The sequence below is a fragment of the Pseudomonas sp. GGS8 genome (genome assembly GCF_024168645.1).
Lineage (GTDB): Bacteria > Pseudomonadota > Gammaproteobacteria > Pseudomonadales > Pseudomonadaceae > Aquipseudomonas.
On the sequence record NZ_JALJWF010000001.1, the window covers coordinates 634388 to 692058 of the forward strand.

Annotated in this window: 52 protein-coding genes (2 of these 52 running past the window's edge); 14 read left to right on the forward strand and 38 right to left on the reverse strand. The window is 59.9% G+C overall.

Annotated elements, in window-relative coordinates:
• Nucleotides 1-2242, reverse strand: the 5' portion of a protein-coding gene (locus J3D54_RS02790) for an efflux RND transporter permease subunit (protein WP_253416606.1). 830 nt of this gene lie to the left of the window's left edge; only the first 2242 of its 3072 coding nucleotides appear in the window; the start codon lies at nucleotides 2240-2242; the stop codon falls past the left edge of the window.
• 6 nt (nucleotides 2243-2248) lie between these two features.
• On the reverse strand, nucleotides 2249-3349 hold the full coding sequence (locus J3D54_RS02795) for an efflux RND transporter periplasmic adaptor subunit (protein ID WP_253416607.1): 1101 nt from the start codon (nucleotides 3347-3349) through the stop codon (nucleotides 2249-2251).
• A 93-nt stretch (nucleotides 3350-3442) separates the two neighbouring features.
• Here J3D54_RS02795 and J3D54_RS02800 point away from each other — a divergent pair, with 93 nt between their 5' ends.
• Entirely contained in the window at nucleotides 3443-4078 is a 636-nt protein-coding gene (locus J3D54_RS02800) for a TetR/AcrR family transcriptional regulator (RefSeq protein WP_253416608.1), read from the forward strand.
• Nucleotides 4079-4219: 141 nt separating this feature from the next.
• On the opposite strand, the gene J3D54_RS02805 is transcribed toward J3D54_RS02800, so the two are convergent.
• A complete protein-coding gene (locus J3D54_RS02805; RefSeq protein WP_253426473.1) occupies nucleotides 4220-4999 on the reverse strand; it encodes a class I SAM-dependent methyltransferase in 780 nt (259 codons plus the stop codon).
• 96 nt (nucleotides 5000-5095) lie between these two features.
• On the opposite strand from J3D54_RS02805, the gene J3D54_RS02810 reads away from it, so the two are divergent.
• Entirely contained in the window at nucleotides 5096-5716 is a 621-nt protein-coding gene (locus J3D54_RS02810; protein WP_253416609.1) for an energy transducer TonB, read from the forward strand.
• Between the two features lie 35 nt (nucleotides 5717-5751).
• Here the strand turns inward: J3D54_RS02810 and J3D54_RS02815 are convergent, their stop codons facing one another.
• The 6 genes from J3D54_RS02815 to ppc all read right to left on the reverse strand — a co-directional run bounded on the left by J3D54_RS02815 (nucleotide 5752) and on the right by ppc (nucleotide 12352).
• A complete protein-coding gene (locus tag J3D54_RS02815; RefSeq protein ID WP_253416610.1) occupies nucleotides 5752-6573 on the reverse strand; it encodes an oxaloacetate decarboxylase in 822 nt (273 codons plus the stop codon).
• Between the two features lie 31 nt (nucleotides 6574-6604).
• Nucleotides 6605-7465, reverse strand: coding sequence for a DUF72 domain-containing protein (locus tag J3D54_RS02820; protein ID WP_253416611.1), 861 nt, complete (start codon nucleotides 7463-7465; stop codon nucleotides 6605-6607).
• Entirely contained in the window at nucleotides 7465-7770 is a 306-nt protein-coding gene (locus J3D54_RS02825; protein WP_253416612.1) for a hypothetical protein, read from the reverse strand. The genes J3D54_RS02820 and J3D54_RS02825 overlap by 1 nt, the downstream gene beginning before the upstream one ends.
• Before the next feature lie 232 nt (nucleotides 7771-8002).
• Nucleotides 8003-8677 (reverse strand): tRNA (adenosine(37)-N6)-threonylcarbamoyltransferase complex dimerization subunit type 1 TsaB, encoded by a 675-nt coding sequence (tsaB, locus tag J3D54_RS02830; protein ID WP_253416613.1) that lies wholly within the window; start codon nucleotides 8675-8677, stop codon nucleotides 8003-8005.
• Nucleotides 8678-8770: 93 nt separating this feature from the next.
• On the reverse strand, nucleotides 8771-9418 hold the full coding sequence (adk, locus tag J3D54_RS02835; protein WP_007940185.1) for an adenylate kinase: 648 nt from the start codon (nucleotides 9416-9418) through the stop codon (nucleotides 8771-8773).
• Nucleotides 9419-9721: 303 nt separating this feature from the next.
• Nucleotides 9722-12352: a phosphoenolpyruvate carboxylase gene (ppc, locus tag J3D54_RS02840; protein WP_253416614.1), complete on the reverse strand. Its 2631-nt coding sequence runs from the start codon at nucleotides 12350-12352 to the stop codon at nucleotides 9722-9724.
• Nucleotides 12353-12569: 217 nt separating this feature from the next.
• On the opposite strand from ppc, the gene J3D54_RS02845 reads away from it, so the two are divergent.
• From J3D54_RS02845 to J3D54_RS02855, 3 genes are all read left to right on the forward strand, one after another.
• Nucleotides 12570-12914, forward strand: a complete 345-nt coding sequence (locus tag J3D54_RS02845; protein WP_064616254.1) for a hypothetical protein — start codon at nucleotides 12570-12572, stop codon at nucleotides 12912-12914.
• Between the two features lie 311 nt (nucleotides 12915-13225).
• Nucleotides 13226-13639 carry a DUF4398 domain-containing protein gene (locus tag J3D54_RS02850; RefSeq protein ID WP_253416615.1) on the forward strand — a complete coding sequence of 138 codons (414 nt, stop codon included), beginning with the start codon at nucleotides 13226-13228 and terminating at the stop codon, nucleotides 13637-13639.
• A 56-nt stretch (nucleotides 13640-13695) separates the two neighbouring features.
• Entirely contained in the window at nucleotides 13696-14484 is a 789-nt protein-coding gene (locus J3D54_RS02855; protein WP_253416616.1) for an OmpA family protein, read from the forward strand.
• A gap of 266 nt (nucleotides 14485-14750) precedes the next feature.
• Here J3D54_RS02855 and J3D54_RS02860 read toward each other — a convergent pair whose 3' ends face one another.
• The 14 genes from J3D54_RS02860 to J3D54_RS02925 form a co-directional block, all read right to left on the reverse strand.
• Nucleotides 14751-15080, reverse strand: a complete 330-nt coding sequence (locus J3D54_RS02860) for a hypothetical protein (protein WP_007940182.1) — start codon at nucleotides 15078-15080, stop codon at nucleotides 14751-14753.
• Entirely contained in the window at nucleotides 15077-15991 is a 915-nt protein-coding gene (locus tag J3D54_RS02865) for an alpha/beta hydrolase (protein ID WP_253416617.1), read from the reverse strand. The genes J3D54_RS02860 and J3D54_RS02865 overlap by 4 nt, the downstream gene beginning before the upstream one ends.
• A gap of 72 nt (nucleotides 15992-16063) precedes the next feature.
• Complete coding sequence (locus J3D54_RS02870; RefSeq protein WP_253426476.1) at nucleotides 16064-17314, reverse strand: flavohemoglobin expression-modulating QEGLA motif protein; 1251 nt, start codon at nucleotides 17312-17314, stop codon at nucleotides 16064-16066.
• Nucleotides 17315-17376: 62 nt separating this feature from the next.
• Nucleotides 17377-17931 carry a hypothetical protein gene (locus tag J3D54_RS02875; RefSeq protein WP_253416618.1) on the reverse strand — a complete coding sequence of 185 codons (555 nt, stop codon included), beginning with the start codon at nucleotides 17929-17931 and terminating at the stop codon, nucleotides 17377-17379.
• Nucleotides 17932-18087: 156 nt separating this feature from the next.
• Nucleotides 18088-18804 carry a TetR/AcrR family transcriptional regulator gene (locus J3D54_RS02880; protein WP_253416619.1) on the reverse strand — a complete coding sequence of 239 codons (717 nt, stop codon included), beginning with the start codon at nucleotides 18802-18804 and terminating at the stop codon, nucleotides 18088-18090.
• A 102-nt stretch (nucleotides 18805-18906) separates the two neighbouring features.
• Nucleotides 18907-20409 (reverse strand): lysine--tRNA ligase, encoded by a 1503-nt coding sequence (gene lysS, locus J3D54_RS02885; RefSeq protein ID WP_253416620.1) that lies wholly within the window; start codon nucleotides 20407-20409, stop codon nucleotides 18907-18909.
• A 101-nt stretch (nucleotides 20410-20510) separates the two neighbouring features.
• A protein-coding gene (gene prfB / locus J3D54_RS02890; protein ID WP_105344905.1) for a peptide chain release factor 2 occupies nucleotides 20511-21606 on the reverse strand; the annotation gives its coding sequence in 2 pieces (ribosomal slippage) (nucleotides 20511-21533 and nucleotides 21535-21606; 1095 coding nt in all).
• Between the two features lie 106 nt (nucleotides 21607-21712).
• Nucleotides 21713-22714 (reverse strand): PleD family two-component system response regulator, encoded by a 1002-nt coding sequence (locus tag J3D54_RS02895; RefSeq protein ID WP_253416621.1) that lies wholly within the window; start codon nucleotides 22712-22714, stop codon nucleotides 21713-21715.
• Between the two features lie 48 nt (nucleotides 22715-22762).
• Entirely contained in the window at nucleotides 22763-23773 is a 1011-nt protein-coding gene (locus J3D54_RS02900) for a chemotaxis response regulator protein-glutamate methylesterase (RefSeq protein WP_253416622.1), read from the reverse strand.
• Entirely contained in the window at nucleotides 23770-26067 is a 2298-nt protein-coding gene (locus tag J3D54_RS02905) for a hybrid sensor histidine kinase/response regulator (RefSeq protein ID WP_253416623.1), read from the reverse strand. The genes J3D54_RS02900 and J3D54_RS02905 overlap by 4 nt, the downstream gene beginning before the upstream one ends.
• A complete protein-coding gene (locus tag J3D54_RS02910; RefSeq protein WP_253416624.1) occupies nucleotides 26064-26747 on the reverse strand; it encodes a chemotaxis protein CheW in 684 nt (227 codons plus the stop codon). The genes J3D54_RS02905 and J3D54_RS02910 overlap by 4 nt, the downstream gene beginning before the upstream one ends.
• Nucleotides 26744-28021: a protein-glutamate O-methyltransferase CheR gene (locus J3D54_RS02915; protein ID WP_253416625.1), complete on the reverse strand. Its 1278-nt coding sequence runs from the start codon at nucleotides 28019-28021 to the stop codon at nucleotides 26744-26746. Before J3D54_RS02915 ends, J3D54_RS02910 begins: the two co-directional genes overlap by 4 nt.
• Complete coding sequence (locus J3D54_RS02920; RefSeq protein ID WP_253416626.1) at nucleotides 28018-28554, reverse strand: chemotaxis protein CheW; 537 nt, start codon at nucleotides 28552-28554, stop codon at nucleotides 28018-28020. Before J3D54_RS02920 ends, J3D54_RS02915 begins: the two co-directional genes overlap by 4 nt.
• On the reverse strand, nucleotides 28554-30176 hold the full coding sequence (locus tag J3D54_RS02925) for a methyl-accepting chemotaxis protein (RefSeq protein WP_253416627.1): 1623 nt from the start codon (nucleotides 30174-30176) through the stop codon (nucleotides 28554-28556). The genes J3D54_RS02920 and J3D54_RS02925 overlap by 1 nt, the downstream gene beginning before the upstream one ends.
• A gap of 299 nt (nucleotides 30177-30475) precedes the next feature.
• On the opposite strand from J3D54_RS02925, the gene ydcS reads away from it, so the two are divergent.
• From ydcS to J3D54_RS02950, 5 genes are all read left to right on the forward strand, one after another.
• Nucleotides 30476-31627, forward strand: a complete 1152-nt coding sequence (ydcS, locus tag J3D54_RS02930; protein ID WP_253416628.1) for a putative ABC transporter substrate-binding protein YdcS — start codon at nucleotides 30476-30478, stop codon at nucleotides 31625-31627.
• Between the two features lie 137 nt (nucleotides 31628-31764).
• Nucleotides 31765-32802 carry an ABC transporter ATP-binding protein gene (locus tag J3D54_RS02935; protein WP_253416629.1) on the forward strand — a complete coding sequence of 346 codons (1038 nt, stop codon included), beginning with the start codon at nucleotides 31765-31767 and terminating at the stop codon, nucleotides 32800-32802.
• Between the two features lies 1 nt (nucleotide 32803).
• Nucleotides 32804-33748, forward strand: a complete 945-nt coding sequence (locus tag J3D54_RS02940; RefSeq protein ID WP_253416630.1) for an ABC transporter permease — start codon at nucleotides 32804-32806, stop codon at nucleotides 33746-33748.
• Nucleotides 33738-34562, forward strand: a complete 825-nt coding sequence (locus J3D54_RS02945) for an ABC transporter permease (protein ID WP_253416631.1) — start codon at nucleotides 33738-33740, stop codon at nucleotides 34560-34562. The genes J3D54_RS02940 and J3D54_RS02945 overlap by 11 nt, the downstream gene beginning before the upstream one ends.
• An 87-nt stretch (nucleotides 34563-34649) precedes the next feature.
• On the forward strand, nucleotides 34650-36074 hold the full coding sequence (locus J3D54_RS02950; protein WP_253416632.1) for a gamma-aminobutyraldehyde dehydrogenase: 1425 nt from the start codon (nucleotides 34650-34652) through the stop codon (nucleotides 36072-36074).
• Nucleotides 36075-36144: 70 nt separating this feature from the next.
• On the opposite strand, the gene J3D54_RS02955 is transcribed toward J3D54_RS02950, so the two are convergent.
• Nucleotides 36145-36771, reverse strand: coding sequence for an RloB family protein (locus J3D54_RS02955; RefSeq protein ID WP_253416633.1), 627 nt, complete (start codon nucleotides 36769-36771; stop codon nucleotides 36145-36147).
• Between the two features lie 2 nt (nucleotides 36772-36773).
• Complete coding sequence (locus J3D54_RS02960; RefSeq protein ID WP_253416634.1) at nucleotides 36774-38027, reverse strand: ATP/GTP-binding protein; 1254 nt, start codon at nucleotides 38025-38027, stop codon at nucleotides 36774-36776.
• A 510-nt stretch (nucleotides 38028-38537) separates the two neighbouring features.
• On the opposite strand from J3D54_RS02960, the gene J3D54_RS02965 reads away from it, so the two are divergent.
• Nucleotides 38538-39017, forward strand: coding sequence for a Bro-N domain-containing protein (locus J3D54_RS02965; RefSeq protein WP_253416635.1), 480 nt, complete (start codon nucleotides 38538-38540; stop codon nucleotides 39015-39017).
• Nucleotides 39018-39082: 65 nt separating this feature from the next.
• Here the strand turns inward: J3D54_RS02965 and J3D54_RS02970 are convergent, their stop codons facing one another.
• Entirely contained in the window at nucleotides 39083-39268 is a 186-nt protein-coding gene (locus tag J3D54_RS02970; protein WP_105344867.1) for a hypothetical protein, read from the reverse strand.
• Between the two features lie 410 nt (nucleotides 39269-39678).
• On the opposite strand from J3D54_RS02970, the gene J3D54_RS02975 reads away from it, so the two are divergent.
• Nucleotides 39679-41304: a glucan biosynthesis protein D gene (locus J3D54_RS02975; RefSeq protein ID WP_253416636.1), complete on the forward strand. Its 1626-nt coding sequence runs from the start codon at nucleotides 39679-39681 to the stop codon at nucleotides 41302-41304.
• 119 nt (nucleotides 41305-41423) lie between these two features.
• Here the strand turns inward: J3D54_RS02975 and J3D54_RS02980 are convergent, their stop codons facing one another.
• The 3 genes from J3D54_RS02980 to J3D54_RS02990 all read right to left on the reverse strand — a co-directional run bounded on the left by J3D54_RS02980 (nucleotide 41424) and on the right by J3D54_RS02990 (nucleotide 45196).
• Nucleotides 41424-42530 carry an NADH:flavin oxidoreductase/NADH oxidase gene (locus J3D54_RS02980; RefSeq protein ID WP_253416637.1) on the reverse strand — a complete coding sequence of 369 codons (1107 nt, stop codon included), beginning with the start codon at nucleotides 42528-42530 and terminating at the stop codon, nucleotides 41424-41426.
• Nucleotides 42531-42877: 347 nt separating this feature from the next.
• On the reverse strand, nucleotides 42878-44587 hold the full coding sequence (gene recJ, locus J3D54_RS02985) for a single-stranded-DNA-specific exonuclease RecJ (RefSeq protein WP_253416638.1): 1710 nt from the start codon (nucleotides 44585-44587) through the stop codon (nucleotides 42878-42880).
• A 66-nt stretch (nucleotides 44588-44653) separates the two neighbouring features.
• Complete coding sequence (locus J3D54_RS02990) at nucleotides 44654-45196, reverse strand: YaeQ family protein (protein WP_095054212.1); 543 nt, start codon at nucleotides 45194-45196, stop codon at nucleotides 44654-44656.
• 147 nt (nucleotides 45197-45343) lie between these two features.
• On the opposite strand from J3D54_RS02990, the gene J3D54_RS02995 reads away from it, so the two are divergent.
• Both J3D54_RS02995 and J3D54_RS03000 read left to right on the forward strand, forming a co-directional pair.
• Nucleotides 45344-46543 carry a CaiB/BaiF CoA-transferase family protein gene (locus J3D54_RS02995; RefSeq protein ID WP_253416639.1) on the forward strand — a complete coding sequence of 400 codons (1200 nt, stop codon included), beginning with the start codon at nucleotides 45344-45346 and terminating at the stop codon, nucleotides 46541-46543.
• Nucleotides 46524-47450, forward strand: a complete 927-nt coding sequence (locus tag J3D54_RS03000; protein WP_253416640.1) for a TIGR02285 family protein — start codon at nucleotides 46524-46526, stop codon at nucleotides 47448-47450. Before J3D54_RS02995 ends, J3D54_RS03000 begins: the two co-directional genes overlap by 20 nt.
• Nucleotides 47451-47621: 171 nt before the next feature.
• Here the strand turns inward: J3D54_RS03000 and J3D54_RS03005 are convergent, their stop codons facing one another.
• The 9 genes from J3D54_RS03005 to secD all read right to left on the reverse strand — a co-directional run.
• Nucleotides 47622-47909, reverse strand: a complete 288-nt coding sequence (locus J3D54_RS03005) for a DUF3509 domain-containing protein (RefSeq protein WP_253416641.1) — start codon at nucleotides 47907-47909, stop codon at nucleotides 47622-47624.
• 159 nt (nucleotides 47910-48068) lie between these two features.
• Complete coding sequence (locus J3D54_RS03010; RefSeq protein WP_253416642.1) at nucleotides 48069-49424, reverse strand: transporter substrate-binding domain-containing protein; 1356 nt, start codon at nucleotides 49422-49424, stop codon at nucleotides 48069-48071.
• Nucleotides 49425-49557: 133 nt separating this feature from the next.
• Complete coding sequence (gene thrC / locus J3D54_RS03015) at nucleotides 49558-50967, reverse strand: threonine synthase (protein ID WP_253416643.1); 1410 nt, start codon at nucleotides 50965-50967, stop codon at nucleotides 49558-49560.
• 66 nt (nucleotides 50968-51033) lie between these two features.
• On the reverse strand, nucleotides 51034-52338 hold the full coding sequence (locus tag J3D54_RS03020; protein ID WP_018926703.1) for a homoserine dehydrogenase: 1305 nt from the start codon (nucleotides 52336-52338) through the stop codon (nucleotides 51034-51036).
• Between the two features lie 134 nt (nucleotides 52339-52472).
• A complete protein-coding gene (locus J3D54_RS03025) occupies nucleotides 52473-53204 on the reverse strand; it encodes a DsbC family protein (protein WP_253416644.1) in 732 nt (243 codons plus the stop codon).
• 236 nt (nucleotides 53205-53440) lie between these two features.
• Nucleotides 53441-54337 carry a site-specific tyrosine recombinase XerD gene (xerD, locus tag J3D54_RS03030; RefSeq protein ID WP_253416645.1) on the reverse strand — a complete coding sequence of 299 codons (897 nt, stop codon included), beginning with the start codon at nucleotides 54335-54337 and terminating at the stop codon, nucleotides 53441-53443.
• Nucleotides 54338-54475: 138 nt separating this feature from the next.
• Nucleotides 54476-55024: a glycine zipper 2TM domain-containing protein gene (locus J3D54_RS03035; RefSeq protein ID WP_253416646.1), complete on the reverse strand. Its 549-nt coding sequence runs from the start codon at nucleotides 55022-55024 to the stop codon at nucleotides 54476-54478.
• Between the two features lie 120 nt (nucleotides 55025-55144).
• Nucleotides 55145-56059, reverse strand: coding sequence for a protein translocase subunit SecF (gene secF / locus J3D54_RS03040; RefSeq protein ID WP_253416647.1), 915 nt, complete (start codon nucleotides 56057-56059; stop codon nucleotides 55145-55147).
• A gap of 9 nt (nucleotides 56060-56068) precedes the next feature.
• Nucleotides 56069-57671 carry the 3' portion of a protein translocase subunit SecD gene (secD, locus tag J3D54_RS03045; protein WP_253416648.1) on the reverse strand. Its footprint extends 266 nt past the window's final position, so only the last 1603 of its 1869 coding nucleotides appear in the window; its start codon lies off the right edge, out of view; the stop codon is at nucleotides 56069-56071.

Below are 57671 nucleotides of genomic sequence, written 5' to 3' on the forward strand. Positions count from 1 at the left end.
TGACACTGGCACCGGTCAGCGAGCCTCGCAGGAAAGTCGAGAGGTTCGCCGTGCTCACGCCCAGTGCCCGCGCGCGGTCCTGATCGACGTTCAGGTACACGACCTTGCTCGGCTCTTCCCAGTCCAGATGCACGTTGGCCACGTGTGGATTCTCGCGAACCTTGGCCGCAACTTTACGCGCCAGGGCGCGGACGTCCGCAATGTGTTCACCGGTGACCCGGAACTGCACCGGATAGCCGACCGGCGGGCCGTTCTCCAGACGCGTGACCCGCGAGCGCAGGGCCGGGAATTGTTCGTTGAGGGTTTCGATCAGCCAGGTGCGCAGGGTTTCGCGGTCTTCGATGGTTTTGGCCAGGACGACAAACTGCGCGAAGCTCGCGGCCGGAAGTTGCTGGTCCAATGGCAGGTAGAAACGCGGCGAACCGGTGCCGACATAAGCCACGTAATTGTCGATCCCGGCGTGATCCTTGAGCAGACCTTCAAGACGCTTGACCTCCTCGGCGGTGTTGCTCAGGGAGGCACCTTCGGCGAGTTTCAGATCAACCATCAATTCCAGTCGCCCCGATGCCGGGAAGAACTGCTGCGGCACGAAACGGAACAGCACCACGGACGCGACGAACATCACGATGGTCAGCACGATCACCGTTTTGCGCCGGCGCACGCACCACTCCACCAGCCGTCTGACGCGCTGGTAGAACGGCGTGCCGTAAGGGTCGGGTTGGCCGTCGCCGGTGCCGTGTTTGGCGGCGTGAATTTTCGCCAGGTCCGGCAGAAGTTTCGCCCCCAGATAAGGCACAAAGACCACAGCCGCCACCCACGACGCCAGTAGCGCGATGGTCACCACCTGGAAGATCGAGCGGGTGTACTCGCCGGTGCCCGATTGCGCGGTGGCAATCGGCAGGAAACCGGCAGCGGTGATCAACGTACCGGTGAGCATCGGGAACGCGGTGCTGGTCCAGGCGTAGCTGGCAGCCTTGATCCGGTCGAAGCCCTGCTCCATTTTGATCGCCATCATTTCCACGGCGATGATCGCGTCATCCACCAGCAAGCCCAGCGCCAGCACCAGCGCGCCGAGGGAAATCTTGTGCAGACCGATGCCGAGGTAATACATGCAGGCGAAGGTCATCGCCAACACCAGCGGAATCGCCAGCGCCACCACCATGCCGGTACGCACACCGAGGGAGAAGAAGCTCACCAGCAACACAATCGCCAGGGCCTCCACCAGCACCTGAACAAACTCGCCAACACCGGTTTTCACCGCGGCGGGTTGATCGGACACTTTGCGCAATTGCATGCCGGCCGGAAGGTTTTTCTGGATCCGGGCGAACTCGATTTCCAGCGCCTTGCCCAGCACCAGAATATCGCCACCGTCCTTCATGGCCACCGCCAGACCGATGGCGTCATCAGCCATGAAGCGCATGCGCGGCGCCGGTGGATCGTTGAAGCCACGACGAACGTTCGCCACATCGCCGATGCGGAACGTGCGATCAGCGACGCGGATCGGGAAGTTCTTGATCTCGTCAACCGTCTGAAAATTCCCCGAGACCCGTAGCTGCAAACGCTCGCTGGTGGTTTCGAAGAAACCAGCGGTAGACATCGCGTTCTGTTCTTCAAGCGCCTGCTGCACCGCCGCCAACGGCACCCCGAGGGTGGCCAGTTTGACGTTGGAGAGTTCGATCCAGATCTTCTCGTCCTGCAACCCGATCAGGTCGACCTTGCCCATATCCTTGACCCGTTGCAGCTGAATCTGGATGCGGTCGGCGTAATCCTTGAGCACCGCGTAATCAAAACCGTTGCCGGTCAGGGCGTAGATGTTGCCGAAGGTGGTGCCGAATTCATCGTTGAAAAACGGCCCCTGAATACCCGGTGGCAGCGTCTGACGGATGTCGCTGATCTTCTTGCGGACCTGATACCAGAGGTCCGGGATATCCACCGAATGCATCGAATCCCGCGCCATGAACGTCACCTGGGACTCGCCCGGGCGGGAGAACGAGGTGATCCGTTCGTACTCGCCGGTTTCCATCAGTTTCTTTTCAATACGCTCGGTGACCTGGCGCGACACTTCCTCGGCTGTGGCCCCCGGCCAGTTGGTACGAATTACCATGGCCTTGAACGTGAACGGCGGGTCTTCGCTTTGGCCGAGCTTGGTGTAGGACAACGCGCCGACCACAGCCAGCAAGAGCATCAGAAACAGTACGATCTGGCGGTTACGCAGCGCCCATTCGGAAAGATTGAAACCCATCGGGGATTACTCCTTGTGCGCCAGATTGACCACGCGGTTGGAGCGATCCACCGGGCGCACTTGCTGCCCGTCGTGAAGCACATGAACACCGGCCGCCACCACCCAATCGCTGGCGTTCAGGCCTTCGAGCACCGGCACGGTTTTCTCGCCGAATGCACCGACCCGCACCGGGACTTTTTTCAAGGTGTTGTTGGCGCCGACCACCCACACGTAGGTGGCACCGTTTTCCGCGGTGACCGCCGACAGCGGCACCGACAACGGCACCGCTTCAGCGGTCTGGATAAACACCCGGGCGCTCTGGCCGAGTTCGGCGGGGACCTTGCCGGCGGTAAACGCAATACGGGCGGCGAAGGTGCGGGATTTGGGATCGGCGGCAGGCGACAACTCACGGATGCGCCCGGAGAAACGCTGGTCGGGTTGAGTCCAGAGTTCCACCGAGACCGGCTGACCGACCTTGAAACGGCCGAAGCTCTGTTCCGGCAAACTGATCAATACTTCGCGCTCGCCATCGGTGGCGAGGGTAAAGACAGTTTGCCCGGCCGCCACCACTTGCCCGACTTCAACCGCGCGTTTGGCCACCACACCATCCTGTGGCGCACGCAGCACCGCGTAACTGGCCTGATTGGTCGAGACGTTGAATTCGGCTTTGATTTGCTTGAGGCGTGCCTCACCGGAGCGGTAGAGGTTTTCCGCATTGTCGTACTGCGAACGGCTGACCATCTGCCGTTCCATCAGGGTCTTGTAACGATCACGCTCGGCGCGAACCATGCTCAGATTGGCCTCGGCGGCCGCGACCTGGGCACGGGTGACTTCCAGTTGCAGGCGCACGTCCTGAGGATCGAGTTCCGCCAGGGGTTGGTCAGCCTTGACCCGCTGCCCTTCTTCGACCAGTCGTCGGCTGACTTTGCCGCCAATACGGAAGGCCAGGTCCGGTTCATACCGCGCGCGGACTTCACCCGGGTAACTTTCCATTGCCTGCGCCGAAGGCTCTGGCTGCACCACCATGGCCGGGCGGACGGTAACTTGAGGAGCCTCTTCGTGGCCACACGCAGACAGTAAAAAAGCCAGACTGACCGGCAACGCGAGGGACAAGGCATAGCGCAGCATGGTGAAGGACCTTTCGCTAATGGTGCTTGGAATAATTATACTGGCCAGTATGTTATTAATAGCAAACTCACCAGTCCAGTATTAAAGCGAAGAATGTCAGACAATCTTTCCCCACCCAGCGGTCCGGGCCGCCCCAAGGATCTGGCCAAGCGCCAGGCAATCCTCGACGCGGCAAAAATCCTGTTTCTGAGTAAGGGTTACGCCAACACCAGCATGGATGCCGTAGCGACTGAGGCCGGTGTGTCGAAGCTGACGGTCTACAGCCATTTCAACGACAAGGAGACGCTGTTCTCCTCCGCTGTCGTGGCCAAATGCGAGGAGCAATTGCCTCCGCTGGTTTTTGAATTGCCGGACGGCATTGCCGTGGAAACCGTGCTGCTGAACATCGCACATGGCTTTCATCAACTGATCAACAGTGACGAATCGGTGAACCTGCACCGGCTGATGATGACGCTGGGCAGCCAGGACCCGAAACTCTCACAGATCTTCTTCGAGGCCGGGCCGGAACGCATGCTGCACGGCATGGAGCGGCTGCTAAGCAAGATCGATCAGAGCGACCTGCTAAGCATCGACAAACCACGCAATGCCGCCGAGCACTTTTTCTGCCTGCTCAAGGGCGCGGGGAATTTCCGCTTGCTGTATGGCTGCGGCGAGCCGGTAACCGGGGATGCGGCCGAAGCCCATGTGCGGGAGGTGGTGGGGTTGTTTATGCGGGCGTATCGGCCTTAACCGGCCTGATAGATATTGGGTGTCAGGGCTGACGCCATCGCGGGCAAGCCCGCTCCCACAGGTTCCGAGGTGATCTCAAATAGTGTGCCCAACACAAAACCTGTGGGAGCGTGGCTTGCCCGCGATGAAGGCGACACGGTCTTAAGCCTTGAGCGCTTTCTTCGGATAAATGTCATACCGGCTGGACTTGCCGTCCAGCGCATGGCTCGGCTTCGGCCCATCGATGCACGGCGCCTTGCGCGGGCGTTTGACCACTACCCGGTGACTGGCCAGGGCCAACGCCGCTTCGAGCAGGGCCGGCGCATCCGGGTCATCGCCGACCAGCGGCCGGAACAGGCGCATTTCCTTCTTCACCAACGCGGTTTTCTCACGATGGGGAAACATCGGATCGAGGTAGATCACCTGCGGCGGCTCGCCTTCCCAGTTGCGCATCACCTCGATCGAATTGCCTTTGAGCAAACGCATCCGCGCCACGATCGGCGCCACGTCGAAGTCTTCCGCGCCGCGCGCCAGACCATCCTCAAGCAAGGCGCCGATCAGCGGCTGACGCTCGATCAGGCTCATCTCGCAGCCCAGGCTGGCCAGCACGAACGCATCCTTGCCCAACCCCGCCGTGGCGTCCAGCACCCGTGGGCGCACGCCCTGGGCGATGCCAACCGCTTTGGCGATCATCTGACCGCTGCCGCCGCCGTACAACCGACGATGGGCCGCACCACCCTCGATAAAGTCCACCCGCACCGGCCCCGGTGCGTCCGGCCCCAGTTGTTGCAGCTGCAACCCCTGCTCGCCCACCTGTAAGGCAAACTCGCCGTCATCCACCTGCAGCGGCAAACCCAGGCGCTCGGCCCATTGCTCGGCCTGTGGCTGGAAAGTCGCGCCCAAGGCTTCGACATGGATGCGGCAGGCCGCAGGTTGCTCAATCATGGGAAAACACGCTCAAAAAATTAATGATCGGCAAAAACGGCCGATAACCAAACTATCGAGCATTTTGCCAGAGCTGAGCGTCGACCGAGAAAAATGTCAGGCATTCAACGCACATCGATAGGCTATATCTCGCCCCACGGCGATTTTGGCCTGCGAAATTCCCAAGCACTGAGCGGCGTCAGTCACCTGTGGCAAGATTTTTTTGCCCAGGCCCTGGCCGATCAGTCGGGCGATGTGGTGCCGGCGTCTCTCAACTTCCCACCGGTCGATCTCGACAGCCCGGTCGAACCGACCGTCGGCAGCGAGCTGTTGGCGCACATCATTTCCCAGCGTGAATGTGATGTGAAAGAAACCGAAGTCCGCCCGCCGGAGCCATTGTTCCTGCCGATTGCCGAGCTCGAAATGGACCTGGCCGACAAACCGTTCCCACCGTTCCCGCCGGAAGAAATCGTCGCGCAACAGAAACAACAGGACTTCGAAAGCGGCTGGGTTCGCCCGATCGTGCTGACCGCCGGTCAACCGCTGCCCGAGCCTGGCGTTGCGCCGCAACCGCGCCCGCTGCACTTGCCGATTGCCGAGTTCGAGCTCGACCTGCTGGACAAGCCGTTCCCGCCGTTCTCACCGCAAGAGTTGGTGGAACAGCAGAAACAACTCGATTTCGATAACGGCTGGGCGCGCCCGATCGTTCTGCAGAACCTGCGCATCGCCGCATAACCCCTCAGCGGCCCAGCCATCACGGCCCGACCTCGTCAGCCTTTGAAGAATTGATTGGCCTTCTGGAACGGCATCGACCGGGAAGTGAAGCCGAAAGTCCCGTGTTGCTGGATTTCCTCGGCCGCGCGCAAGAACTCGCCATACGCTGCCAACGCCAGGGCCGAACCGACGCTGATGCGTTTGACGCCCATTTCACTCAACTGCGCCACCGTCAGCTTGAGCCCGCCGGACATCAACACATTCACCGGTTTCGGCGCCACGGCGCGGACCACCGCCAAGACTTCTTCAGCACTGCGCAGGCCCGGTGCGTAAAGCACGTCCGCGCCGGCCTCGGCGAACGCCTGCAAACGGCGAATGGTATCGTCGAGGTCTGGATTGCCGTGCAGAAAGTTCTCGGCACGGGCCGTCAACGTGAAGGGGAAAGGCAAACTGCGCGCCGCAGCGACGGCAGCTTCGATGCGCGCCACCGCATGCTCGAAGCAGTAGATGGGACCGTCCTCGCGCCCCGTGGCATCTTCGATCGAGCCGCCAACGGCACCAGCCTGGGCGGCCCGCAGAATACTTTGGGCGCACTCGGCGGGGTCGTCAGCGAAACCGTTTTCCAGATCGACCGCGACTGGCAGGTCGGTGGCCGCGACAATCGCTCGAACGTTCGCCAGGGTATCGTCGAGCGTCAACCCACCATCGGGGCGGCCCTGGGAAAAGGCGTAGCCGGCACTGGTCGTCGCCAGCGCCTCGAAGCCAAGGCTGGCGAGCATTTTCGCCGAGCCGGCGTCCCAGGGGTTGGGAATGACAAAAGCGCCCTCGCGTTCATGCAGTGCTTTGAACGCCTGGGCTCGAAGGGTTTGCGCATCCATTGGCAGACTCCTGAAAAAGGGAAAACCCGCTTCAGAGCAAGCCAAGTTGCTCGGCGGCGGGTTCTCTGTATAGCTCAGGCAGCGACGGCAAGCCAGGCAAACGTAACATCAGTTGTGCGTGAAAACGTTGAGCCAGTTTCGCCGCCAGCAGGTTATCGGCGGTGTGCAGGAAGATATACGGCGTGCGGCCCTCTTCGATCCAGACGGCGATTTTCTCGACCCACGGCACCAGGAACGGATCGTTGGCTTCAAGCTCCGGATGGCCGATGAAACGCACCTGCGGAAACTGAGTGAACGCCGCAGGGCGAGGCGGCACTCTGGGCTTTTTCGATTGAGCGTGGAGCACCGAAGGATCGGTCGAGGTACAGCTGAACAACGCGCGCGGATCGAGGCAAATGCGCTCGACACCGCGGTCCAGCAACAGGCGATTGAGCATTCGCTCGGCATCTCCCTTGGCAAAGAATTCGTCATGCCGCACTTCGACCGCCAAGGGCCGGTCCACCGCATCGATAAAGCCGGCCAGCTCGGACAATCGTTGAGGGGTGAAGCTTTTCGATAATTGCAGCCAGAGGGGAGAAACCCGCTCACCCAGAGGGCTGAGCAATTGCAGAAAGGTCTCGACGGCGGTCAGTTGTTCGCGCAGGTCACCGCTGTGGCTGATGTCGCCGGGGAACTTGGCGGTGAAGCGAAAGTGTTCGGGCATGGTCTGGGCCCAGCGCTGCACCGTAGCGGCAGCCGGGCTCGCGTAGAAGGTCGTATTGCCTTCCACGGCGTTGAATACTTGCGAATAAAGATTGAGAAACTCGGCGGGCCTGGCGTCTTGGGGATACAGGTATTCGCGCCAGGCGTTTTCACTCCAGGACGGGCAGCCGAGGTAATAAGGCAGCACCATCAGATGTACAGATCGAGACCCAGTACATCCGCATCCCAATCGACAAACGTGGCGGTGCTCAGGTAACTGGCCAGTGCCATCGCCACGCTTTTGCTCATGGCGCGGTGATAGATCATGTCTTGTTGACGCGCGGGGAGATTGCTCAGACGTTGCGCGGAGGCTTTAGCAGCGCGGGCGGCCAGTTGCTCTTCGGTAGGGAATTCCAGCTCGCCGTCGATATCGACGGAGTCGTCTTCCACCACCTGGCCTTTGCGAGGCTTGCGCTTGATCGGGTAGGACTGAGAGGAAACGCCGTCTATACGCATAAGTGCATGCTCGGTATCGATGATGGCAGTCTAGTGGCGCATAGCCCACTTCGCAAACCGCCGAGTGATAACTAGAACACATAAAAGCGAAAAGGTTTAAAAGCGCGGGTTAGAAATTGACGATTGGCGCTGGCTGGTAGACCGTCATCGCGGGCAAGCCCGCTCCCACAGGATCTCCGCGTACCCTGTGGGAGCGGGCTTGCCCGCGATTGGACCGGCTCGGTCTGGGAAATTAACGCGCTTTGGGCGTCGCGACTTTATCGCGCAAATAAACCGGCTGCGCCTGATCGGCCACGATCGCTTCACCGCGTTCCCAGGCGAAACGCGCCAGGGTCAGCAGGTCTTCGGCGTGGGGCAACATGCCCGCGTCCTGGCCGCTCAGGTTGATGGCAATACGCTCGGCATAACCCCAACCGGTACCCGCGCCGAACCACTCGCCGCTGGCATCGACCGGCAACGCGGCGGCTTCCGGAGGCAATACCGCTTCATTGCCCACCAGCCGCATCTCCCCCGCCGTTTCGCGGTAGCAGCCCCAATACACCTCATCCATGCGCGCATCGATGGCCGCCGCGACCTGGCTGACGCCGTGTTCGCGATAAGCCCGCTGGGCGAGCACGGCGAGATTGGAGACCGGCAATACCGGACGGTCCAGCGCAAACGCCAGCCCCTGCACCACGCCGATGGCGATGCGCACCCCGGTGAACGCGCCCGGCCCGCGACCGAACGCAATGGCATCGACCGCTTGCAGGGTGGTCCCGGCATCGGCCAGCAGTTGCTGGATCATCGGCAGCAGCTTCTGTGCATGCAGGCGCGGGATCACCTCGTAATGGCTCGTGACCTTGCCGTCATGCAGCAAAGCAACGGAGCAAGCTTCAGTCGCGGTGTCCAGGGCCAGCAAGGTGCTCATCGATGTATCCGTAAGAGAGGTCTGAAAAAGTGCGCCAGTATAAACAACTACGGCCCGCAAGCGGGCCGTAGAAGATGAAGCCGATCAGACTTTTCAGCTCAGTGCTTCAAGCACCTTGCCGGTAATCGTCTCAACCGAGCCGACACCCGGAATATGGCTGTACTTCGGCTTGCCTTGAGCAGCGGCCAGGCCTTGGTAGAACTCCACCAATGGTTTGGTCTGGGAGTGGTAGACCGACAGGCGATGACGCACGGTTTCTTCGGTGTCGTCCTTGCGCTGCACCAGCTCTTCACCGGTGATGTCGTCTTTGCCAGCGATTTTCGGCGGGTTGTAGACGGTGTGGTACACGCGGCCGCTGGCCTCGTGAACGCGACGACCGGCGATACGCTGAACGATTTCTTCGTCATCGACGGCGATTTCGACCACGTTGTCCAGTTCCACGCCAGCTTCTACCAACGCTTCAGCTTGCGGAATGGTGCGCGGGAAACCGTCGAACAGGAAACCGTTGGCACAGTCAGGCTGCGCGATACGGTCCTTGACCAGCGCGATGATCAGATCGTCGGAGACCAGACCACCGGCATCCATGATGCTTTTGGCTTTGACGCCCAGCTCGGTGCCGGCTTTTACCGCAGCACGCAGCATGTCGCCGGTAGAGATTTGCGGAATGCCGAATTTCTCGGTGATGAACTTAGCCTGAGTACCTTTACCGGCCCCGGGAGCTCCCAGCAGAATGACGCGCATTAGATGTGCTCCTCAATTTTTTATTTAGAATTACTTAAACAAAACAATGGATTCGCCTCGTAGGGCCAATCTCAAAAAATAGGGTCGTGACCGCCCAAACGGCCAAAGGCTGATCAAGATACACAGCAGGCCCTGCCCACACAAGCCGCCGAAAGTCGGAGAAACCTGCGCCGGACGAGCCCTTTTGAAGGGGTACCCCAAGTCGCAACCCCATCATTAACTGTCGCGTGACAGACCTTTTCAAGCGCTCGCCATCAGGCACTCGACGTTCGCACCGAGTGCCTGTTCCCTATGACGAAAACCTTAGCCGGTATTTCGCAAACCGGCGGCAATCCCCGCCACAGACACCAGCAACGCCTGTTCTACCGGGCTGCCCTGCGCCTCGTCCTGTTGCCGTGAACGGGCCAACAGTTCGGCCTGCAATAGATGTAGCGGGTCGAGGTAGGTGTTGCGCAAGCGGATGAATTCAAGGGTGTCTGGGCTATGTGCCAGCAGCTGAGACTGACCAGTCAACCCCAGGACCACCGAGCAAGCCTGCGACAATAGGTCGCGTAAATGCGCGCCCAAAGGGAGCAAATCCGGCTCGACCAGGCGCTCATCGTAAGACCGGGCAATATCGGCGTCGGCCTTGGCCAACACCATCTCCAGCATATCGATGCGGGTCCGGAAGAACGGCCATTGCTCACGCATTTGCCCCAACAACGCCCCTTCACCGCGCTCCAGCGCCTTGCTCAGCGCCGCTTCCCAGCCAAGCCAGGCTGGCAGCATCAGGCGCGTCTGGGTCCAGCCGAAAATCCACGGAATGGCCCGCAGGCTTTCAATGCCGCCAGCCCGGCGCTTGGCCGGACGGCTGCCCAACGGCAACCGTCCCAACTCCTGTTCCGGGGTGGACTGGCGGAAATACTCGACGAACTGCGGATTTTCCCGCACCACGGCGCGGTAAGCCTTGACCCCATCGGCGGCCAGTTCGTCCATCAAGTGGCGCCAGGCAGGCTCAGGGGGTGGCGGTGGCAGCAAGGTCGCTTCCAGCACCGCCGCCAGGTACAGATTGAGGTTTTGCTCGGCGATGTCCGGCAGGCCGAATTTGAAACGAATCATTTCCCCCTGCTCGGTGGTGCGGAAACGCCCCGCCACCGACCCCGGCGGCTGCGACAGAATCGCTGCGTGCGCCGGGCCGCCACCACGGCCCACGGTGCCGCCGCGACCGTGGAACAACAGCAGTTCCACTTGTTGCTCACGGCAGATGTCGACCAAACGCTCCTGCGCCCGATACTGCGCCCAAGCTGCCGCCGTGGTGCCGGCGTCCTTGGCCGAGTCCGAATAGCCGATCATCACTTCCTGTGGCCCTTGCAGGCGCGAGCGATAGCCGGGCAGCAGCAACAGTTTTTCAATCACCGGGCCCGCGTTGTCGAGGTCGGCGAGAGTTTCGAACAACGGCACCACGCGCATCGGCCGCAATACACCGGATTCTTTAAGCAGCAATTGCACAGCCAGCACGTCGGAAGCGGCGCCAGCCATGGAAATCACATACGAGCCGAGGGAGGCCCCCGGCGCGGCAGCGATTTCCCGGCACGTCGCCAGCACTTCGGCGGTGTCGGCAGACGGTTTGAAATACGCCGGCAGCAACGGCCGGCGATTGTTCAGCTCGCGCATCAGGAAGGCGATGCGCTCCTCTTCGCTCCAATCCTCATAACGGCCCAGGCCAAGGTAATCGGTGATTTCGGTCATGGCCGCGGTGTGACGCGAGGAGTCCTGTCGCACATCAAGGCGCACCAGAAACAGCCCGAATGTCACCGCACGGCGCAGGCAATCGAGCAACGGACCGTCGGCGATGACGCCCATGCCGCACTCATGCAGCGAGTGGTAGCACAGCTCCAGCGGGTCCAGCAGGTCGCGGTTGTTTTGCAGCACATCGGCGGACGCCGGCGTGGTGGCCGTCAGGGAGGCCTGGGCCCAGTTACGGGTCGCGCGCAGGCGTTCACGCAACTGTTTGAGTACCGCGCGGTAAGGCTCGGCGCTGTCGCCAGCCTTGGCTTTCAGGGCGTCGCTGGCCTGCTGCATCGACAACTCGGCGGCGAGGTGATCGACATCGCGCACATACAAATCGGCGGCCATCCAGCGTGCCAGCAGCAATACTTCGCGGGTCACGGCGGCGGTGACGTTCGGGTTGCCATCGCGGTCGCCGCCCATCCACGAAGCAAAGCGAATCGGCGCGGCTTCCAGTGGCAAGTGCAGGCCAGTGGCGGCATACAGGGCCTGATCGGCCTTGCGCAAATAGTTGGGAATCGCCTGCCACAGCGAATGCTCGATCACTGCAAAGCCCCACTTGGCTTCGTCCACCGGTGTCGGGCGGGTGCGGCGGATTTCTTCGGTGTGCCAGGCTTCGGCGATCAGGCGCTGCAACGTGGTCTTGATCTGTTCGCGCTCGGCGCTGGTCAGGTCGCGATGATCCTGCGCCGCCAGTTGCGCGGCGATCGCGTCGTACTTCTGGATCAGCGTGCGACGCGCCACTTCGGTAGGGTGCGCGGTCAATACCAGCTCGATGTCTACCCGGCCCAATTGGCGGGCCAGGGATTCGGCGTCATGGCCCGCAGTCAACAGGCGAGCGAGCAGCTCCGGCAACACGCGGGCCTCGAACGGCGCGGGTTGTGACTCTTCGCGGCGGTGAATCAGCTGATATTGCTCGGCGATATTGGCCAGGTTGAGGAACTGGTTGAACGCCCGCGCCACCGGCAGCAACTCGTCTTCGCTCAACTGGTTGAGGCTGGCGCTGAGTTCGGCGTCCATCGAACCGCGACGGTCAGCCTTGGCGCCTTTGCGGATCTGCTCGATCTTGTCGAGAAAGCCGTCCCCATACTGTTCACGAATGGTGTTACCCAACAGCTCACCCAACAGGTGAACGTCCTCGCGCAAGCGTGCATCAATATCAGTCATCAGCAGTTCTCCAGCGAAAATCCGGGCGGCTATGCTTTGGTATAAGAGGCTTTGAATAGAGAGTGCCGCTGTAAAGCGGTTCTTACAAGTAAGCGAAGGGGAACTGCAAACCCCAAACGTTGCAGCTAATCTCAACATCAAGCCGTACAACGGCTTACACCGGCCACCGCCGGACACTCACCCGGCCTGCCACGAGCAGGTGCGCAATGAGGTCATTATGAAAATCCGCGAGCTCGCCAAGCACTGGGAAGAAAACGCCAAGGGTCGCCTGACCGACTCTGGTTACACGATTCGTCTGGACGTGGAAGCCGCCGCACGGCTGGCGGCGATTATCGATATGTACCCCAAGCGGCACCCTGAAGAGCTGCTCGGAGAATTGATCGGCGCCGCCCTGGAAGAGCTCGAAGCGAGCTTTCCATATGTTAAAGGGTCGACAGTAGTCGCCACCGATGAAGAAGGCGATCCGCTGTACGAAGATGTCGGTCCGACCCCGCGTTTTCTCGCGTTGTCCCGTCGTCATTTGCACGATTTGTCGACCGAAAACGACAAGCCAAAACACTGACCCGACCAATTCAAACCTGTGGGAGCGAACCTGCTCGCTCCCACAGGAGTTGCACTTCCCTTCAATAATTGCGTATGTCCGATCATGCAAAAGGTCGGCAATCCCCCTGACATCGCGAAAGTTCCCGACCTTGAGCCTTGTCCGCCCGGTCAAGGTTTTTCCGGCGACAGGCCATTTTCTCTGAACTTTTAAAAAACGCCTCGGGTCAACCCAGTAACCACGCCTGGGACGGCCGTTTCAATATGCTCTGGAAATCGAAGGTTGCGGCTCCTTGCCCAGGATGGGTTCAGATGTTTTTCAGGAGTTATCCAATGGAGTTGAAAACCATGAAGACCAGCACTGCTTCATCCTCGTATACCCACCTGCGCGGTCTCAAACTGGCGGCCCTGGCCATCGGCAGCAGCCTGGTTCTGGCCGGATGCGCCGGCAACCCGCCGACCGAGCAATACGCCGTGACCCAATCGGCCGTGAACAGCGCCGTCAGCGCCGGTGGCACCGAATTCGCCGCGGTGGAAATGAAATCCGCTCAGGACAAACTCAAACAAGCCGAAATCGCCCTGCATGACAAAAAGTATGACGAGGCCAAGGTTCTGGCCGAGCAGGCCGAGTGGGACGCCCGAGTGGCAGAACGCAAAGCCCAGGCGATGAAAGCCGAACAAGCTGTAAAGGACTCACAGAAAGGTGTTCAGGAACTGCGTCAGGAAAGTCAGCGCACCGTGCAGTAAGCGCGCATCCCGACTTTCAGGCCTGACACTCTTATCGATAGAAAGGACGAACCACTATGCACAAACAATTGATGATACCCGCCCTCCTGGCCGCAAGCGTTGCACTGGCTGCCTGCTCCACACCGCCCAACACAAACCTGGAGCAAGCCCGCACCAACTACGCCGGCCTGCAAGCCAACCCGCAAGCCAGTAAAGTCGCGGCACTGGAGACCAAAGACGCCAGCGATTACCTGGACAAGGCCGACAAGGCTTACCAGGACAAGGAAGACCAGAACAAGGTTGACCAGCTGGCTTACCTGACCAATCAGCGCGTTGAAGTGGCGAAGCAGACCATTGCCCTGCGCACCGCCGAAAACAACCTGAAAAACGCCGCGGCTCAACGGGCCCAGGCGCGTCTGGATGCCCGCGACCAGCAGATCAAACAGCTGCAGGCCAGCCTCAACGCCAAGCAGACCGATCGCGGCACGTTGGTAACGTTCGGCGACGTGCTGTTCGCCACCAACAAGGCTGAGCTGAAATCCAACGGTCTGGTGAACATCAACAAACTGGCGCAGTTCCTTCAGGAAAACCCCGACCGTAAAGTGATTGTCGAAGGCTACACCGACAGCACCGGCGCGGCGTCGTACAACCAGTCGCTGTCCGAGCGCCGCGCGACGTCGGTTCAAGTGGCGCTGATCAAGATGGGTGTCGACCCGGCGCGCATCGTGGTCCAGGGTTATGGCAAGGAATACCCGGTGGCCGAAAATACCAGCGTTTCTGGCCGTGCGATGAACCGTCGGGTGGAAGTGACCATTTCCAATGACAACCAGCCGGTGATTCCGCGTTCGGCGGTCAGCTCTAACTGAGCTTCGTCTGAAACACAAAAGCCCCGTCTGATCGGATCAGGCGGGGCTTCTTATTGATCGAACACTTGTCCTGGGGCCAAGCAACCCTGTGGCGAGGGGGCTTGTCGGACCGCCGCACCGCCCCGTTCGGCTGCGAAGCAGTCGTGAAACCATCCCGCAAGGTGTACCTGACAAAACGCGAATGCAGGTTTTAGGGCCGCTTCGCGACCCAACGGGGGCAAGCCCCCTCGCCACAAGGGTTCATCTTTGCCAATGGAGGTGGGATTTTACTGTTCGAGTTTTTGCGGGGTTTCCTGGCCCATGCAGCGCACGGCTTTTTTCTTGTTGTTGACCAGTACGCCAGTCAAGCCTTTCTGTTCGGTGTCAAACATCACCAGCACGCCATCAATGCACTGCGCCACTTGCGCGGCCGGTTCCAGGGAGATTTTGTAGTCTTCGCCCGGCACGGTCTTGAGCATGGTGAAGTCGCTGAGCAGCAACGCATCCTCAGGTTTGGCGAAGTGCAGGTAACCGTACCACCACAAGGCTCCGACGGTGCCGAGGATGCTGCAAATACCGGTGATGATCAGCGGGATGGCGTTACGTTCTTCACTCATTGCGGACTCTCTGGTGGTTCATCTTCAGAATTCGGGGGTGCCGGGTAATTCGGGACTTCACCCAAGCGGCGCAGGCCATTGAAATGCTGCGGGTCTTCGAGGTAGCGCAGCATGACTTTACGCCAGACCGGATCGGCGAAGGTTTGCACATGCCCACCCCGGGTCAGTTGCAGCACTCGCGGCGGCGGCGCAGCTTGATACAGTCGGATACCGTTGGAAAGAGGCACCAGCTGATCATCGATACTGTGATAGATCAGTTTCGGTACGCCATTGAGCTGTGTCATGGAACGGATCGCACTGTCGCCATCCGGCACCAGCCAGGATAACGGCACCTGGAACGGCCAGGTCATCCATGACGTGCTCAGAGCGAAACGCCCGACATCGCGGTAACTGGCAGGCACGCCATCGAGCACGAAAGCCTTGAGTTGCCGCTGGCGCTCGGGATGCTGGGCCAGGTAATGCACGGCCATCGAACCGCCAAGGCTCTGACCGAGAAGGATCAACGGCTTGCCCTTGACCTCCGGCGCCTGGTCGAGCCATTTGAACGCGGCGTCGATGTCCTGGTAAATCGCCGGCAACGCCGGTTTACCTTCGGACAAACCATACCCGCGATAGTCCACCAGCAACACCTGATAGCCCTGCTTCGGCAACCACCAGCTTGCCCCCAGGTGCCACGCCAGGTTGCCGCCGTTACCGTGCAGATGCAGCACAGTGCCTTTGACTTCGACGCCTTTTTTCGCTGGCAGCCACCAGCCATGCAGCTTGAGGCCGTCGGCGGTGATCAGGGTGACGTCGCGATAGTCGAGCTTGGCTTTTTCCGGGGTGAACGGCTGACCGGGCTCGGGGTAAAACAGCAAAGAGTCGCAACCGCCGAGGGTCAGAAGCAGGCAGAAGATACCGAGGATTCTCATCCGGTGAAGCCTCGCAAGAATGGGGATGGAACAGAATCCCATGGCAATCAATTAACCTGTGGGATTCGTAGTTCACAAAATGTTGGAGTAATCCGCTTCGATCCGGTCCAGGCTCAGGTGGTTGAGGAAGTTGGAGAAGCACATCCACGCCGACAGCGCGTTCATGTCGCGGAATTGCTCGGGCAGGTACTTGGGCGGCACCACCAGGCCTTCGTCCACCAATTGGCGCAAGGTTCGCATGTCCTCCAGAGTGGTCTTGCCGCAGAACAACAGCGGTATCTGCTCCAGCTTGCCTTTACGCACGGCCAACTGAATGTAGTTGTAAACCATGATAAAGCCCTTGAGGTAGGACAAGTCTTTGGTAAATGGCAGGCCATTCGGCACCGAGCCGCGGAACACCCGACTGGCATTGCCGTAGCTTTCGGCCATTTCAAAGCCCTGAGCCCGGAAGAACTCAAAGATCTGCAAGAAGTCCGCGCCCTCCTCCACCATGTGAATGGCGCGGGTGCGATTGGTCAGTTTGCGTAGGCGGCTCGGGTAGGACGCAAAGGTGATGATTTCCATCAGGATCGCCAGGCCTTCCTGAGTCACGGTGGACGACGGCGGGCCTTTGGACAGGAACGTGCAGATCGGCTGATTCAGGCCGTTAAGCGTGGTGCCCACATGCACCAACCCTTCGTGGACTTCCAGCGCACGCACGTCACGATTGTTGAACATCGCGTCGGCGCGGATCTTGATGTAGTCGGCACCGGCCGCCGCGTCGGCGACGATCCCGTCGGACTCGAACACCCGAATGGTTTCCTCGGCCTCGCCAAACACCTTGTTCAACCGATGTTGCAGCAAGTCGACGGCTTCCTTGGCGGTGAGGACTTTCGGTTCGTCCTTGAGGTCGCCACGGCCGTCGATGTTGTTCAGGTAATCGGAGAGCATCAGCCCCAGGTCGGCCAACGTCGGGTCGCCGGCGTGAAACGCATCGGACGCCGCGCCGTACAACTCCTGGGAAATCAGCCCGAAATCCTCGGTGCCGCGCGCTTCGAGCATGCGCACCACCATGCGGTATTCCTTGCACATGCGACGCATGATCTGCCCGACCGGGTTGAACTGACCGAGTTGGCGGGTGATGTCGCGCTCGATGTTCTGGAATTCCAGCTTCACTTTGCTGGAGTCGAACGACAACGGTCGATTGAGGTAATAATCGCGGTCCACGGCCGGCATTTCCTTGCCCTTGCCCTTGAGGAACCCCTTGCGAATGCTGTCATCCCACTTGACCGCATCCAGAACGCGAATCGGCGTCTGCGCCAGCACTATGCGATCGGACAACATGCGTATCGTCTGCTGGTATTCGTCCACCCGAAACTCCTGTAGTAAACCGTTACGTGCTGGGTTTATTTGGTTTTGGCCAGGCGCTGATAACGCACCGCTTCGACGAAGACATCGGAATTGGCCGGGTCGTCGAGGTAGGCGAACACCTGATCCAGGCTGTTGTTGATCAACACCCCGTCGCCATCTTCAGTCTGAAAACCTTCGCCACTGAGGGCTTCTTGGCCCATGGCCTGCCTGATCTGCTCAAGGTCGAGGTTGTAGACCACCAATTCGTGCTTATCGTTGAGCTCGAACCCGGCGATGGTGAAATGCCCGCCAAACTGCACCGGCACCTTCGCCGACAGGTACCAGCGATTACCGTGGCGCGCCACCGTGAAAGGATAGGCTTCGCGCTCATGGGGTTTGGCCCTGAAGTAGCTGACCGCCTGGTAGCGATTGTCGCCGACACGTGTCAGTTCCAGGTTCATCGGCTCGCCCCAGGCGTTGGTGCTGGCCCATTTGCCGAGCAGCCCTTTGGGCGCGGGCTCGCTGGCGGGCAGCGGCTCCTTGAAGGTCGCCAGACAGCCACTGAGCAGCAGGAACGACAAGGCGATCACCACGACACGCCAGGCTTTCATTCAACACTCCCTATGAACACTAACCTCAAGTGAACACCGGCCCCTGTGGGGGCGAGCCTGCTCGCGATGGCAGTGTGTCAGGCAACAGAGATGTTGAATGTCAGACCGCCATCGCGAGCAAGCTCGCTCCCACAGGGGTTAGCCTCCACTCAGGGGTTACACCGACGCCAGTACCAAGTGCATGTAGCGGGTCAGGATACCGAGCATTTCCTCTTCGGCAACAGGCTCGGCATCGTTGAGCAGGCCCTGATATTCCATCCGTCCGACAATCGCCGTCAACACTTTGGCATCTTGTTGTGGCTCGCGGGAACCCAATACTTCGAAAAGCTGGCAGGTGCCCTGCAAGAGAATTTGCTGATGGGAACGCACCAACAACGCCAGACGCGGGTTGAGCAACGCTTCCTGGCGGAAGGCTTGCTCGGCCATCAAGTGCTCGCGGCGATTGATCAATTGCCGATGAACATAGTCAGCCATCAGCCGTGCGATATCGTCCGCCAGCTGTGAGCGGGATTCGGCGGTGCCATCACCGCTGACAACCATCTCGCGCAACAAGCCTTCGTTGCTGGCCCACAACCGGGCCATGTATGCCGCGCTGCGTTCCACGTACTGCGCAAAGGTATCGGTGAGCAGGTCATCGATGTCCTTGAAATAGTAGGTGGTGGCCGACAGCGGCACACAGGCCTCGGCAGCCACCGCACGATGGCGCACGGCCCGCACGCCATCGCGTACGACAATGCGCATCGCCGCGTCGAGAATATCCTGTCGACGCTGTTCGCTGCCCTGTCGGCTTGCCTTGCGGCCCTGGTACTGAACACTTTCAGCGACCGCAGTGGCGATATCCGCTGCACCTTCTTGAGCCATTGCACGATTCACGACAGGTATTCCTCTCTAACGTCAAAAGTAACCAATTGATACGTTTGTACCAGACAGGCAATAAAAAGCCGCCTGTTTTAGGCGGCTTTTTAATTGAAACATTTACGCTTGCGGACGCATGTGCGGGAACAGGATCACATCGCGGATCGACGGTGAGTTGGTCAGCAACATCACCAGACGGTCGATGCCGATCCCTTCACCGGCGGTCGGCGGCATGCCGTACTCCAGCGCACGAACGAAGTCGGCGTCGTAGTGCATGGCTTCATCGTCGCCAGCGTCCTTATCGGCCACCTGTGCCATGAAGCGCTCGGCCTGGTCTTCCGCGTCGTTCAACTCGGAGTAGGCGTTGGCGATTTCACGACCGCCAATGAACAGTTCGAAACGGTCGGTGACGTTCGGGTTCTCGTCGTTGCGACGGGCCAGCGGCGACACTTCGAACGGGTACTGGGTAATGAAGTGCGGCTGTTCCAGCTTGTGCTCGACCAGCTCTTCGAAAATCATCACCTGCAGTTTGCCCAGGCCTTCGAAGCCGAGCACCTTGGCGCCGGCCTTCTTGGCGATGGCGCGGGCCTTGTCGATGTCGTTCAGGTCATAGGCCGTCAGGTCCGGGTTGTACTTGAGGATCGAGTCGAACACCGACAGACGCACGAAAGGTTCGCCGAAGTGGAACACTTTGTCGCCGTAAGGCACGTCGGTGCTGCCCAGAACCAGTTGCGCCAGTTCGCGGAACAGTTCCTCGGTCAGGTCCATGTTGTCTTCGTAATCGGCGTGGGCCTGGTAGAACTCGAGCATGGTGAACTCGGGGTTGTGCCGGGTGGAAACGCCTTCGTTACGGAAGTTGCGGTTGATCTCGAAGACTTTCTCGAAGCCACCGACAACCAGACGCTTGAGGTACAGCTCTGGCGCGATACGCAGGAACATTTGCATGTCCAGCGCGTTGTGGTGAGTTTCGAACGGCTTGGCCGCCGCGCCACCCGGAATGGTTTGCAGCATCGGCGTTTCCACTTCCAGGAAGTCACGCTTCATCAGGAAGCTGCGGATGTGCGCAATCACTTGCGAACGCACGCGGAAGGTCTGGCGCACGTCTTCGTTGACGATCAGGTCGACGTAACGCTGGCGGTAGCGCTGCTCGGTGTCGGACAGGCCGTGGTGCTTGTCTGGCAGCGGGCGCAGGGATTTGGTCAGCAGGCGCACGTTGGTCATTTCAACGTACAGGTCGCCCTTGCCGGAACGGGCCAGGGTGCCTTCGGCGGCAATGATGTCGCCCAGGTCCCAGGTTTTCACCGCGGCCAGGGTTTCTTCGGACAAGGTTTTACGGTTGACGTAAACCTGGATGCGCCCGGACATGTCCTGGATCACCATGAACGAGCCACGGTTGAGCATGAGACGACCAGCCACCTTGACCGGGATCGCAGCCTCTGCCAGCTCTTCCTTGGTCTTGTCCGCGTACTTCTTCTGCAAATCTTCGCAGTAGGCGTCGCGGCGGAAGTCGTTGGGGAAGGCCTGGCCCTTGGCGCGCTCGGCAGCAAGCTTTTCCTTGCGCAGGGCGATCAGGGAGTTTTCTTCCTGTTGCAGGGCTTGCGGGTCGAGTTGTAGGTCGCTCATGTCTTTAAATATTCCATCAGGTTCGTTGCCCCCGGCTGTCTGCCGGGGTTCGCGGGCAAGCCAAGCGCCTACAGGATCGTGCAGATCCTGTAGGGCGGGCCTTAAAGCCCTTGTTTCAGGCTGGCCACCAGGTATTCGTCGATGTCGCCGTCGAGCACCTTGTCGCAGTCGCTGCGTTCGATGTTGGTCCGCAGATCCTTGATCCGCGAGGCATCGAGCACGTACGAACGGATCTGGTGACCCCAGCCGATGTCCGACTTGGTGTCTTCCAGAGCCTGGGAAGCGGCATTGCGCTTCTGCACTTCCTGCTCGTACAAGCGCGCCCGCAACATTTTCATCGCGGTGTCTTTGTTGGCGTGCTGGGAGCGTTCGTTCTGGCAGCTGACCACGGTGTTGGTCGGTACGTGAGTAATCCGTACGGCCGAGTCGGTGGTGTTTACGTGCTGACCACCGGCACCGGAGGAGCGGTAGGTGTCGATACGCAGGTCCGACGGGTTGATGTCGATTTCGATGTTGTCATCGATTTCCGGCGACACGAACACGGCCGAGAACGAGGTGTGACGACGGTTGCCGGAGTCGAACGGGCTCTTGCGCACCAGACGGTGCACGCCGATTTCGGTACGCAGCCAGCCAAAGGCGTACTCGCCCTTGATGTGCACGGTCGCGCCTTTGATACCGGCGACTTCACCGGCCGACAATTCCATGATGGTCGCGTCGAAACCGCGTTTATCCGCCCAGCGCAGGTACATGCGCAGCAGGATGTTGGCCCAGTCCTGGGCCTCGGTACCGCCGGAGCCGGCCTGGATGTCCAGGTAGGCGTTGTTGGCGTCCATTTCACCGCTGAACATGCGACGGAATTCGAGTTTTTCCAGGGACTCGCGCAGGCGCTCGACTTCGGCAGCCACGTCATCGACGGCGCCCTGGTCTTCTTCTTCGGCAGCCATCTGCAACAAGTCTTTGGCGTCAGCCAGGCCGGTGTGCATTTCGTCGAGGGTTTCGACGATCTGAGCCAGCTGGGACCGCTCGCGGCCCAGTTCCTGAGCGTACGACGGGTTGTTCCAGACATTCGGATCTTCAAGCTCGCGATTGACTTCGGTCAGACGCTCATGCTTTTGATCGTAGTCAAAGATACCCCCGAATAGTTTCGGAGCGCTCGGACAGGTCCTTGATACTGTTAAGGATCGGGTTGATTTCCATGGCGGGCAGCACTCGTTGGCGAACTTTTGAAAGCCGGCGAGTATAACGTAATCAAGCTGTCACGGCAGCCCGCCTGGCGGCTTTAGCGGCGAATGAACTTTATGGCTCATTCAATTCCCACCTGATTACGCCCATTGTTCTTCGCCAGGTACAGCCCCTTGTCCGCCGCCGAGATCAATTGCCGGCAATCGCTGCCCGCCTGCGGGATCATGGTCGACAGGCCGATGCTGATGGTCAGGCACGAACCTTCGGACGGGAAAATGTGCGGAATCTTCAACCCGGCCACGGTCTGGCGCAGTTTTTCCGCCACTATCCGCGCACCGCCCGGCGAGGTGTTGGGCAGGACCAGGACGAACTCTTCGCCGCCGTAACGGGCCGGCAGGTCCGATGGCCTGGCGCTGGCGTCGCGAATCGCCGTGGCGACTTTGCGCAGGGCTTCATCGCCTTCAAGGTGGCCAAAACTGTCGTTGTAGGACTTGAAATAGTCGACATCGATCATCAGCAACGACAATTGCGTCTGGTCTCGCAACGAGCGCCGCCACTCCAGTTCCAGGTATTCGTCGAAGTGTCGGCGGTTCGACAGCCCGGTCAGGCCGTCGGAGTTCATCAAGCGTTGCAGCACCAGGTTGGTATCGAGCAATTGCTGCTGGCTCACGCGCAAGGCGCGGTACGCCGCGTCACGCTGCAACAGGGTCATGTAGGAGCGCGAGTGATAGCGGATGCGCGCCACCAGTTCGATGTTGTCCGGCAGCTTGACCAGGTAATCGTTGGCCCCGGCGGCAAACGCCGCGCTTTTGATCAGCGGGTCTTCCTTGGTCGACAGGACAATGATCGGAATGTCCTTGGTTGCCGGGTGATTACGGTATTCGCGCACCAGGCTCAAGCCGTCGAGGCCGGGCATGACCAGGTCCTGAAGGATCACCGTCGGCTTGATGCGGATCGCCTGGGCGATGGCCTGGTGCGGGTCGGCGCAGAAGTGGAAGTCGATGTTTTCTTCGTTCGACAGCCCACGGCGCACCGCCTCGCCGATCATCGCCTGATCGTCCACCAACAACACCATGGCGGCGTTTTCGTCGGTTTTGAAGTCGTCGAGCTGTAATTCATTCATGTGCGGTTACCTGAGTACTGCTTGGGCCACGATTGCTGCTAATGATAGTCATTTTTGAAAAATCTCCAGCAATCGTGGCGCTATCTTGTCCAGTGGGCGGATTTCCACGGCAGCGTCGATGGCTGCGGCCGCCTTGGGCATTCCGTACACGGCACTGCTGTTCTGGTCCTGAGCGATGGTCAGGTAGCCCTGTTGGCGCATGAGTTTAAGTCCCTGGGCACCGTCGCGCCCCATACCGGTCAGCAGAACACCCACGGCATCACCGCTCCAGTAACTGGCCACACTCTCGAAAAACACATCGATCGAAGGCCGATAGATCTCGTTGACCGGTTCGGTGGTGTAGGCCAGCGTGCCGTTCTTCAGCAGGCGAATATGATGGTTGGTGCCGGCCAGCAGGACCGTGCCGCTTTGCGGCGGTTCGCCTTCCTGGGCCAGGCGCACGTCCAGGCCGCAGGCGCTGGCCAGCCATTCGGCCATGCCGGCGGCGAATACCTGATCCACATGCTGGACCAGCACGATGGCCGCCGAAAAATCCCGTGGCAGCCCCTTGAGCAGCACTTCCAGCGCCGCCGGCCCGCCGGCGGATGAACCGATCGCCACCAGGCGCTGGCGCGAGGCCGAGTGGCGGTGCGGGCTCGGTGCCGATCGCTCCCGATTGCTGTGGTCACCGATCAACCAGCCAATGTTGAGGATCTTGCGCAATAACGGCGCGGCGGCTTCCTGAGCATTGCCGGCCCCGATAGCCGGGGTATCAACCACATCCAGCGCGCCGTAGCCCATGGCTTCGAACACCCGGTGCACGTTCTGCTGGCGGTCGACGGTGACGATAACGATCGCGCACGGGGTCTCGGCCATGATCCGCCGGGTCGCTTCCACGCCGTCCATCAACGGCATGATCAAGTCCATCAGGATCAGATCCGGGGTGTATTCGGCGCAACGTTGCACCGCTTCGGCCCCGTTGCCGGCGACCCAGACCACCTCGTGCGCCGGTTCGAACGCCAGAGCGCGGCGCAAAGCCTCCACGGCCATGGGCATATCGTTGACAATGGCGATTTTCATGCGCGCGCCCCTCCAATGAGCTCAACGACTGCATCCAGTAAGGCGTCATCATGAAAACTGGCCTTGGCTAGATAATAGTCGGCGCCGGCGTCCAGTCCACGACGACGATCTTCTTCGCGGTCCTTGTAGGACACCACCATCACCGGCAGCGATTGCAGGCGATTGTCGCGACGCAATAAAGACACCAGCTCGATGCCGTCCATGCGCGGCATGTCGATGTCGGTAATCAGCAGATCGAAATCCTCCGAACGCAGAGCATTCCAGCCATCCATACCGTCCACCGCCACGGCGACGTCGTAGCCGCGATTGAGCAGCAACTTGCGCTGCAACTCACGCACGGTCAGCGAGTCGTCTACCACCAGGATCCGTTTACGCGCTGCTTCGACGGCCTGATTGGCATGCCGGGCAATGCGCTCCAGACGCCCGGTATTGAGCAGTTTGTCCACCGAACGCAGCATGTCTTCGACGTCGACGATCAGCACCACCGAGCCGTCGTCGAGCAGGGCCCCGGCGGAAATGTCCTGTACCTTGCCCAGACGTTCGTCCAGCGGCAGCACCACCAGCGTTCGCTCGCCGATAAACCGCTCGACCGCCACCCCGTAAATCGCCTCGCGCTCGCGGATGACCACGACTTTGAGGGTCTGCGCGCTGTTCTGGCTCGCCGGGCGATGCAACAGCTGACTGGCGGCGACCAGCCCGACATGTCGGCCTTCGTACCAGAAGTGCTGCCGGCCTTCGACTTGCACGATGTCTTCCGGCGCCAGGTCGCACATGCGCTCGATGTGCGCCAGCGGGAAGGCATACGCCTCATCACCGACTTCCACCACCAGACTGCGCACCACCGACAGCGTCAGCGGCACTTCCAGATGAAAGCGACTGCCCTCACCCGCTGTTTGCTCCAGCACCACGGCACCGCGCAACTGCCGAACCATGTGCTGAACCGCATCCAGGCCAACGCCGCGCCCGGACACTTCGGTAACCGTGTCGCGCAGGCTGAAACCCGGCAGAAACAGGAACGTCAGCAGCTCTTCTTCGCTCAACTGAGCGGCAGTCTCGGCCGGGGATAACTGCCGCTCGACGATAGTGCGGCGGACCTTTTCCAGGTCGACGCCATTGCCGTCATCGCTCAGTTCCAGCACCAGCAGACCAGCCTGATGGGAGGCTCGCAAACGGATCACGCCTTCCTCCGGCTTGCCGGCCAACAGCCGTTGTTCCCGAGTTTCGATGCCGTGATCCACCGCATTGCGCAGCAAGTGTGTCAGCGGCGCTTCGAGTTTTTCCAGTACGTCGCGGTCGACTTGGGTCTTGTCGCCCTCGATCTCCAGCCGCACCTGTTTGCCCAGATTGCGGCCAAGGTCGCGGACCATGCGCACTTGCCCGCTCAGCACGTCGGCGAACGGCCGCATGCGACAGGCCAGCGCGGTGTCATACAACACCTGTGCGCGCTGGCTGGCGTGCCAGGCGAACTCGTCCAGCTCAGCGTTTTTTTCCACCAGCAATTGTTGGGATTCGGCCAGCAATCGGCGCGCATCGCCCAGCGCTTCCTGGGCCTCGAGGCTCAGGACATGGCCCTTGAGATGGACGTTGAGGCTTTCCAGCGCCCGCAGACCATTGCTCTGCATACGTTTGAGGCGCTGCATGGTGGCCAGGTGCGGCTTGAGGCGCTGGGTTTCCACCAGGGATTTACTCGACAGGTCGAGCAGGCTGTTCAAGCGCTCGGCCGTGACGCGCAATACGCGCTCGCCAGTGTCGGTGGCGCGCCTGGTCTTGGACGCAGGCTCGGCGGGCGCAGCCTGGGGTGCTTCGACGGGTGCTTCGGCGGCAGGAACGGGCGACTCGACCCTGGGTGTCGGCGGTTCGGGCTGAAGTTCTGCCATCGGCGGCACGATGGGGGCAACCGTCGCCATGTGTTCAAGCAGCCGTCCCATCAAGACGACATAAGCGTCGATATCCGCAGGCGCCGGTGCGTTGTCCGGCGTCGCAATCCGCATCAGCAGATCGGTGCCTTGTAACAGTGCATCAATGTGTTCGGGCCGCAGGTACAGGCGCCCTTCCTGGGCGCTGACCAGATAATCTTCCATCACATGAGCAACGCTGACCCCGGCATCGACGCCGACAATTCGCGCCGCGCCTTTGAGCGAATGGGCCGCGCGCATGCACGACTCAAGATAATCGGCCTGGGTCGGATCGCGCTCAAGCGCCAGCAGACCGGCGCTCAGCACCAGGGTCTGGGCCTCGGCTTCCATGCTGAACAGTTCCAGCAAAGAGGCGTCACGCATTTGGTCGGGGGTCATGTGAGGCTCCGGGTCACGGCAGACAGCAGCTGCTCTTCATCCAGCCAACGCAGGCTGCGACCTTTGAATTGCAAGACGCCACGGGTGTATTTGGCGCTGGCCTGGCTGCCGGACTGAGAGGCCGCATCGAGAATGCGCTCATCAATGGCGTGAATCCCGTCCACTTCGTCCACCGGCACCACGACCGACCCACCGTGGGCCGCGATGATCAGCATCCGCGGCGTCACCCGCGCACCGGGTGCCACGCCACTGGTGTCGTCGAGCCCCAACAGCTCCACCAGCGACAGACACGCCACCAAGGCACCGCGCACATTCGCCACGCCGAGCAACGCCCGGGAGCGCTGGTGCGGCAAGGAGTGAATCGCTTGCAGCGGCGCCACTTCGACCAGGCTGCGGGTGGCCAGGCCCAGCCACTCTTCACCGAGGCGAAACATCAGCAGCGAACGGGTTTTCACCTCGCTCTCGGCCGCCCTGGAGATTCGCCCGCGGTCGCCCTGCTGCAAGGCGTAACGGTCGAGCAAGCGCGTGGCGGCAGCCGAATACACCGCGCAATTGCGGCAATGAATGTGCTCGCTCAGCAGCGGGCAGGACTGGTCGCCGTGGATACCGATGCGGTTCCAGCAGTCGTCGATGGCCTGGGCATCTTCATGGGTGACGCTCAAGGTGTCGGAGGCGTTCATCGTTTACGCTCACTGTCAGCGGCGCGCTCGCTGCGGGCGGCGCGGGCCTGCAATCTTCTGGCACCCGCCGTGTCGCCCTGGGATTGCAGCAAGGCAGCCAGGTGCATCAACGCGTCGGGGTGTTGCGGTTCGAGGTACAACGCCTTGCGATAAAAACCCTGGGCTTCCAAGGCACTGCCGGCGACATCGCTGAGCAGCCCCAGCCAATAGAACACTTGGGCCACCGGCTCGTGACTGCGCAAATAACGTTCGCACGCGGCGCGGGCCTCGGCACTTTTGCCTTCGTTGGCCAGCGCGGCGATATTCGCCAGCAACGTGGCGGCGTCCGAAGAGGTCGCGTCTGAAGGGGTGGCGGTAGCCTGAGGCATCGACACGACCGTCGCAAAAGGCCGACTGCGCACTGGCGGCGGAGTCACGCTGCGCACCGGTTGCTGCACTGGCAGCGACATCGGCGCGAAGGTCGCAAGCGGCTCGGGCGTACTCTGACGACTGAAGGCAAACGACTGCGGGATACCGATCGAGCGCATGCCGAAACGGCCGAGCAGACTGCCCTCCGCCGGGCCGATAAACAGCACACCGTCGACGTGGGTCAGGCGCTTGAGCACCTCGAACACTTGCTGCTGGGTCGGCTGGTCGAAATAAATCAGCAGGTTGCGACAGAACACGAAGTCATAGGGCGGCTCGTTGACCAGCAAGGTCGGATCCAGCAGGTTACCGACCTGTAAACGCACCTGTTCCAGCACGCGTCCGCTGAGGCGATAGTTATCGTGTTCAGCGGTGAAATGGCGCTCGCGAAACTCGATGTCCTGGCCACGAAACGAATTTTTGCCGTACAGCGCGAGCCTGGCCTTTTCCACCGACAGTGGGCTGACGTCCATGCCGTCGACCTTGAACTGGTGCGGCGCCAGCCCGGCATCGAGCAGGGCCATGGCGATGGAATACGGTTCTTCACCGGTGGAACACGGCAGGCTGAGAATCCGCAGGGCGCGCATGTTGTTGATCGCCGCCAGCCGCTTGACTGCCAGCTTCGCCAGCGTGGCGAAGGATTCCGGGTAACGGAAAAACCAGGTTTCGGGAACGATCACCGCTTCAATCAGCGCCTGCTGTTCGTCACGCGAGCCCAGCAACGTGTGCCAGTACTCATCGGGTGTCAACGCCCGAGCCGCCGTGATGCGCTGGCGCACCGCGCGCTCGATGATCGCCGGGCCGACCGAGCCTACATCCAGGCCGATACGCTCCTTGAGGAAATCGAAAAACCGTTGATCGCTGCTCATCCCTGCTCCTCAAACTGCGCCAGGTCCAGCGGCGGCGAGGGAAACAATAAGGCGCGAACCTGTGCATCCAGTAAATCGGCAATCCGTACCCATTGCAGCAGCCCCTGGGCATCTTCGCGCACCGGGCCGAGGTACGGCGCCTGGCGATTGTCCAGGCCATAAGGCTGAAAGTCCGCCGGGTTGCAGCGCAATGTGTCGGTTACCTGTTCCAGAATCAACCCGAGCAATTGTGCGGGCGTCGCTTCGTCCGGCCGATAGTGCACCAACACCAGCCGCGTGCTGGTGCGGGCCTGGGCCGGCTGGCCAAACGTCAGCGCGCTGAGGTCGATCACCGGCACCACCGCGCCGCGATAGGCGAACACCCCCGCCACCCAGTCCGGCGCCCGGGGAATGGGCTTCAACGGCAGTTGCGGCAACACTTCGGCCACCTCGATGGCCTGCAAGGCGTAGCGCTCGTTGCCGATGCGGAACACCAGAAACAACGAATGCTTCGCCGGCATCGCCGCACCGCGCCTGGCCGTAAGTTCGCTCATCAGACTTTGAATCGCGAGACACCGCCACGCAGCCCCACGGCCACCTGGCTCAGTTCGTCGATGGCGAAACTGGCCTGGCGCAGGGACTCAACCGTCTGGCTGCTGGCATCGCCCAGCTGCACCAGCGCGTGGTTGATCTGCTCGGCGCCGGTGGCCTGGGCCTGCATGCCTTCGTTGACCATCAACACCCGTGGCGCCAGCGCCTGAACCTGATGAATGATCTGCGACAACTGCTCGCCCACCTGCTGCACCTCGGACATGCCGCGGCGTACTTCCTCCGAGAACTTGTCCATGCCCATGACCCCGGCCGACACCGCCGACTGGATCTCGCGCACCATCTGCTCGATGTCGTAGGTGGCCACCGCCGTCTGGTCTGCCAGACGCCGCACTTCGGTGGCGACCACGGAAAATCCGCGACCATACTCGCCGGCCTTCTCGGCTTCGATCGCAGCGTTCAGGGACAACAGGTTGGTCTGGTCGGCGACTTTGACGATGGTCACCACGACCTGATTGATGTTGCCGGCCTTCTCGTTGAGGATCGCCAGTTTGGCGTTCACCAGATCTGCCGCGCCCATCACCGAGTGCATGGTGTCTTCCATGCGCGCCAGGCCTTGCTGACCAGAACCGGCCAGCACCGAAGCCTGGTCGGCGGCGGTGGAAACTTCGGTCATGGTGCGCACCAAGTCACGCGAGGTGGCGGCAATTTCCCGCGAGGTAGCACCGATTTCGGTGGTGGTGGCCGCGGTTTCGGTGGCGGTGGCCTGTTGCTGCTTGGAGGTCGCGGCGATTTCCGTGACCGACGTGGTGACCTGTACCGAGGAGCGCTGGGCCTGGGACACCAACGAGGTGAGTTCGGTCATCATGGCGTTGAAGCCGGTTTCCACCGCACCGAACTCATCCTTGCGATCCAGATCCAGGCGATTGCTGAGATCGCCGGTGCGCATGACTTCGAGGATATCCACAATGCGATTCATCGGCGCCATGATCGCGCGCATCAACAGCAGGCCGCAGAGGCCGGCGACGATGATTGCCACCAGCAAAGAGACGCCCATGCTGATTTTGGCGGCCGTCACCGCGTCACTGATGGCCAGCGTGGATTTTTCAGCCAGGTCGTGATTATTTTCAAGAAGGCTGTTCAACTGCTTGCGCCCATTGATCCAGGCCGGCGTAAGTTTTTGCTCCAGGGCAAGCACCGCCTGGTCGTACTCTTTGCGCTGATAGAGATCGATAACGTTGGTCATTTCTTTGTTGTAGAGCTGATGACGCACTTCGAACTCGTCGAACAGGACCTGATCGTCCTGCGTGAAAATGGTTTTGCGGTAGTTGGCTATTTGCTCGTTCAAACGCTCTTCGAAGCTTTTGTACATGGTCTGGTCGGCGACGGTCATTTCGCGACGTCCGGAAAGGCCGACAATCTGTTGGGTGAGGTTAAAACTGTCGACCCACGCGCCGCGGATCATCGAACTGAAATACACCCCGGGGACCGCATCGGTGCGGACTGTTTCTGCGTCGGCGTCGATCTTCATCAGCCGAGAAAAAGACACCACGACCATCAGCAGCATGATCGCAATAATCACCGCAAAACTCGCCAAAATGCGTTGGCGCAACGTCCAGTTCTTCACAGTCAGTCCTCGATGCGGGTCAAATTGCGAGGGAGTATAGCCGAGGGCGATGTTTCATTTATAAGACGCTGAGCATCGCTTCACATCCCGCCGATAAAAAGCCGGGATTCGGCAGAAACATCGCATCCCGCATTGGAAATTTGTCGACCGTGACATCGGGCACTAGTCTGGATAAATCCATGACACAGCGCGGCCTCAGTCAGCCTCCCACAAAGCGCACTACGCTAATAACAAGCCACTCATGGCGAACGCCCCCGTTCAACGCTGTCCCGACCCTAATTAAAGAAGAGGGAAACCCCATGTTCGAACACAAGACCGCACTGCTCAGTGCCATCACCACGGCGCTCCTGTCCAGCGCCAGCCTGCAGGCCGCCGAACCGCTGAAAGCCGTCGGTGCCGGCGAAGGTCAGCTGGATATCGTTGCCTGGCCCGGCTATATCGAACGGGGCGAAAGCGACAAGGCCTACGACTGGGTCAGCGCTTTCGAGAAGGACACCGGCTGCAAGGTCAACGTCAAGACGGCCGGCACCTCCGATGAGATGGTCAGCCTGATGGCCAAGGGCGGTTACGATCTGGTGACGGCGTCCGGTGATGCCTCCCTGCGCCTGATCGCCGGTAAGCGTGTCCAGCCGATCAACACCGCATTGATCCCTAACTGGAAAAATCTCGATCCGCGCCTCAAGGATGCACCGTGGTACGTGGTCGACAAGCAAACCTACGGCACCCCGTACCAATGGGGTCCGAATGTACTCATGTACAACACCAACGTGTTCAAACAGCCCCCGACCAGTTGGAGCGTGATACTCGAAGAGCAGAAGCTGCCCGACGGCAAATCCAACAAGGGCCGCGTGCAGGCGTATGACGGCCCGATCTACATCGCGGACGCGGCGCTGTACCTGAAAACCGTCAAGCCGGAACTGGGCATCAAAGACCCTTACCTGCTCGACGAAAAACAGTACAAGGCCGTGCTCGATCTACTGCGCGGTCAACAAAAGCTGATCCACCGCTACTGGCACGACACCACCGTGCAGATGAGTGACTTCAAAAACGAAGGCGTGGTGGCTTCCAGTTCCTGGCCGTATCAGGTCAACGGCCTGATGAACGAGAAACAGCCAGTCGCCTCGACCATCCCCAAAGAAGGCGCCACCGGGTGGGCCGACACCACCATGCTGCACGCCGAAGCCAAGCACCCGAACTGCGCCTACAAGTGGATGGATTGGTCGCTGACGCCGAAGGTCCAGGGCGATGTGTCCGCCTGGTTCGGTTCGCTGCCGGCAGTCCCGGCGGCGTGCAAGGCAAGCGAACTGTTGGGTGCCGAGGGGTGCAAGACCAACGGTTTCGACCAGTTCGACAAGATCGCCTTCTGGAAAACCCCGCAGGCTGAGGGTGGCAAGTACGTGCCTTATAGCCGTTGGACCCAGGATTACATCGCGATTATGGGAGGGCGTTAAGCGGTTTAAGCAAGATCAAAAGATCGCAGCCTTCGGCAGCTCCTACGCCGACGGCATGCACCGCAAATCCCGTAGGAGCTGCCGCAGGCTGCGATCTTTTAACGGCACACCCCCCGTTTTTTTGGAGCACCGTATCCATGACCCTCGCAGTCCAGTTCACCAACGTTTCCCGTCAGTTCGGTGAGGTGAAGGCCGTTGACCGGGTTTCCATCGACATCCAGGACGGCGAGTTCTTTTCCCTACTGGGCCCTTCCGGCTCGGGCAAAACCACCTGCCTGCGCCTGATCGCCGGTTTCGAACAACCGAGCACCGGCTCCATCCGCATCCATGGCGCCGAAGCCGCGGGGCTGCCGCCGTATCAGCGCGACGTGAACACTGTGTTCCAGGATTACGCGCTGTTCCCGCACATGAACGTACTCGACAACGTCGCCTACGGTTTGAAAGTCAAAGGCGTCGGCAAGACCGAGCGCCACAAACGTGCCGAAGAAGCCCTCGACATGGTCGCCCTCAACGGCTACGGCGAGCGCAAGCCGGTGCAGCTGTCGGGCGGCCAACGCCAGCGTGTGGCCCTGGCCCGCGCATTGGTCAATCGCCCTCGCGTGTTGTTGCTCGACGAGCCCTTGGGCGCCCTCGACCTGAAGCTGCGCGAGCAAATGCAAGGTGAGCTGAAGAAGCTGCAACGCCAGCTCGGCATCACTTTTATCTTCGTCACCCACGACCAGACCGAAGCGTTGTCGATGTCCGACCGCGTGGCGGTGTTCAACAAGGGCCGCATCGAACAGGTCGACACGCCACGCCACCTCTATATGAAACCGGCAACCACCTTCGTCGCCGAATTCGTCGGCACGTCCAACGTGATCCGCGGTGATCTGGCGCGGCAGTTGAGCGGCAATCCTCAGCCGTTTTCGATCCGCCCGGAACACGTGCGTTTCGCCGAAGGCCCGCTGGCCAGCCATGAAATCGAAGTCAGCGGCGTGCTGCATGACATCCAGTACCAAGGCAGCGCCACCCGCTATGAACTGAAACTGGAAAACGGCCAGACCTTGAACATCAGCCAGGCCAACGTCCAGTGGCTGGACGTCAGCGCGCAACATCAGACCGGGCAACGCATCAGCGCTCGTTGGGCGCGCGAGGCAATGATTCCGCTGCACGACAATGTTGTAGGCGGGGTGTGAGATGGACAGCGTGATCCCTCGCCCCCCTGCCAACGGCTCGCCGTTGCGCCGGTTTTCCAACCTGCTGTACCGGCGGCCGAACCTGTATCTGTCGCTGCTGCTGGTGCCGCCGTTGCTGTGGTTTGGCGCGATCTACCTCGGCTCGCTGCTGACCCTGCTGTGGCAAGGTTTCTACACCTTCGATGACTTCACCATGACGGTCACCTCCGACCTGACCCTGGCGAACTTCGCAGCGCTGTTCCAGCCGTCGAACTTCGACATCATCCTCCGTACCCTGAGCATGGCCATCATCGTGTCGATCGCCAGTGCAATCGTGGCCTTCCCGATCGCCTACTACATGGCGCGCTACACCAGCGGTAACACCAAGGCGTTTTTCTACATCGCGGTGATGATGCCGATGTGGGCCAGTTACATCGTCAAGGCCTACGCCTGGACCTTGCTGCTGGCCAAGGGAGGCGTGGCGCAGTGGTTTGTTCAGTATTTGAATCTGGAGCCGGTGTTGCAGTTCGTGCTCGGGATGCCGGGAGTGGGTGGCAGTACCTTGTCGACCTCGCATCTGGGGCGGTTCATGGTGTTTGTCTATATCTGGCTGCCGTTCATGATCCTGCCGATCCAGGCGTCACTGGAACGCCTGCCGCCGTCCTTGCTGCAAGCTTCGGCCGACCTGGGTGCCAAGCCGCGTCAGACCTTCATGCAAGTGATTCTGCCGTTGTCGATTCCGGGGATCGCGGCCGGTTCGATTTTCACGTTTTCACTGACGCTGGGCGATTTCATTGTTCCGCAACTGGTGGGCCCGCCGGGCTACTTCATCGGCAGCATGGTCTACGCCCAACAAGGGGCGATCGGCAACATGCCAATGGCGGCAGCCTTCACGCTGGTGCCGATTGTGCTGATCGCCATTTACCTGTCCATCGTCAAACGTCTGGGGGCCTTCGATGCGCTCTGACTCTTCCTCTCAAGACCGGGCATCCCTGGGCCTGCGCATCGCCGCCTGGGGCGGGTTGCTGTTCTTGCACTTTCCGATCCTGATCATCTTCCTCTACGCCTTCAACACCGAAGATGCGGCGTTCAGCTTTCCGCCCAAGGGCTTCACCCTGAAGTGGATCGGCGTCGCGTTCTCGCGGCCCGACGTACTGGAAGCGATCAAGTTGTCGCTGCAGATTGCCGCCATCGCCACCCTGATTGCGCTGATCCTCGGCACCCTCGCCTCGGCGGCGTTGTACCGCCGAGACTTCTTCGGCAAGCAAGGCATCTCGCTGATGCTGATTCTGCCGATTGCATTGCCGGGGATCATCACCGGGATCGCGCTGCTGGCGACCTTCAAGACACTGGGAATCGAGCCTGGGGTATTCACCATCGTGATCGGTCACGCGACCTTCTGCGTGGTGATCGTCTACAACAACGTCATCGCCCGTTTGCGCCGCACTTCTTACAGCCTGATCGAAGCCTCGATGGACCTCGGCGCCGACGGCTGGCAAACCTTCCGCTACATCGTCCTGCCGAACCTCGGCTCGGCGTTGCTGGCCGGCGGCATGCTGGCGTTTGCCCTGTCATTCGATGAAATCATCGTCACCACCTTCACCGCCGGCCACGAACGTACCTTGCCGTTGTGGCTGCTCAACCAGCTCAGCCGCCCTCGGGACGTGCCGGTGACCAACGTCGTGGCGATGCTGGTCATGATGGTGACCATGCTGCCGATTCTCGGCGCGTATTACCTGACCCGTGGTGGCGAAAGCGTTGCGGGCAGTGGCGGGAAATAACTGACAACTCATTCCCAATGTGGAAACCCGCTCCCACAGGGGGCCGGTTTCAGCAGAAAAACAGAAACAGCTTCGGAGGACAACGCCATGCAAACCAAACTCTTGATCAATGGCCAACTCGTCAAAGGCGACGGCCCCGCCCAAGCCGTGTTCAACCCGGCACTCGGTCGTGTAATGGTGGAAATCAACGAAGCCAGCGAAGCCCAGGTCGATGCCGCCGTGCGCGCCGCCGATAGCGCCTTCGAAGCCTGGTCGCAAACCACGCCGAAAGAACGCTCGCTGCTGCTGCTCAAACTCGCCGACATCATCGAAGCCCATGGCCAGGAGCTGGCTAAACTGGAGTCGGACAACTGCGGCAAACCCTACACCGCCGCGCTGAACGACGAGATCCCGGCGATTGCCGACGTGTTCCGTTTCTTCGCCGGCGCCAGCCGTTGCATGAGCGGTGCGTTAGGGGGTGAATACTTGCACGGCCACACCTCGATGATCCGCCGCGACCCGGTGGGCGTGATTGCCTCCATCGCGCCCTGGAACTACCCGCTGATGATGGTCGCCTGGAAAATCGCCCCGGCCCTGGCCGCCGGTAATACCGTGGTGCTCAAACCGTCGGAACAAACCCCGCTGACAGCCCTGCGCCTGGCCGAACTGGCGTCGGAGATTTTCCCGGCGGGCGTGCTTAATCTGGTATATGGCCGCGGTCCTACCGTCGGCACCCCACTGGTTACTCACCCGAAAGTGCGCATGGTGTCGCTGACCGGTTCCATCGCCACCGGCTCGAACATCATTTCCAGCACCGCCGGCAGCGTTAAACGCATGCACATGGAATTGGGCGGCAAAGCGCCGGTGATCATCTTCGACGATGCCGACATCGACGCTGCCGTGGAAGGCATTCGCACCTTCGGGTTCTACAACGCCGGCCAGGACTGCACCGCCGCCTGCCGCATCTACGCCCAGGCTGGCATCTACGACACCTTCGTCGAGAAGCTCGGCGCCGCGGTCAGTACTCTCAAGTACGGCTTGCAGAATGATCCGTCGACGGAGCTGGGTCCATTGATCAGCGCGCAACATCGCGACCGCGTGACCGGGTTGGTCGAGCGGGCCATGGCGCAACCGCACATTCGTTTGATCACTGGCGGCAAAGTGGTGGAAGGCAATGGTTTCTTCTTTGAACCGACGGTGCTGGCCGACGCGCAACAGGACGACGAAATCGTGCGCCGCGAAGTATTCGGGCCGGTGGTGTCAGTGACCCGATTCACCGATGAAGCGCAGGCGCTGGCTTGGGCCAACGATTCGGATTACGGCCTGGCATCGTCAGTCTGGACCACAGACATCGGCCGCGCCCACCGCCTGTCTGCGCGCCTGCAGTATGGCTGCACGTGGGTGAACACCCACTTCATGCTGGTCAGCGAAATGCCCCATGGCGGTCAGAAATTGTCTGGTTATGGGAAAGACATGTCGATGTATGGATTGGAGGACTACACGGTTGTAAGGCATGTGATGTTCAAGCATTAAAAATGCTTCGCGGGTAAGCCTCGCTCCGAAATCAACCGTGCCCACATCTCTGTGGGCACGGTTGATGGTGTTAGATCGGCTGAGGCTTGGAGAGGGTTTCGAATTCATCCATCAGCAGATGGATTTCGGTGCTGGGGTTAGGTTCGCCGCTGATGGCGACGTCCTCGAGAATCTTGGGGGCCAAAGCTCTGGCTTTCTGAAAAGGCTCGCCCAATAGCTGAGCAAAATAGCTGATGTCTTTGCCCTTCTCGTACTTATCCATGTTCGGTTTTTCTCTGAGGCTCTTGGCTACCAAGTCGCCCGGAGAGTTTTTCCCGACAGCTCTAAATGGCTTTCGATTGAAACCGAAGTGCAAAAGAAGCCAAAACTCAAAACAGGGAAACGATGCTATGACTTTGATTTTCGGATGAGGCTTCGCCAGATCTATCGCCCTCTCAAAACATAGGTGCGTATCGCGATCCAATGCACAAAAGATCCTATCGAAAAATTTCTGGCGGGCGATGGCTCTTTCTACAATGCCGCTCGGGTGCGTGACGCCGCAGTGGGCAATTTCAACCTGGGCTTTAGCACGAAAATGAAAGGCGGCCTCCTCCAGATACCGTTTTCCTGACTTGCTATCTTCACAGAGGACCAACACTTTGGGTTGAGGCTTGAATCTCGATTTCTTTCGATCAAATGATTTTGTCGAGCGCATCATGGTCACCTCAGCCTGATCAAAGGCAAACCGCGGTAACGGCCTTCAAAGTAGCGCTTCTCAACATCCTCCCCCTCTCGCCCTTCAAAATCGTGAACGGAAAAAATACTGGTTGCACCATTGGCATCGCGCTCAGTGATCCAGAACTGATCACGCCGCAGGATTTTTGCGTTCATTAGATGAGTGTCGTGAGTCGTAAAGATCAGCTGAGTATCCAACCCCCTATCAAGATGTTTCCCGATCAGATCAGCAACTATTTCAGGATGAAGGCTACTATCCAACTCATCGACAGACAGTATCCCGCTTCCATCTGCGCGATTGATCATGAACCACGGCAACCAGAAGCCAATCAGATTTTTGGTGCCGCCAGACTCCTCTGAGAAATCAAACTCTGCTGTTCCCAAATGGCTTGTATGCGACAGGGTCACCTTGTCTTTTTGGGCGGCGGCGAAGAATTCTTTTAACGTGAGCTTTTTCTTGGTCGGTACAGCATCCGCATCCTCAGTATTGAGTTGAATAGCAGACACCGGGATATCCACTTCCCTTAAAAACTCCTTTAAATCACCCGTGTAGTCCGAGGCAACCTGCAGAAACCTGATGGAGGCTGCAGACAACCCCATCATGTTGTTCTGTTCAATGACAAGGAGACCGGTTTGAAACCAGGTAAACGGTGCTCGCAACTGTGTCAGTTCTTCGCTGCTGTTCGCCACGGCCTGCGAAATAAACAAAACCTTCGGGCTCGTCAAACGCCGCCAAGCATTGTGGACATCTTTCCCACCCTCAAGACTTGAGCCAAAAACATACTGCTCTCCCTCGTCACCAAAACGACGCTCATACAGCAGCGTTTCTTTCCCTTTGGGATAGGAGACCAGCTGCTCCTTGATTATCCGTTGCGAAGTAACGCGTAGAACAAACCGATATCGGAGCCCGTTTTGAATGAAGTTGTACTCAAAGGAACTGGGTTCGTTCTGGAGTTGCGGGTCAAAACGAAACGGTGAAACCGGCAGTGGTTCGTCATTTGAGGAGGGTGTCGTTGCGAGCAGGCGTCCCATGATCCCCATCGCTTGGATAAGCGAAGATTTACCGGACGCGTTCGGCCCGTAGATCGCTGCCACCTTCAACAAATCAGGAAGCTTTTCGCCACTCACTGAAGGTTGAAAAACATTGCGCTTTTTACTCAGGCGTGGAGTCGCAACCATGGACAGGGTTTGCGCCTCGCGGAAGGAGCGATAATTGGAAACTGAAAATTCGATCAACATGTAGAAATCCTGCACTTAATTTCTAAGAGCAGAATAAATATAGGAAAAACCATGCATTTGGCGCTGCTTCTCTGCACCTCGTGCAAAAACAGGAAATTCCTACGGATGGAGCCTTCCAGCAAAGGCAACGATTCCTACAACAAGCGTCGCCAGAGTAGACTTGGCGCCGCGAGCGCCTTGCAGATAGGCTTCATCCCGTCGCTGCAACATCAGCGACCCGGGGTCGAAGCCGGTACATCATCAACATGGCGCATCCGCGCCCCCATATGAGCTGAGGCATTTTTTGCCCTCCAGTCTCGCTTTATGGTGGGCCGTGTGGCGCGGGCCTCTTGGCTTCCATGTTGATCGAGAACCCGACTTCGAACGCCGCACGGTCCGCCACCCAAATCTGTCGAAGGATTAGTGGCGGCTCCCTTTTCAACATGGAGTCGAAAAAATGCTTAGGCACATCACAAACTCAACTGAAGTCTTCGTACCAGAATGCTGTCTCGCTAACACTGGAGGCAGGCCATGACCCATCCTCATTTCATCCCTACCGTCTTCACCCGCCACAACCGCTTCCTCCACACCATCATGCAAGCCAACCAAGCCTGGTTCTGCGTTCAGGATCTAGGTCGCTTGATGGGCCGACCGCTGGACCAACGACTCACCCTGAAACTCGATCCTGATCAACGCCAATATGTCTGGTTGCTGAAGAACGGCAAAACAGTCGAATCGCTGATGGTCAGCGAATCGGGAATGTACGCCCTGCTGGTTCACCATTTCGTCCCGGAAAATCGAAACCTGCGCCAATGGCTTAGCAACGAGGTCATGCCAATGCTGCGTGATTCGAACGCCGCATCGTTGGAGAACATTCCAAGTCTGAGTTCGTTACAGTGGGCCGGGATCTCTGTGCCGCTGCTGCATTGGCAGCATCAGGCCTGGATCAAGTGGCGCGATATGCCCGATCTGATGCAGGCACAACGACCATTCACGATTGGTAACCGATGAACTGATGCACAAAGGGACGGACTTTTGGGTCCGTCCCTTTGGTTTTCCAGCATTACTCCCCACCTTCAAAACCGCGAAACACTCCTCATCGCATCCACCAGATAGCGCATCGCAATCCGGTCGCTTTCCGACAACTCGCGATAGCGCTCCACCAACTTCAGCTCTTCCGAACTGAGCCGACGCCTTCGCCGCCCGGTGGCCAGGCAGGGGAAGATTCCTAACATTTCGGTAATGCCTTGTACTTTCGACATGGACGATGTCCTTCTATACGTCAGAGAAAACTTCAAAACCGCATCGCCCTATCACTTTCAGCGGCCGCTTTGTGTGCGCTGGACCCACCGGCCTGAAGGGCCGAAACCGGTCATGCCCATAGAATAGAAATTAAATCGGTGCTGAAAAGCAGTTTTTAGAGTAATTAGTCGAAAAAAGCAGATATGCCCTATAAATCAGAAAGCGCTGTGAGAAACGTTACCTGACATGTCTTGTTTCATTGCTGCGCTGTCGCGGTGCTATCAATCATTTTTGCTCTGCAACTGAACGGTTTAAGCTATTTGGCATCTTTCTAAAGTCCGTTGCGTTTGGCCAAGGCATGTCCGAACCGTTATTTCAGATCCAGCACGTGCCAGGAACGGCGCGGGATTGTTCACGACAGGTTGTACTTATGCACCGCAGGAATTTGCTCAAAGCCTCCATGGCCATCGCGGCTTACACCGGTCTCTCGGCCACCGGCCTGCTGGCCGTGAACGCCTGGGCCGGTAGCGGCACTGCCGATGGCGACGCCCAGGCGTTCGACTTCGAAGCGCTGAAGAGCCAGGCCAAACAGCTCGCCGCCAAGCCGTATCAGGACACCAAGCAGGTGCTGCCGCCGACGCTGGCGACCATGACGCCGCAGAACTTCAACGCGATCCGCTACGACGGCAATCATTCGCTGTGGAAGGATCTGAAAGGTCAGCTGGACGTGCAGTTCTTCCACGTCGGCATGGGTTTCAAGCAGCCGGTGCGCATGTACAGCGTCGATCCCAAGACTCGACTGGCGCGCGAGGTGCATTTCCGCCCGTCGCTGTTCAATTATGAAAAAACCACCGTCGACACCCAGCAGCTCAAGGGCGACCTGGGCTTTTCCGGTTTCAAGCTGTTCAAGGCCCCGGAGCTGGATCAGCACGACGTCTTGTCGTTCCTCGGCGCCAGCTATTTCCGTGCGGTAGACGCTACAGGCCAATACGGTTTGTCGGCCCGCGGCCTGGCGATCGACACCTACGCCAAGAAGCGCGAAGAGTTTCCGGACTTCACCAAGTTCTGGTTCGAGACACCGGACAAGGACAGCACCCGTTTCGTGGTGTACGCCCTGCTCGACTCGCCGAGCGCCACCGGTGCCTACCGTTTTGACATCGATTGCCAGGCCGAACGTGTGGTGATGGAAGTCGACGCGCACGTCAACGCCCGCACTGCCATCGAGCAACTGGGCATCGCACCGATGACTAGCATGTTCAGCTGCGGCACCCACGAGCGCCGCATGTGCGACACCATTCACCCGCAGATCCATGACTCCGATCGCCTGGCGATGTGGCGCGGCAACGGCGAGTGGATTTGCCGCCCGCTGAACAACCCGGCCACCCTGCAATTCAACGCCTTCGCCGACACCGACCCGAAAGGCTTTGGTCTGGTGCAGACCGATCATGAATTCGTCAGTTATCAAGACACCGTCGACTGGTACAGCAAGCGTCCGAGCCTGTGGGTAGAACCTACAACCGCGTGGGGCGAAGGCTCCATCGATTTGCTGGAAATTCCTACGACCGGCGAAACCCTGGATAACATCGTCGCATTCTGGACGCCGAAAAAACCGGTCGCCGCCGGTGACTCCCTGAACTACGGCTATAAGCTCTACTGGAGCGCCCTGCCACCGACGGGTACGCCGCTGGCACGGGTCAATGCGACCCGTTCGGGCATGGGCGGCTTCATCGAAGGCTGGGCACCGGGCGAGCATTACCCGGAAGTCTGGGCACGTCGCTTCGCTGTGGACTTCACCGGCGGCGGCCTGGACCGCTTGCCCGAAGGCGCCGGGATCGAACCAGTGGTGACCTGCTCGAACGGCGAAGTGAAGGACTTCAATGTGTTGGTGCTCGATGACATCAAGGGCTACCGAATCACCTTCGACTGGTACCCGACCAATGACAGCGTGGCACCGGTAGAGCTGCGGCTGTTCATTCGCACCAATGACCGCACGTTGAGTGAAACCTGGCTGTACCAGTATTTCCCGCCGGCGCCCGATAAGCGCAAATACACCTGAGAGTTAGCTGGGGTCTGAAATGGCCCGCGAAGACAGCCCGACAGACAACAAACATCTCAGCAGAAACGCAAAAAGCCCCGGTCAACCAGACCGGGGCTTTTTGATTTTTACAGCCGCAATCAGTCACGCAAATCCGATTCATGAATCGGCTGGTCGCGATGGGTGGCACGCTGGTATTGCGCCGGCCATATCGCCTTGTGCCCACCCAGATCGTCATCGGCATGCAGCGGCCAATACGGATCGCGCAACAACTCCCGGGCGAGGAAGATGATGTCGGCCTGACAAGTACGCAGAATATGCTCGGCCTGGGCTGGCTCGGTGATCATGCCGACGGTGCCGGTGGCAATGCCCGACTCCTTGCGTACCCGCTCGGCGAAACGGGTCTGATAACCAGGGCCTGTGGGAATCTCGGCGTTAGCTGCCGTCCCGCCCGACGAGACGTCGATCAGGTCCACACCCAGATCTTTCAGGCGTCGTGCCAGCTCCACGGTTTCGTCGGGGTTCCAGCCGTCTTCCACCCAGTCAGTGGCCGATACCCGTACAAACACCGGTAACTCTTCAGGCCACACGGCCCGTACCGCTTCGGTGACTTGCAACACCAGCCGAATGCGATTTTCGAACGAGCCGCCGTACTGATCGCGCCGTTGATTGCTCAAGGGCGAAAGAAATTGATGCAACAGGTAACCATGGGCCGCGTGCACTTCGAGCACTTTGAAACCGGCGGTCAATGCCCGTTTGGCCGACTCGACAAAGGCCTGAATGATCTCGGCGATCTCGCTCTCATTAAGCTGCTTCGGCGGTGTGTGCTGGGGGTCGAATGCGATCGGCGAAGGGCCGACCGGGATCCAGCCGCCATCTTCCGGCTTGACGCTGCCATGCTTGCCCAGCCACGGCCGATGCGTGCTGGCCTTGCGCCCGGCGTGAGCCAACTGAATGCCGGCGACAGCGCCTTGGGCGGCGATGAAGCGCGTAATACGCTGCAAGGGTTCGATCTGTTGATCATCCCAGAGGCCGAGGTCCTGGGCGGTGATTCGCCCGTCGGCGGTGACCGCCGTGGCTTCGGTGAATACCAGACCGGCGCCGCCGATCGCGCGGCTGCCGAGGTGGACCAGGTGCCAGTCATTGGCCAGCCCATCGACGCTGGAGTACTGGCACATCGGTGACACCGCAATGCGGTTGAGCAGGGTCAATTGACGAAGGGTATAGGGTTCAAGCAGCAGACTCATGGGGCACCTCTCAAATCAGTGGGCAGGCTCCAGGGTTCTGTTTGAATAGTCGACGAGTGACAGGAAAAAGGTGCAGCACCCGCCCCCGCGGGCAAAAAATTCGACAAGACGTCACAAGGATAATCAAGCAGTGCTTAGAGCCTAGTCGACATCGCGGGATCAGGGAGGGTTCAAGAAATGAAACACCGCCAATTTGAGGTCTGGGCGATACCTGTGGCGAGGGAGCTTGCTCCCGCTCGGCTGCGCAGCAGTCGTAAATCCGGTTACTGCGGTGTGCCTGACAGAAATGAGTTGCCTGGGTCTGGGGCCGCTTCGCAGCCCAACGGGGGCAAGCCCCCTCGCCACAGTTATCGCGGTTCGATGTGGGCAATCATCAACTGAACGGTCTCGTTGCCACGGAACTCGTTGAGGTCGAGCTTGTAGGCCAACTCCACCCACTTGATGGTCGGATTCGGCCAGATGTCGCGGTCGATCCCGAAGGCGATACCATCCAGCTTCACCGAGCCACATTCACTCTTCAGCACCACTTTAAGGTGCCGCTCGCCCACTACCCGCTGCTCGACCAACTGAAACACCCCGTGAAACAGCGGCTCCGGAAAGTGTTGCCCCCAAGGTCCGGCGTGGCGCAGAGCGCGGGCCAGTTCCAGGTGAAACTCCTCGACCGCCAAGGTGCCGTCCGACAGCAGGCGCCCGGTCAGGTCTTCTTCGCGCATTTGCCTGCGCACTTCAGCGTCGAAAGCTTCGGCGAACAACGGAAAATTCGCTTCCGGCAAGGTCAGGCCGGCCGCCATGGCGTGGCCGCCGTATTTGCTGATCAGGTTCGGATGTTGCGCCGCGACCACGCTCAAGGCATCGCGAATGTGAAAGCCCTGAACCGAACGCCCCGAGCCCTTGAGCAGGCCATCGCCGGCATCGGCAAAGGCAATGGTCGGACGGAAATAGCGCTCTTTCATACGCGAGGCGAGAATACCGATGACACCCTGGTGCCACTCGGGATCGAACAGGCACAGGCCGAACGGCATCGATTCCACCGGTAAATCCTTGAGCTGGGCCAGCGCCTCACGCTGCATGCCCTGTTCGATGGATTTACGGTCCTGGTTCATGCCATCCAGCTGGGCGGCCATTTCACGGGCAGCGCCCGCGTCTTCGGTGAGCAGGCATTCGATGCCCAGGCTCATGTCATCTAGCCTTCCTGCCGCGTTCAGGCGCGGGCCGAGGATGAAGCCAAGGTCAGTGGAAGTAATGCGCGAATGGTCACGCTTGGCCACTTCAAGGATCGCCTTGATCCCCGGCCGCGCGCGCCCGGCGCGAATCCGTTCCAGGCCCTGATGCACCAGAATCCGGTTGTTGGCATCCAGCGGCACCACGTCGGCGACGCTGCCCAGCGCCACCAGGTCCAGCAATTCGCCAATGTTCGGCTGCGGCTTGCTTTCGTACCAGCCCAGGCTGCGCAAGCGCGCGCGCAGGGCCATCAGCACATAGAAAATCACCCCGACGCCGGCCAGGGCTTTGCTCGGGAACGCGCAACCCGGCTGGTTCGGATTGACGATGGCATCGGCCAACGGCAGCTCATCGCCGGGCAAGTGGTGATCGGTGACCAGCACCTTGAGCCCGGCCTTTTTCGCCGCTGCCACGCCTTCGACGCTGGAAATGCCGTTGTCCACGGTGATCAGCAACTGCGGATCGCGGGTCAGCGCCACTTCGACGATTTCCGGGGTCAGGCCGTAGCCGTACTCGAAGCGGTTCGGCACCAGGTAGTCGACATGCGCCGCGCCCAACAGACGCAGCCCCAGCATGCCCACGGTACTGGCCGTCGCGCCATCGGCGTCGAAGTCGCCGACGATCAGAATCCGCTGACGCTGCTCCAGGGCCGTCACCAGCAAATCCACTGCCGCCTCGATGCCTTTGAGCTGCTGAAACGGAATCAGCCGCGCCAGGCTCTTGTCCAGTTCAGCCTCGGACTGCACGCCCCGCGCCGCGTAAAGGCGGGTCAACAGCGGCGGAATATCACCGAGGAATGGCAAGGTGTCGGGCAACAGGCGAGGTTCGATGCGCATGGGGTGACAGGTGCTTCTCTTGAATACGTAGGATAAAACCGGGAGACGCGACTCAGCGGCGAATAATCAGCCGCGTTCGCCGGCCAGCCATTGCAACTGGACTTCGTGCTGACCACGGTCGTCGGTGACGAAAATCGTTCCTTCGCTGATCATCACGTCCCACTTGATAACGCGCGGCATGTCCTTGGCCAGGGTTTCCAGCACTTCCTGGGGCACGGCGGCGATGTTGACGTTTTTCAGGGTCTTGATCGCCGGGATCACTTTGCCTTCCCAGACACGCAGGCTGCCGTAGGCCAGCAGGCTGGTGCGCTCGGTGCGGCGCGAGCACCAGGTCAGGCGGTCGGCATCTGGCTGGCCGACTTCGATCCAGTGCAGGACACGGTCGTCCAGGCTCTTTTCCCACAGCGCCGGTTCGTCCACGTCTGACAGACCGCGACCGAACGACAGCTGCTCGTTGTACCAGAAGGCGTAGGCCAGCAGCCGCACGGTCATGCGCTCTTCAGTTTCCGAAGGGTGACGGGCGATGGTCTGCTTCACGCTCTCGTAGACGCTGCGGTCGAGGTCGGTGAGGTTCAGTTCAAACTTGTAGGTCGTGGACGGCTGGGCCATGAACGGGCTTCTTGATACGGGGAAAGGCGGCAAGTCTAACCGATGCAAGAGGTAATCAACGAATTGAAGGCGATCAACTTTGGGCGATGGATGTCGGCCTATGATAAAACTCTGCTTTCGCTCAGCCTTTGTCCTACAGGATTTCGCATGCCGTTCTCCAATAAACCGCTCTCGGGTCTGAAAGTCATCGAATTGGGTACGTTGATTGCCGGGCCGTTTGCCTCGCGTATTTGCGGCGAATTCGGCGCCGAAGTGATCAAGATCGAGTCACCGGACGGCGGTGATCCGTTGCGCAAATGGCGCAAATTGTACGAAGGCACCTCGCTGTGGTGGTTCGTTCAGGCGCGCAACAAGAAATCCCTGACCCTGAACCTGAAACACCCCGATGGCCTGGCGATCCTGAAACAGCTGCTCAGTGAAGCGGACATCCTGATCGAGAATTTTCGTCCCGGCGTGCTGGAAAAACTCGGCCTGGGCTGGGAAGTGTTGCACGCACTGAACCCGAAACTGGTGATGGTGCGGCTCTCGGGCTTTGGCCAGACCGGGCCGATGAAAGATCAGCCGGGCTTCGGCGCGGTCGGTGAATCCATGGGCGGCCTGCGCTACATCACCGGGTTCGAGGACCGACCGCCAGTGCGCACCGGAATATCCATCGGCGATTCGATTGCCGCGCTCTGGGGCGTGATCGGTGCACTGATGGCCTTGCGTCATCGCGAGGTCAACGGAGGCTTGGGCCAAGTGGTGGACGTGGCGCTGTATGAAGCGATCTTCGCCATGATGGAAAGCATGGTCCCGGAGTTCGACGTGTTCGGCTTCATCCGCGAACGCACCGGCAACATCATGCCGGGCATCACACCCTCCTCCATCCACACCAGCGCCGACGGTAAACACGTACAGATCGGCGCCAACGGCGATGCGATCTTCAAGCGCTTCATGCTGGTCATCGGGCGCGAGGACCTGGCCAACGACCCAGCGCTGGCCAGTAATGATGGGCGTGACAGCCGTCGCGACGAGATTTACGGGGTGATCGATCGCTGGGTCAACTCACTGCCGCTGGACGCGGTGATCGAGCAATTGAACCAGGCCGACGTTCCCGCCAGCCGGATCTTCAGCGCCGAAGACATGTTCAGCGATCCGCAGTACCTGGCCCGGGAAATGTTCCTACAAGCCAAGCTGCCCGACGGCAAGGACTTCAAGATGCCCGGCATCGTACCGAAGCTTTCCGAGACACCCGGCACCTCGGAATGGGTCGGGCCGCAGTTGGGTGAACATAATGCGCAGGTCCTCCACGATCTGGGTTACGACCCGGCACAGATCGCACGGCTGCGTGAAGACGGGGCCATCTAAGCTGAATCGCCTGCTTTCATCCGTCCTCGGTTACGCCGGCATCGGGCGCGTGCTGGCGGCGCTCGGGCTATTGTCGGGCCTGATATCCCCGGCACTGGCGCAACCTAAGGAGCATTTGCTTTGGCTGCTGCGCGACCTGCCGCCACTGACAATCTTCGAAGGTCCGCAAAAGGGTCAGGGCGTTATCGACCAATTGATGCCCCTACTGATCGCCGATATGCCGCAGTACGAACACACCCTGATGCGGGTCAATCGCGCCCGCGGCATGCAGATGCTTCACAAAGAAACTTTTACCTGCGACCCCTCGCTGGTCTGGAGCCAGGAACGCGAACAATGGATCGCGTTTTCCATTCCGGCCTTCCGAGTGGTCAGCAATGGGTTGGTGATCCGACGTGAAGACCGGCCGGTGCTGGAGCCGTTTCTTTCCAACGGTGAAGTCGATCTGGCGGCACTGTTGGCCAGCGGTCGACAGAAAGTCGGTGTAATTGCCGAGCGCCGTTACGGTCAGTTCCTCGACACGCTGCTGCAACAGGCACCGGCCGGCGCGCTGACGCCCCACTATGGTAATGACGCCCTTGGCAGCCTGTTGCAGATGCAGCGCCTGGGTCGTTTGCAGGTGGTATTGGGTTACTGGCCGGAAATCCGCTATCAGGCTCATCAGGCAAACCTGGCCGATGAACAGCTGGAGTTCTATCCGATCAAAGGCACGGGCAAATACATGCCCGTGTACATCGGTTGCTCGAATACCCCCCAGGGTCGACAGGCGATCAGTGAGATCAACCGACTACTGCGCGCCCTGCCCCGCGAGCATCTGGACCCGCTGTATGCCGACTGGCTCGACCCGCAAAGACGCAAGGATTACCTGGAAGAAACCTGGGCCTTTTTCGAGCATCAGGTCAGGCAATGACAAATCGCAGGCAAAAAGAAACCCCGAGAAGTGGGGAGACAACTCGGGGTTAAACGTGGCCTGTATTACAGACCAGTAGCAGCAAGCTACGAGCACCGGAGCACAATGCTTTATCCTGCTGTTACATGGTCTGACTAACCTTGGTGCAGGAAGGTTCCCACAAAAAACACTTCAATTTCGGTTGGCCAGGCGCTTGTCCTGAGCAGCATTGCGCAACGCCGCGATGACACAGGGCTCCAGGCGTCCCTCAGCGATCAGCACGTCGCGGTGCAAGCCGTCGACGACATCCGTCAGCAGGCGTTTGTCGGTTAACTGGGCCTGATTGAACAACCGCTCGACCACGATAGCGCCGGTCGCACTCTTGAGCGTCACCAGGCATTCGCCATGGGCACCCGATGGGGTCAATGTGACCTGGTAGGGGCTCAGAGCCTCACCGAGCAATAGACTGATACTTTCCATCTCGATCACCACTCAATAGTCCGCAAACAAAGTGCCTGGGGCGTATCCACAGTAAATGACCCCAGACCCGAGTAGAAAGTTCTGAATTCCAACGGCAGGCGCACCGGCGCCTCTGGTGGATAAAGCATGCCCGGTAAAGATGACAGCAAAAAAACAGCTTCACGCCTGCCTTGTCCGCTTGGCCAGATCGGTCCATCCGCCCAGCAGCCCTCGCAATTGACCGTCCGCGCTGTAAAACGGCACCGTCCACTGATAAATGTCCCTGACACCGTCCTTGAACATCAACTGACGTTCGCTGAAGCGGGTCTTGCGCGTACCGAGCTGGGCCATGAACTCGGCGTGCAGTTGCTCGGCGGTTTCTTTGGGCAAGACATCGAGTTCGATCAGTTGGCGCCCCTGAACCTGGTCGAAACGAGTCGACAAATTCTCCTCGTAACTTTTGTTGCACATGATCAATCGCCCTTCCAGATCACGCACGAACATCGGATCGGGCATGGCGTCTATCAAGGCGTGCTGGAAGGCGAGCTGGTCATTAAGGTTTTTTTCGGCGTCCCGACGTTGCTGGATCAGCATCGCTAGTCGCCGGTTCCACAACAGGGATAGCAGCGCAAAAACACTGGCGAAAAAAACGCCCCAACAGCCCCATTCGTTTATTCGTTGCCAGGTCGAAGGCGTCTGTACAGGAACAATCCCATCGAGCCACTTCAAGCGAATGGCGCGTAACTCGGCAGGCGGAAACGCTTCGAGCGCCTTGTTGAGGATGCTCAACAATTGCGGCTGGCCTTTGCGTACCGCCAGATGATCGGCCTCCCATTTACCCTCCACCGTATCGCCCACCTTGAGCTGTCCGGACGGATAGAGCTGTGCCCCGGTTTCGTTCTCGATGGTGGCGTAGGCTTCGCCGCTTTCAACCAACGCCCTGGCCTCGGCGTAGGTTTTGACCGAACGCAGCTCGATGGCCGGATAGTCGCGACGAATGCTCGCCTCCAGCGCATGCCGGGCCGGCAGCACCAATACTCTTTTCGACAGCTGCTGCATGGATTGCACCGCTGGCGCCCCCGCCAACCCGACGAACACCCAGCCCGCACCACCGAACGCATGACTGAAATCCAGAAACTCCTTGCGCTCCTCACTCATTGCCAATGTGGTGCTCATGTCTGCCGCGCCGTTTTCCAGCTGCTCCAGCAACTGATCGGTGGAAAACGTCTCTTTATGGAGGAACTTCAACCCTGTCATGGCGCTGATGCGGTTGAGCACATCGTTATTCAAACCGCTCCAGTGTCCGTGCTCATCCTTGAACAGATACAACGGGTACTGCGCCGACGCAACGATGACCGTCGGATGTTCCGCAATCCATTGCAGCTCCTGAGCGTCTAGCCCGATCGCGGCGTCGGCGACCGCCCCCCGGGGTTCATAAGTCGCCAATTGCGCCGCCAGCCCCCATTGGGTAACGCTCATGGCGCCGACCAAAAATATCCAGCACGCGGCTGGTTTAAACCCTCTAAAAAACAGCATTGCCACTTCCTTGGTAATCGTCTCGCCCGTCCTTCATGGGCGGCTCTTCATTTACGAAACCCGGCAAGTGTGGCATGCAGAAATGAGAAAGCCCGTCAGGAGACGGGCTTCAAAATGTGACAGCTTTTACCGGTTACAGTGGCTTGCCGCGGTTGCCATGCTGACTGACAAAGGCCTGCACGGCTTTCAGGTCGTTCGGCAACACGGTGCAACGTTCATCTCGCTCAAACAAATCAGAAAGATGTGCAGGTAGTTCGAGCGCTTTTCCTACACCGGCTTTTTCCACCGCGTCCGGGAATTTGACCGGATGAGCCGTGCCCAGGATCACCATCGGGATATCCAGGCTGCGACGGCATTCGCGCGCGGCCTTCACACCGATGGCGGTGTGCGGGTCCAGCAGCTCGCCGGTTTGCTCGAAGACTTCGGCAATGGTTTCGCAGGTTTGGGCATCATCCACCGCCAGCGAATCGAACAGCTTGCGTGCCTCGGTCCAGCGTTCCTGTTCGACGCTGAAACCGCCACCCTGCTTGAAGGTGTCCATCAAACCGGCAATCGCCGCGCCGTTGCGACCGTGCAGGTCGAACAGCAGGCGTTCGAAGTTCGACGAGACCATGATGTCCATGGACGGCGACAGCGTGGCGTGCAGGGTTTCCTTGACGTACTGATTGCCGCTCATGAAGCGGTGCAGGATGTCGTTGCGGTTGGTGGCGACGATCAACTGATTGATCGGCAGGCCCATGTTGCGCGCCAGGTAACCGGCGAAGATATCGCCGAAGTTGCCGGTCGGCACCGAGAACGATACCGAACGCGCCGGGCCGCCCAGTTGCAGGGCTGCGTGGAAGTAGTAAACGATCTGGGCCATGATCCGCGCCCAGTTGATCGAGTTCACCGCTACCAGGCGAGTGCCCTTGAGGAAGCTCTGGTCGGCGAAGCTCGCCTTGACCATTTCCTGGCAGTCATCGAAGTTGCCTTCGATGGCGATGTTGTGGATGTTCTCGCCGAAGATGGTGGTCATCTGGCGACGCTGCACTTCGGACACGCGGTTGTGTGGGTGCAGGATGAAGATGTCGACGTTTTCGCAGTGCTTGCAGCCTTCGATGGCCGCCGAACCGGTGTCGCCGGAAGTAGCACCGACGATCACTACGCGCTCGCCGCGTTTTTCCAGCACGTAGTCGAGCAAGCGACCGAGCAGTTGCAGGGCGAAGTCCTTGAACGCCAGGGTCGGGCCGTGGAACAGCTCCAGCACCCATTCGTTACCGTTCAGTTGACGCAACGGGGCTACAGCGCTGTGGGAAAACACGCCATAGGTTTCTTCAAGAATCTTTTTGAAATCGGCATCCGGGATGCTGCCGGAGACGAATGGGCGCATCACCCGGAAGGCCAGTTCGTGATACGGCAGGCCGGCCCAGGAAGCGATTTCTTCCTGGGTGAAACGTGGCAGGTTTTCCGGGACGTACAGACCGCCGTCGGTGGCAAGACCGGCCAGCAGGACGTCTTCGAAATTCAGGGCCGGTGCCTGGCCGCGGGTACTGATATAACGCATGACTGGCTCCAATAGACAGTGTTCGCAAACCCGGACCCGCATGCGGGCCCGGTGAACGATAACGGCTTAGTTCAGGTGCTCGACGCGGATCCGCACAACCGGACCGACCACGCCCGCCAAGGCTTCCAGGGCAGCGATCGCATCGTTGATGTGCTGCTCCAGCACACGGTGGGTCAGCAGGATCATCGGCACCAGGCCGTCGTGTTCCTCGACTTCCTTCTGCATGATCGATTCGATGTTGATGCCGCGCTCCGACAGGATGCTCGCCACCTGAGCCAACACGCCTGGATGGTCCTTGGCTTGAATACGCAGGTAGTAAGCGCTTTCGCAGGCTTCGATCGGCAGGATCGGATGCGCCGACAGCGAATCCGGCTGGAAGGCCAGATGCGGTACACGGTTTTCCGGGTCGGAGGTCATGGCGCGAACCACGTCCACCAGATCGGCGATCACCGACGAAGCGGTCGGTTCCATGCCAGCGCCAGCACCGTAGAACAGGGTCGAACCGGCAGCATCACCGTTGACCATCACCGCGTTCATCACGCCGTTGACGTTGGCGATCAGGCGATCGGCCGGGATCAGCGTCGGGTGCACGCGCAACTCGATACCGGCCGCGGTGCTGCGCGCCACGCCCAGGTGCTTGATGCGATAGCCCAACGCTTCGGCGTAGTTCACGTCAGCGGTGGTCAGCTTGGTGATGCCTTCGGTGTAGGCCTTGTCGAATTGCAGCGGGATGCCGAACGCGATGGACGCCAGGATCGTCAGCTTATGGGCGGCGTCGATGCCTTCGACGTCGAACGTCGGGTCGGCTTCGGCGTAACCCAGGGCTTGCGCTTCGGCCAGCACGTCTTCGAAGGTCCGGCCTTTTTCACGCATTTCGGTAAGGATGAAGTTACCGGTGCCGTTGATGATGCCGGCCACCCAGTTGATACGGTTGGCGGACAGGCCTTCACGGATCGCCTTGATCACCGGAATGCCGCCGGCCACGGCCGCTTCGAACGCAACGATCACGCCCTTCTCGCGAGCCTTGGCGAAAATTTCATTACCGTGAACGGCAATCAGTGCCTTGTTCGCGGTGACCACATGCTTGCCATTCTCGATGGCCTTGAGTACCAGCTCGCGGGCAACGGTATAGCCGCCCATCAGCTCTATGACGATGTCGATCTCAGGGTTCGTGGCCACTTCGAAGACATCGTTGGTAATCGCAATACCGGTCGTCTGGAACTGAGGCTTTGGCGTGCGCATGGCAATTTGTGCCACTTCGATTCCACGCCCGGCACGACGAGCAATTTCCTCGGCGTTGCGCTGAAGTACGTTGAAGGTACCGCCACCGACGGTCCCTAACCCACAGATGCCTACTTTGACCGGTTTCACTGTGAACTCCCCATAAAACGGCCGACTCAAGGCCGGCCGTGAAAACAACCGCAGGTTCGCGGCTCTCTATTGATGGCCCGACAAATGTTGCCGCCGGACCACGCTCGTCAAAGGCTGGCCGTGACGATGCGAATTTACTTCGCGCCCAGTGCCAGTTTGGCGACTTGTGGCGCAGGCTGGTAGCCCGGAATGACCTGACCGTCAGCCAAAACGATGGCCGGTGTACCGTTCACGCCAATCGACTGACCGAGGGCAAACTGCTTGGACACCGGGTTATCGCACTTGGCGGCCTTGATTTCCTTGCCATCGACCATTTTGTCCATGGCCGCTTTCTTGTCTTTCGAGCACCACACGGCTTGCAGTTGCTCGTCACCCGGCGAGCCCAGGCCCTGGCGCGGGAACGCTACATAACGCACTTCGATGCCGCGCTTGTTCAGCTCAGGCACTTCGGCGTGCAGCTTGTGGCAATACGGGCACGTGGTGTCGGTGAAGACGGTGATGTGCGACTTGGTTTCGCCGATGGCCGGGTAGACCACGGTTTCCGCCACTGGAATGTCATTGATCAGTTTGGCTATGCCCAGGCGCTCGGTCTTTTCGGTCAGGTTGACCGGTTTGCCGTCCTTGAGCTGAAACAGGTAGCCCTGAACGACGTATTGACCGTCGGCGCTGGCGTAAAGCACGCGGCTGCCCTTGAGCTTGACTTCGTACAGGCCTGGCAGCGGGCTGGCAGTGATGGTTTCGACCGGCACGTCGAGCTGGAGGTTTTCCAGGCTTTTACGAATGGCTTTGTCGGCCGCGTCATCGGCGACGGCAAGGGTGCTGACCAACGCAATGGCGGCGGCGGCGAAAATCTGGGTCAGACGCATGAGAACTCCTGAAGGCGGACAAATGGGACGATCAGAACACCCGTGCCGAAACACCGGGTCATAACCGCCCATCGTGCAAACCGGCAAAGCCTACCACATAAGGCCCCTGTGGCGAGGGGGCTTGCCCCGTTCGGCTGCGCAGCAGTCGTCATCGGTCCATATGTCGGATAGGGATCGCCAAAGAGGGGCTGCTTCGAAACCCAACGGGAGCAAGCTCCCTCGCCACAGGGTTTGCGCTAGCCTCTGGGGTGATGCTTGGCATGCAGATCCTGCAAGCGCGCCCGGGCGACGTGAGTATAGATCTGGGTGGTGGAGAGATCGCTGTGGCCGAGCAACATTTGCACCACCCGCAAGTCAGCGCCGTGGTTGAGCAGGTGCGTGGCAAAGGCATGACGCAAGGTATGCGGCGACAGCGACTTGCCGATCCCGGCGACTTTGGCCTGGTGTTTGATGCGATGCCAGAAGGTCTGGCGGGTCATCTGCTCACCGCGCTGGCTGGGGAACAGCACATCGCTGGGACGCCCGTTTAGCAGCTCGCCACGGGCATCGCGCATGTAGCGCTCGACCCAGACAATCGCCTCCTCGCCCATCGGCACCAGCCGTTCCTTGCTGCCCTTGCCCATCACCCGCAGCACGCCTTGGCGCAGGTTGACCTGTTCCAGCGTCAGGCTGATCAGCTCCGTCACCCGCAAGCCGCAGGCGTAAAGCACCTCAAGCATGGCGCGATCACGCTGACCGATGGCTTCGCTCAGATCCGGTGCGGCCAGCAAGGCTTCCACATCGGCTTCCGACAAGGATTTAGGCAATGGCCTACCCAGTTGCGGCATATCGACACGCAGGGTTGGATCGACCACGATCAGCTTTTCCCGCAGCAGATAGCGATAGAAACCACGCACGCCGGAAAGAAAACGCGCCGTAGAACGGGGCTTGTAGTTTTGCTCCAGGCGCCAGGCCAAGTGATCGAGGATCAACTCGCGCCCGGCATTGATCAGCTCCAGGCCCTTCTCCTGCAACCAGCCGTTGAACAAGGCCAGGTCGCTGCGATAGGCATCGCGGGTATTATCGGAAAGGCCTTTCTCCAGCCACAGGGCGTCGAGGAACTGGTCTATCAGGGGATGATCGATGGCAGGCATGGGGGCTCAGAACTGGCGGGCAAAAGGCCGCAAAAATGAAGAGTCTTTCATAACACGTTGAGGGTGACACATAAAATTCGGGCACAAAAAAAGCATCCCTTGCGGGATGCTTCTTTTTTGAGTGAGACGCTCAGCTCATTACCGGGCCGGTTCGTTCTGCCCCAGGATCAGCCTGCCATCCTTGTCGACCGGAATCTGATTGCCCGGATCGCGATCCATCCGCACCTTGCCTTCCTTACCGTCCAGCGAATAACGAACGTCGTAGCCTACAACCTTGTCGCTGATGTCATTGACCGTGTTACAGCGAGTCTGAGTCGTGGTGTAGGTGTCACGCTCCTGCATGCCTTCCTGCACCTTGTTGCCCGCATAACCGCCGCCGACCGCACCGGCCACCGTGGCGATTTTCTTGCCTGTGCCGCCGCCGATCTGGTTGCCCAACAGGCCACCAGCCAGCGCGCCGACCACCGTACCGGCGATCTGGTGTTGATCTTTCACCGGCGCTTGCCGGGTCACCGTAACGTCCTTGCACACTTCACGTGGAGTCTTGATTTGTGTCTTGACCGGTTCAACGGCCAGCACTTGCGCATACTCAGGGCCGCTTTTAACCAGTTTGTAGGTGGCAACAGCACCACCGGCAGTCACACCGACGGCACCCAATACCGCACCAACCAGCAACGACTTGTTCACATGAACCTCCTGGCTATCACTGGCGGGACCAACCCGCGCTTCTCCCAGCCTTGGAGCATAAAAAAAGGCGCGAGTTCAACACTCGCGCCTTCTCGGCTTTCAGCGGGAAAACGATAACCGTTATGGACGGTCGTCGACTTCCTTCTCGCTCGTCGCCGCAGGAATCAGGTCTTCGCTGTTCAGGTTCAACCAGATCAGCACCACGTTCGCGATGTAGATCGAGGAGTAAGTACCCGCCAGAACACCGATGAACAGGGCAATGGAGAAACCGAACAGGTTGTCGCCACCGAAGAACAACAGGGCCGCGATCGCCAGCAAGGTGGAGATCGACGTTGCCATGGTCCGCAGCAGGGTTTGCGTGGTCGAGATGTTGATGTTCTCGATCAGGCTGGCCTTGCGCAGGACGCGGAAGTTCTCACGAACCCGGTCGAATACCACGATGGTGTCGTTGAGCGAGTAACCGATGATCGCCAGCACCGCCGCCAGTACCGTCAGGTCGAAGGTGATCTGGAAAAACGACAGGATACCCACGGTCACGATCACGTCGTGGATCAACGATACGATCGCGCCGACCGCAAACTTCCACTGAAAGCGGAAAGCCAGGTAGATCAGGATGCCGCCCAGCGCCATCAGCATGCCGAGGCCGCCCTGATCGCGCAGTTCTTCACCGACCTGCGGGCCGACGAACTCGACACGCTTGACCTGAGCCGGGTTGTCGCCGCCGACTTTCTGCAGCGCTTCAGCCACCTGGTGACCCAGTTGCGGGTCTTCGCCTGGCATGCGTACCAGAAGATCGGTAGTTGCACCGAAGTTCTGCACGATGGCTTCGTGATAACCGGCTGTAGCCAGTTGCTCACGCACCTTGGTGACATCGGCCGGACGCTCGTAGGTCAGCTCGATGAGCGTACCGCCGGTGAAGTCCAGGCCCCAGTTCATGCCCTTATGAAAGACACTGAACATTGCCAGCGCGGTAAGGAACAATGTGACGCCGAACGCAAAGTTGCGAACGCCCATGAAGTTGATTGTACGTAACATGGCAGCCCCTTAAATCCACAACTTCTTGAAGTCACGACCGCCGAAGATCAGGTTGACCATCGCGCGGGTCACCATGATGGCCGTGAACATCGAGGTAAAGATCCCGAGGGACATGGTCACGGCGAAACCCTTGACCGGGCCGGTGCCCATGGCAAAGAGAATCCCGCCCACCAACAAGGTTGTCAGGTTGGCGTCGAGAATCGCGGTGAATGCCCGGCCGAAGCCTTCGTTGATTGCCCGTTGTACGGTCATGCCAGCCGCGATCTCTTCACGTATCCGCGAGAAGATCAGTACGTTGGCGTCGACCGCCATGCCCATGGTCAATACGATACCGGCGATACCCGGCAGGGTCAGCGTTGCACCCAGCAGCGACATCAAGGCCAGCAGCATCACCATGTTCACCGCCAGCGCGACGGTGGCGATGAGGCCGAAGAAGCGGTAGATGGCCATGATGAACAGTGAGACAAACAGCATGCCCCACAACGATGCATCGATACCTTTGGTGATGTTGTCGGCACCCAGGCTCGGGCCAATGGTGCGCTCTTCAGCGAAGTACATCGGCGCCGCCAGACCACCGGCACGCAGCAACAGCGCCAGTTCGGACGATTCGCCCTGGCCGTTCAGGCCAGTGATGCGGAACTGGGCACCCAGCGGCGACTGGATGGTCGCCAGGCTGATGATCTTCTTCTCTTCCTTGAAGGTCTGAACCGGCACGTCTTTCTCGACGCCGTTGACCACTTGCTTGACGTAAGTGGTGACCGGACGCTGTTCGATGAAGATTACCGCCATGCTGCGGCCGACGTTGCTGCGAGTCGCACGACTCATCAGCTCGCCACCGTGGCCATCCAGACGGATGTTCACTTCTGGCGTACCGTGCTCGCCGAAGCCCGCCTTGGCGTCAGTCACCTGGTCACCGGTGATGATCAGGCCACGCTCGATCAGAGCCGGAGGACGCTTGCCTTCACGGAACTCGAATTCCTCGGAAGTGGCTTTCGAAGCGCCAGGCTCAGCCGCCAGACGGAACTCCAGGTTGGCCGTCTTGCCGAGGATACGCTTGGCTTCTGCGGTGTCTTGCACGCCCGGCAGCTCAACCACGATGCGGTTGGCGCCCTGGCGCTGAACGATAGGTTCGGCAACACCCAGCTCGTTGACGCGGTTACGTACCGTGGTCAAGTTCTGCTTGATGGAGTATTCGCGGATTTCCGCCAGCTTGGCCGGGGTCATCGCCAGACGCAGTACCGGTTGGCCATTGAGGTCGGCCGGAACAATGTCGAAATCGTTGAAGTTCTTGCGGATCAGTGCACGGGCCTGCTCGCGGGAATCTTCATCAGAGAAGCCCAACTGAATGGCACCGCCCAGTTGCGGCAGGCTGCGATAGCGCAGTTTCTCTTTACGCAACAGGCTCTTCACATCGCCTTCGTAGACTTTCAGGCGTGCGTCGAGGGCTTTGTCCATGTCCACTTCCAGCAGGAAGTGCACACCACCGGACAAGTCCAGACCCAGCTTCATCGGGTGCGCGCCCAGGCTGCGCAGCCATTGCGGGGTGGTTTGCGCCAGGTTCAGTGCAACGACGTAGTCATCGCCCAATGCCTTGCGCACGACGTCTTTGGCT

Coding starts and splice junctions, on each gene's coding strand:
- J3D54_RS02795 (WP_253416607.1), bottom strand. CDS start 3,349: ATGCTGCGCTATGCCTTGTCCCTCGCGTTGCCGGTCAGTCTGGCTTTT.
- J3D54_RS02800 (WP_253416608.1), top strand. CDS start 3,443: ATGTCAGACAATCTTTCCCCACCCAGCGGTCCGGGCCGCCCCAAGGAT.
- J3D54_RS02810 (WP_253416609.1), top strand. CDS start 5,096: ATGTCAGGCATTCAACGCACATCGATAGGCTATATCTCGCCCCACGGC.
- J3D54_RS02815 (WP_253416610.1), bottom strand. CDS start 6,573: ATGGATGCGCAAACCCTTCGAGCCCAGGCGTTCAAAGCACTGCATGAA.
- J3D54_RS02820 (WP_253416611.1), bottom strand. CDS start 7,465: ATGGTGCTGCCTTATTACCTCGGCTGCCCGTCCTGGAGTGAAAACGCC.
- J3D54_RS02825 (WP_253416612.1), bottom strand. CDS start 7,770: ATGCGTATAGACGGCGTTTCCTCTCAGTCCTACCCGATCAAGCGCAAG.
- tsaB (WP_253416613.1), bottom strand. CDS start 8,677: ATGAGCACCTTGCTGGCCCTGGACACCGCGACTGAAGCTTGCTCCGTT.
- adk (WP_007940185.1), bottom strand. CDS start 9,418: ATGCGCGTCATTCTGCTGGGAGCTCCCGGGGCCGGTAAAGGTACTCAG.
- ppc (WP_253416614.1), bottom strand. CDS start 12,352: ATGACTGATATTGATGCACGCTTGCGCGAGGACGTTCACCTGTTGGGT.
- J3D54_RS02845 (WP_064616254.1), top strand. CDS start 12,570: ATGAAAATCCGCGAGCTCGCCAAGCACTGGGAAGAAAACGCCAAGGGT.
- J3D54_RS02850 (WP_253416615.1), top strand. CDS start 13,226: ATGGAGTTGAAAACCATGAAGACCAGCACTGCTTCATCCTCGTATACC.
- J3D54_RS02855 (WP_253416616.1), top strand. CDS start 13,696: ATGCACAAACAATTGATGATACCCGCCCTCCTGGCCGCAAGCGTTGCA.
- J3D54_RS02860 (WP_007940182.1), bottom strand. CDS start 15,080: ATGAGTGAAGAACGTAACGCCATCCCGCTGATCATCACCGGTATTTGC.
- J3D54_RS02865 (WP_253416617.1), bottom strand. CDS start 15,991: ATGAGAATCCTCGGTATCTTCTGCCTGCTTCTGACCCTCGGCGGTTGC.
- J3D54_RS02870 (WP_253426476.1), bottom strand. CDS start 17,314: ATGTTGTCCGATCGCATAGTGCTGGCGCAGACGCCGATTCGCGTTCTG.
- J3D54_RS02875 (WP_253416618.1), bottom strand. CDS start 17,931: ATGAAAGCCTGGCGTGTCGTGGTGATCGCCTTGTCGTTCCTGCTGCTC.
- lysS (WP_253416620.1), bottom strand. CDS start 20,409: ATGAGCGACCTACAACTCGACCCGCAAGCCCTGCAACAGGAAGAAAAC.
- J3D54_RS02895 (WP_253416621.1), bottom strand. CDS start 22,714: ATGAATGAATTACAGCTCGACGACTTCAAAACCGACGAAAACGCCGCC.
- J3D54_RS02900 (WP_253416622.1), bottom strand. CDS start 23,773: ATGAAAATCGCCATTGTCAACGATATGCCCATGGCCGTGGAGGCTTTG.
- J3D54_RS02905 (WP_253416623.1), bottom strand. CDS start 26,067: ATGACCCCCGACCAAATGCGTGACGCCTCTTTGCTGGAACTGTTCAGC.
- J3D54_RS02910 (WP_253416624.1), bottom strand. CDS start 26,747: ATGAACGCCTCCGACACCTTGAGCGTCACCCATGAAGATGCCCAGGCC.
- J3D54_RS02915 (WP_253416625.1), bottom strand. CDS start 28,021: ATGAGCAGCGATCAACGGTTTTTCGATTTCCTCAAGGAGCGTATCGGC.
- J3D54_RS02920 (WP_253416626.1), bottom strand. CDS start 28,554: ATGAGCGAACTTACGGCCAGGCGCGGTGCGGCGATGCCGGCGAAGCAT.
- ydcS (WP_253416628.1), top strand. CDS start 30,476: ATGTTCGAACACAAGACCGCACTGCTCAGTGCCATCACCACGGCGCTC.
- J3D54_RS02935 (WP_253416629.1), top strand. CDS start 31,765: ATGACCCTCGCAGTCCAGTTCACCAACGTTTCCCGTCAGTTCGGTGAG.
- J3D54_RS02940 (WP_253416630.1), top strand. CDS start 32,804: ATGGACAGCGTGATCCCTCGCCCCCCTGCCAACGGCTCGCCGTTGCGC.
- J3D54_RS02945 (WP_253416631.1), top strand. CDS start 33,738: ATGCGCTCTGACTCTTCCTCTCAAGACCGGGCATCCCTGGGCCTGCGC.
- J3D54_RS02950 (WP_253416632.1), top strand. CDS start 34,650: ATGCAAACCAAACTCTTGATCAATGGCCAACTCGTCAAAGGCGACGGC.
- J3D54_RS02955 (WP_253416633.1), bottom strand. CDS start 36,771: ATGATGCGCTCGACAAAATCATTTGATCGAAAGAAATCGAGATTCAAG.
- J3D54_RS02960 (WP_253416634.1), bottom strand. CDS start 38,027: ATGTTGATCGAATTTTCAGTTTCCAATTATCGCTCCTTCCGCGAGGCG.
- J3D54_RS02965 (WP_253416635.1), top strand. CDS start 38,538: ATGACCCATCCTCATTTCATCCCTACCGTCTTCACCCGCCACAACCGC.
- J3D54_RS02970 (WP_105344867.1), bottom strand. CDS start 39,268: ATGTCGAAAGTACAAGGCATTACCGAAATGTTAGGAATCTTCCCCTGC.
- J3D54_RS02975 (WP_253416636.1), top strand. CDS start 39,679: ATGCACCGCAGGAATTTGCTCAAAGCCTCCATGGCCATCGCGGCTTAC.
- J3D54_RS02980 (WP_253416637.1), bottom strand. CDS start 42,530: ATGAGTCTGCTGCTTGAACCCTATACCCTTCGTCAATTGACCCTGCTC.
- recJ (WP_253416638.1), bottom strand. CDS start 44,587: ATGCGCATCGAACCTCGCCTGTTGCCCGACACCTTGCCATTCCTCGGT.
- J3D54_RS02990 (WP_095054212.1), bottom strand. CDS start 45,196: ATGGCCCAGCCGTCCACGACCTACAAGTTTGAACTGAACCTCACCGAC.
- J3D54_RS02995 (WP_253416639.1), top strand. CDS start 45,344: ATGCCGTTCTCCAATAAACCGCTCTCGGGTCTGAAAGTCATCGAATTG.
- J3D54_RS03005 (WP_253416641.1), bottom strand. CDS start 47,909: ATGGAAAGTATCAGTCTATTGCTCGGTGAGGCTCTGAGCCCCTACCAG.
- J3D54_RS03010 (WP_253416642.1), bottom strand. CDS start 49,424: ATGCTGTTTTTTAGAGGGTTTAAACCAGCCGCGTGCTGGATATTTTTG.
- thrC (WP_253416643.1), bottom strand. CDS start 50,967: ATGCGTTATATCAGTACCCGCGGCCAGGCACCGGCCCTGAATTTCGAA.
- J3D54_RS03025 (WP_253416644.1), bottom strand. CDS start 53,204: ATGCGTCTGACCCAGATTTTCGCCGCCGCCGCCATTGCGTTGGTCAGC.
- xerD (WP_253416645.1), bottom strand. CDS start 54,337: ATGCCTGCCATCGATCATCCCCTGATAGACCAGTTCCTCGACGCCCTG.
- secF (WP_253416647.1), bottom strand. CDS start 56,059: ATGTTACGTACAATCAACTTCATGGGCGTTCGCAACTTTGCGTTCGGC.